The 56,513-nt window shown below is 73.9% G+C and carries 50 protein-coding genes (1 of these 50 running past the window's edge); 30 read left to right on the top strand and 20 right to left on the bottom strand.

The genetic code is table 11. The features are described from left to right. On the bottom strand, positions 1-1,262 hold the 5' portion of the coding sequence (locus tag AC3ERT_RS29450; protein WP_435134940.1) for a COG1470 family protein. The gene continues 121 nt to the left of window position 1, outside the view; only the first 1,262 of its 1,383 coding nucleotides appear in the window; its start codon is at positions 1,260-1,262; its stop codon lies off the left edge, out of view. 529 nt (positions 1,263-1,791) lie between these two features. On the opposite strand from AC3ERT_RS29450, the gene AC3ERT_RS29445 reads away from it, so the two are divergent. From AC3ERT_RS29445 to AC3ERT_RS29430, 4 genes are all read left to right on the top strand, one after another. Then, positions 1,792-3,390: a phage tail sheath family protein gene (locus tag AC3ERT_RS29445; RefSeq protein ID WP_435134943.1), complete on the top strand. Its 1,599-nt coding sequence runs from the start codon at positions 1,792-1,794 to the stop codon at positions 3,388-3,390. A 94-nt stretch (positions 3,391-3,484) separates the two neighbouring features. Then, on the top strand, positions 3,485-3,928 hold the full coding sequence (locus AC3ERT_RS29440; RefSeq protein ID WP_202234991.1) for a phage tail protein: 444 nt from the start codon (positions 3,485-3,487) through the stop codon (positions 3,926-3,928). Then, on the top strand, positions 3,928-4,419 hold the full coding sequence (locus AC3ERT_RS29435; protein ID WP_335972156.1) for a hypothetical protein: 492 nt from the start codon (positions 3,928-3,930) through the stop codon (positions 4,417-4,419). Before AC3ERT_RS29440 ends, AC3ERT_RS29435 begins: the two co-directional genes overlap by 1 nt. Beyond that, on the top strand, positions 4,416-4,574 hold the full coding sequence (locus tag AC3ERT_RS29430; protein WP_202234989.1) for a DUF6760 family protein: 159 nt from the start codon (positions 4,416-4,418) through the stop codon (positions 4,572-4,574). The genes AC3ERT_RS29435 and AC3ERT_RS29430 overlap by 4 nt, the downstream gene beginning before the upstream one ends. A gap of 981 nt (positions 4,575-5,555) precedes the next feature. On the opposite strand, the gene AC3ERT_RS29425 is transcribed toward AC3ERT_RS29430, so the two are convergent. From AC3ERT_RS29425 to AC3ERT_RS29415, 3 genes are all read right to left on the bottom strand, one after another. Then, on the bottom strand, positions 5,556-5,768 hold the full coding sequence (locus AC3ERT_RS29425) for a hypothetical protein (RefSeq protein WP_435177801.1): 213 nt from the start codon (positions 5,766-5,768) through the stop codon (positions 5,556-5,558). 6 nt (positions 5,769-5,774) lie between these two features. Continuing rightward, positions 5,775-6,344 carry a hypothetical protein gene (locus tag AC3ERT_RS29420; RefSeq protein ID WP_435177799.1) on the bottom strand — a complete coding sequence of 190 codons (570 nt, stop codon included), beginning with the start codon at positions 6,342-6,344 and terminating at the stop codon, positions 5,775-5,777. Positions 6,345-6,473: 129 nt separating this feature from the next. Continuing rightward, complete coding sequence (locus tag AC3ERT_RS29415) at positions 6,474-7,190, bottom strand: hypothetical protein (protein ID WP_435177797.1); 717 nt, start codon at positions 7,188-7,190, stop codon at positions 6,474-6,476. On the opposite strand from AC3ERT_RS29415, the gene AC3ERT_RS29410 reads away from it, so the two are divergent. The 8 genes from AC3ERT_RS29410 to AC3ERT_RS29375 all read left to right on the top strand — a co-directional run bounded on the left by AC3ERT_RS29410 (position 7,168) and on the right by AC3ERT_RS29375 (position 16,086). Then, complete coding sequence (locus AC3ERT_RS29410; protein WP_435177795.1) at positions 7,168-8,166, top strand: hypothetical protein; 999 nt, start codon at positions 7,168-7,170, stop codon at positions 8,164-8,166. The two genes, AC3ERT_RS29415 and AC3ERT_RS29410, sit on opposite strands and share 23 nt — an antisense overlap. A gap of 103 nt (positions 8,167-8,269) precedes the next feature. Then, entirely contained in the window at positions 8,270-8,707 is a 438-nt protein-coding gene (locus tag AC3ERT_RS29405) for a phage tail protein (RefSeq protein WP_335972148.1), read from the top strand. Next, positions 8,707-9,426, top strand: a complete 720-nt coding sequence (locus AC3ERT_RS29400; RefSeq protein WP_335972146.1) for a CIS tube protein — start codon at positions 8,707-8,709, stop codon at positions 9,424-9,426. The genes AC3ERT_RS29405 and AC3ERT_RS29400 overlap by 1 nt, the downstream gene beginning before the upstream one ends. Then, positions 9,423-11,318, top strand: coding sequence for a VgrG-related protein (locus AC3ERT_RS29395; RefSeq protein WP_435177792.1), 1,896 nt, complete (start codon positions 9,423-9,425; stop codon positions 11,316-11,318). The genes AC3ERT_RS29400 and AC3ERT_RS29395 overlap by 4 nt, the downstream gene beginning before the upstream one ends. After that, positions 11,318-11,821 (top strand): GPW/gp25 family protein, encoded by a 504-nt coding sequence (locus AC3ERT_RS29390; protein ID WP_335972143.1) that lies wholly within the window; start codon positions 11,318-11,320, stop codon positions 11,819-11,821. Before AC3ERT_RS29395 ends, AC3ERT_RS29390 begins: the two co-directional genes overlap by 1 nt. Further along, the gene (locus tag AC3ERT_RS29385) at positions 11,821-13,779 is read left to right on the top strand and encodes a putative baseplate assembly protein (RefSeq protein ID WP_335972141.1); all 1,959 of its coding nucleotides are present in this window, start codon (positions 11,821-11,823) and stop codon (positions 13,777-13,779) included. The genes AC3ERT_RS29390 and AC3ERT_RS29385 overlap by 1 nt, the downstream gene beginning before the upstream one ends. A gap of 86 nt (positions 13,780-13,865) precedes the next feature. After that, the gene (locus AC3ERT_RS29380; protein ID WP_335972234.1) at positions 13,866-14,384 is read left to right on the top strand and encodes a phage tail protein; all 519 of its coding nucleotides are present in this window, start codon (positions 13,866-13,868) and stop codon (positions 14,382-14,384) included. Then, complete coding sequence (locus AC3ERT_RS29375) at positions 14,371-16,086, top strand: NADase-type glycan-binding domain-containing protein (RefSeq protein WP_435177791.1); 1,716 nt, start codon at positions 14,371-14,373, stop codon at positions 16,084-16,086. Before AC3ERT_RS29380 ends, AC3ERT_RS29375 begins: the two co-directional genes overlap by 14 nt. 68 nt (positions 16,087-16,154) lie before the next feature. On the opposite strand, the gene AC3ERT_RS29370 is transcribed toward AC3ERT_RS29375, so the two are convergent. Then, positions 16,155-17,354: an MFS transporter gene (locus tag AC3ERT_RS29370; protein ID WP_435134963.1), complete on the bottom strand. Its 1,200-nt coding sequence runs from the start codon at positions 17,352-17,354 to the stop codon at positions 16,155-16,157. Between the two features lie 359 nt (positions 17,355-17,713). Here AC3ERT_RS29370 and AC3ERT_RS29365 point away from each other — a divergent pair, with 359 nt between their 5' ends. Continuing rightward, the gene (locus AC3ERT_RS29365; RefSeq protein ID WP_435177789.1) at positions 17,714-19,123 is read left to right on the top strand and encodes a hypothetical protein; all 1,410 of its coding nucleotides are present in this window, start codon (positions 17,714-17,716) and stop codon (positions 19,121-19,123) included. On the opposite strand, the gene AC3ERT_RS29360 is transcribed toward AC3ERT_RS29365, so the two are convergent. The 6 genes from AC3ERT_RS29360 to AC3ERT_RS29335 all read right to left on the bottom strand — a co-directional run bounded on the left by AC3ERT_RS29360 (position 19,112) and on the right by AC3ERT_RS29335 (position 24,580). Beyond that, the gene (locus tag AC3ERT_RS29360; protein ID WP_435177787.1) at positions 19,112-19,795 is read right to left on the bottom strand and encodes a class I SAM-dependent methyltransferase; all 684 of its coding nucleotides are present in this window, start codon (positions 19,793-19,795) and stop codon (positions 19,112-19,114) included. The genes AC3ERT_RS29365 and AC3ERT_RS29360 overlap by 12 nt on opposite strands. A 109-nt stretch (positions 19,796-19,904) precedes the next feature. Beyond that, the gene (cutA, locus tag AC3ERT_RS29355) at positions 19,905-20,228 is read right to left on the bottom strand and encodes a divalent-cation tolerance protein CutA (protein WP_435134969.1); all 324 of its coding nucleotides are present in this window, start codon (positions 20,226-20,228) and stop codon (positions 19,905-19,907) included. Between the two features lie 92 nt (positions 20,229-20,320). Beyond that, positions 20,321-21,205, bottom strand: a complete 885-nt coding sequence (locus tag AC3ERT_RS29350) for a helix-turn-helix domain-containing protein (RefSeq protein WP_435177785.1) — start codon at positions 21,203-21,205, stop codon at positions 20,321-20,323. A 169-nt stretch (positions 21,206-21,374) separates the two neighbouring features. Next, on the bottom strand, positions 21,375-22,565 hold the full coding sequence (locus tag AC3ERT_RS29345; protein WP_435177783.1) for a helix-turn-helix domain-containing protein: 1,191 nt from the start codon (positions 22,563-22,565) through the stop codon (positions 21,375-21,377). 80 nt (positions 22,566-22,645) lie between these two features. Further along, positions 22,646-23,125, bottom strand: coding sequence for a MarR family winged helix-turn-helix transcriptional regulator (locus AC3ERT_RS29340; protein ID WP_335972129.1), 480 nt, complete (start codon positions 23,123-23,125; stop codon positions 22,646-22,648). 24 nt (positions 23,126-23,149) lie between these two features. Next, positions 23,150-24,580, bottom strand: a complete 1,431-nt coding sequence (locus tag AC3ERT_RS29335; RefSeq protein ID WP_435177817.1) for an MFS transporter — start codon at positions 24,578-24,580, stop codon at positions 23,150-23,152. 204 nt (positions 24,581-24,784) lie between these two features. Between AC3ERT_RS29335 and AC3ERT_RS29330 the strand changes: the two genes are divergently transcribed. Beyond that, a complete protein-coding gene (locus AC3ERT_RS29330) occupies positions 24,785-25,327 on the top strand; it encodes a hypothetical protein (protein ID WP_335972128.1) in 543 nt (180 codons plus the stop codon). 108 nt (positions 25,328-25,435) lie between these two features. Here AC3ERT_RS29330 and AC3ERT_RS29325 read toward each other — a convergent pair whose 3' ends face one another. Then, positions 25,436-27,295: a glycoside hydrolase family 2 protein gene (locus AC3ERT_RS29325; RefSeq protein ID WP_435177781.1), complete on the bottom strand. Its 1,860-nt coding sequence runs from the start codon at positions 27,293-27,295 to the stop codon at positions 25,436-25,438. A gap of 146 nt (positions 27,296-27,441) precedes the next feature. Between AC3ERT_RS29325 and AC3ERT_RS29320 the strand changes: the two genes are divergently transcribed. From AC3ERT_RS29320 to AC3ERT_RS29300, 5 genes are all read left to right on the top strand, one after another. Further along, on the top strand, positions 27,442-28,614 hold the full coding sequence (locus tag AC3ERT_RS29320; RefSeq protein ID WP_435177779.1) for a LacI family DNA-binding transcriptional regulator: 1,173 nt from the start codon (positions 27,442-27,444) through the stop codon (positions 28,612-28,614). Positions 28,615-28,779: 165 nt separating this feature from the next. Further along, complete coding sequence (locus tag AC3ERT_RS29315) at positions 28,780-30,120, top strand: extracellular solute-binding protein (protein WP_335972121.1); 1,341 nt, start codon at positions 28,780-28,782, stop codon at positions 30,118-30,120. A gap of 12 nt (positions 30,121-30,132) precedes the next feature. Next, on the top strand, positions 30,133-31,131 hold the full coding sequence (locus AC3ERT_RS29310) for a carbohydrate ABC transporter permease (protein WP_435134978.1): 999 nt from the start codon (positions 30,133-30,135) through the stop codon (positions 31,129-31,131). Further along, entirely contained in the window at positions 31,128-32,015 is an 888-nt protein-coding gene (locus AC3ERT_RS29305; RefSeq protein ID WP_335972118.1) for a carbohydrate ABC transporter permease, read from the top strand. Before AC3ERT_RS29310 ends, AC3ERT_RS29305 begins: the two co-directional genes overlap by 4 nt. A gap of 502 nt (positions 32,016-32,517) precedes the next feature. Next, positions 32,518-33,258 (top strand): AfsR/SARP family transcriptional regulator, encoded by a 741-nt coding sequence (locus tag AC3ERT_RS29300; protein WP_335972117.1) that lies wholly within the window; start codon positions 32,518-32,520, stop codon positions 33,256-33,258. Positions 33,259-33,306: 48 nt separating this feature from the next. Here AC3ERT_RS29300 and AC3ERT_RS29295 read toward each other — a convergent pair whose 3' ends face one another. Then, positions 33,307-34,245, bottom strand: coding sequence for a LysR family transcriptional regulator (locus AC3ERT_RS29295; protein WP_335972115.1), 939 nt, complete (start codon positions 34,243-34,245; stop codon positions 33,307-33,309). 71 nt (positions 34,246-34,316) lie between these two features. Between AC3ERT_RS29295 and AC3ERT_RS29290 the strand changes: the two genes are divergently transcribed. Further along, a complete protein-coding gene (locus tag AC3ERT_RS29290; protein ID WP_435177777.1) occupies positions 34,317-35,480 on the top strand; it encodes a TDT family transporter in 1,164 nt (387 codons plus the stop codon). A 31-nt stretch (positions 35,481-35,511) separates the two neighbouring features. On the opposite strand, the gene AC3ERT_RS29285 is transcribed toward AC3ERT_RS29290, so the two are convergent. Then, a complete protein-coding gene (locus tag AC3ERT_RS29285; RefSeq protein ID WP_435177775.1) occupies positions 35,512-36,723 on the bottom strand; it encodes a peptidoglycan recognition protein family protein in 1,212 nt (403 codons plus the stop codon). Positions 36,724-36,933: 210 nt separating this feature from the next. Here AC3ERT_RS29285 and AC3ERT_RS29280 point away from each other — a divergent pair, with 210 nt between their 5' ends. Together AC3ERT_RS29280 and AC3ERT_RS29275 are read left to right on the top strand one after the other, a co-directional pair. Beyond that, positions 36,934-37,563, top strand: coding sequence for a DUF998 domain-containing protein (locus AC3ERT_RS29280; RefSeq protein ID WP_335972109.1), 630 nt, complete (start codon positions 36,934-36,936; stop codon positions 37,561-37,563). A gap of 232 nt (positions 37,564-37,795) precedes the next feature. Beyond that, the gene (locus tag AC3ERT_RS29275; RefSeq protein ID WP_335972107.1) at positions 37,796-38,251 is read left to right on the top strand and encodes a hypothetical protein; all 456 of its coding nucleotides are present in this window, start codon (positions 37,796-37,798) and stop codon (positions 38,249-38,251) included. Positions 38,252-38,355: 104 nt separating this feature from the next. Here the strand turns inward: AC3ERT_RS29275 and AC3ERT_RS29270 are convergent, their stop codons facing one another. Both AC3ERT_RS29270 and AC3ERT_RS29265 read right to left on the bottom strand, forming a co-directional pair. Next, a complete protein-coding gene (locus tag AC3ERT_RS29270; RefSeq protein WP_435177773.1) occupies positions 38,356-39,333 on the bottom strand; it encodes an acetylxylan esterase in 978 nt (325 codons plus the stop codon). Positions 39,334-39,408: 75 nt separating this feature from the next. Continuing rightward, positions 39,409-41,844: a glycogen debranching N-terminal domain-containing protein gene (locus AC3ERT_RS29265; RefSeq protein WP_435177815.1), complete on the bottom strand. Its 2,436-nt coding sequence runs from the start codon at positions 41,842-41,844 to the stop codon at positions 39,409-39,411. Positions 41,845-42,067: 223 nt separating this feature from the next. Here AC3ERT_RS29265 and AC3ERT_RS29260 point away from each other — a divergent pair, with 223 nt between their 5' ends. The 4 genes from AC3ERT_RS29260 to AC3ERT_RS29245 all read left to right on the top strand — a co-directional run bounded on the left by AC3ERT_RS29260 (position 42,068) and on the right by AC3ERT_RS29245 (position 46,650). Next, complete coding sequence (locus tag AC3ERT_RS29260; protein ID WP_335972104.1) at positions 42,068-43,150, top strand: LacI family DNA-binding transcriptional regulator; 1,083 nt, start codon at positions 42,068-42,070, stop codon at positions 43,148-43,150. Positions 43,151-43,233: 83 nt separating this feature from the next. Beyond that, entirely contained in the window at positions 43,234-44,472 is a 1,239-nt protein-coding gene (locus AC3ERT_RS29255) for a sugar ABC transporter substrate-binding protein (protein ID WP_435177771.1), read from the top strand. A gap of 67 nt (positions 44,473-44,539) precedes the next feature. Beyond that, the gene (locus AC3ERT_RS29250; protein ID WP_435134986.1) at positions 44,540-45,775 is read left to right on the top strand and encodes a carbohydrate ABC transporter permease; all 1,236 of its coding nucleotides are present in this window, start codon (positions 44,540-44,542) and stop codon (positions 45,773-45,775) included. Beyond that, positions 45,772-46,650 carry a carbohydrate ABC transporter permease gene (locus AC3ERT_RS29245; RefSeq protein WP_335972099.1) on the top strand — a complete coding sequence of 293 codons (879 nt, stop codon included), beginning with the start codon at positions 45,772-45,774 and terminating at the stop codon, positions 46,648-46,650. Before AC3ERT_RS29250 ends, AC3ERT_RS29245 begins: the two co-directional genes overlap by 4 nt. A 55-nt stretch (positions 46,651-46,705) precedes the next feature. Here AC3ERT_RS29245 and AC3ERT_RS29240 read toward each other — a convergent pair whose 3' ends face one another. The 3 genes from AC3ERT_RS29240 to AC3ERT_RS29230 form a co-directional block, all read right to left on the bottom strand. Then, positions 46,706-47,560: a vWA domain-containing protein gene (locus AC3ERT_RS29240; RefSeq protein WP_435177769.1), complete on the bottom strand. Its 855-nt coding sequence runs from the start codon at positions 47,558-47,560 to the stop codon at positions 46,706-46,708. Between the two features lie 143 nt (positions 47,561-47,703). Further along, the gene (locus AC3ERT_RS29235; protein WP_435134990.1) at positions 47,704-48,558 is read right to left on the bottom strand and encodes an SCO6745 family protein; all 855 of its coding nucleotides are present in this window, start codon (positions 48,556-48,558) and stop codon (positions 47,704-47,706) included. Between the two features lie 129 nt (positions 48,559-48,687). Further along, positions 48,688-49,254, bottom strand: a complete 567-nt coding sequence (locus tag AC3ERT_RS29230; RefSeq protein ID WP_335972096.1) for a TetR/AcrR family transcriptional regulator — start codon at positions 49,252-49,254, stop codon at positions 48,688-48,690. A 112-nt stretch (positions 49,255-49,366) separates the two neighbouring features. Here AC3ERT_RS29230 and AC3ERT_RS29225 point away from each other — a divergent pair, with 112 nt between their 5' ends. Next, positions 49,367-50,335, top strand: a complete 969-nt coding sequence (locus AC3ERT_RS29225) for an SDR family NAD(P)-dependent oxidoreductase (RefSeq protein ID WP_435177767.1) — start codon at positions 49,367-49,369, stop codon at positions 50,333-50,335. 87 nt (positions 50,336-50,422) lie between these two features. On the opposite strand, the gene AC3ERT_RS29220 is transcribed toward AC3ERT_RS29225, so the two are convergent. Beyond that, entirely contained in the window at positions 50,423-52,252 is a 1,830-nt protein-coding gene (locus AC3ERT_RS29220; RefSeq protein ID WP_435177765.1) for an APC family permease, read from the bottom strand. 138 nt (positions 52,253-52,390) lie between these two features. Here AC3ERT_RS29220 and AC3ERT_RS29215 point away from each other — a divergent pair, with 138 nt between their 5' ends. The 3 genes from AC3ERT_RS29215 to AC3ERT_RS29205 form a co-directional block, all read left to right on the top strand. Next, positions 52,391-53,008 (top strand): TerD family protein, encoded by a 618-nt coding sequence (locus AC3ERT_RS29215; protein ID WP_435177763.1) that lies wholly within the window; start codon positions 52,391-52,393, stop codon positions 53,006-53,008. A 317-nt stretch (positions 53,009-53,325) separates the two neighbouring features. After that, entirely contained in the window at positions 53,326-54,198 is an 873-nt protein-coding gene (locus AC3ERT_RS29210) for a lysozyme (RefSeq protein WP_435177761.1), read from the top strand. 301 nt (positions 54,199-54,499) lie between these two features. After that, the coding region (locus AC3ERT_RS29205) for a S53 family peptidase (protein ID WP_435177759.1) at positions 54,500-56,513 on the top strand (2,014 nt) is incomplete at its 3' end.

Genomic DNA, 56,513 nt, shown 5'->3' with positions numbered 1-56,513 from the left:
AGGTAGGTGTTCTGGCAGATGTCGCCGGTGGAGGCGCCGACCGCGTAGCCGGACAGCAGCAACCCCTTGCCGGTGGTGCCGACGTAGACGTCGACCTTGTCGTCCCCGGACTTCCACGGCATGTTGTTCCAACCGCCGACCTGGCGGAAGGCGTTGGCCGAGCTGCCGCCGACCCCGGAGACGGAGACGTTGATCGCCTCGATGGCGTTGGCGTCTTCGTCGGTGGACCCGGCGGTGACGCCGTCGCAGGACGGCTTGGTCCAGCCCTTGTCGCTGACGTAGACGCGGTAGCAGATGTGCCGGCCGGTCGGGTCGTCCTCGGCGAGCTTCTTCACCGCGGTCGCCGCCGTGGCGGGCTTGGCCTTCTTCTTGGGGGTGCTGCCGCCGCCGCCCGAGGGCGCCGAGGTGGTCGGGGGCGGTGTCGTCGGGTCCGGGGTGACGACCGGTGGCGGCGTGGTCGTCGGCGGCGGGGTGGGCAGCGTGGAGGCGGCGGCCTGCTCCACCTTCGGCTGCGCGAGGCTGGCCACCGGCGGCTTGTAGGCGAACCACAGCGCGACCGCGGCGATGACCAGCCCGATCAGCAGGCCGAGGAAGGTCGCCAGGAACCGCGGCAGCACCCCGCGCTGGACGTAGGTGCCGTCGACCTCGAGCGGGTTGGCGCCGGAGCGCTGGACCGCCAGCCGGAAGGGGCGGTTCTCCTTGCGCCCGAACCAGGTGATCCGGCTCGGCCGCAGCGTGGCCTTCACGAACGCGGCCCGGCCCGGCTCGATCTGGACGTTCGCCGGGTGGATCTCGTACGTGATCTGGTCGCCGTTGTCGGTGCCGACGATCGAGGCGGTCAGCTTGGTGTTCCCGAGGTTGTCCACGGCGAGCTTCGGCCGGCCGCGGAACCGCCCCTTGACGGTGTGCGGCACCAGCTCCGCGCGCACCTCGGTGAAGGGCGTGATGGTGATGTTGCCCTCAGGCACCGAGGTCGCATCGGGGTGCTCGGTGGGCACGACCTGGACGCCGTACGGGTTCGGCCCGGCGATGGCGTCCGGTGTGCGCGGCGGCGCGACGGTGAGCTCGACCGTGTCCACGGTGCCCGGGTACAGCCGCAGCGTCGGCGGCTCGACCGTGATGTACGGGGCGAGGTTGCCGACCGGCAGGAACCGGTACTCGTCCACCACGTCGCCCGTGTTGCGCAACCGCAGCCGCACGATCGTGGAACTGCCGGCGTCGACCGTGGCGGACGGGGGTTCGAGGGAGGTCCAGATGCTCACACCGCGACGCTACGGGGTCCGCCCCCTGCCCGTCAGCAACCCGCGAGGCAGCGCGGTTGTCCGCGCGGGCGGCGCGGTTGCCCGAAGATACGGCCACCGGGCCCCCGTGGCACCCGAGTTGGGCCCCGCGTCGGCGCTCCCGACCGGGTCCGGCAACCCCGCGTCGAGGACGCGCTCGCCTGCCTACGACGAACTCACGGCCGTGGCAAGGTCTTTGGGGGCAGACTTGAGGGCAGACCCCATGCGCCCCACGGGCGCCACCCGTCCCCGTGGCACGGCGCACCGGCCCGAGGGGGGCTCCGCGCGGCGCCGGACCCCGGCCCCGCACCTCCCATCAGCGGACACGGCATGACAAGTCGGGCACCACAGGGCGTGCCGAGAGCACCACGTGGCGGCACCGCCGCGTCGGCGCTGCCCTTCGGGGGCAGCGGAACTGCCCCCGGAAAGGCACCGCAGGACGTTTCGCCCGGCGCTCTGGCGAGCGAGGGTGAGAGTCGACCCTTTTCTCGTACCCCGAGGAGAACAGCGCATGCCGTCGTATCTGTCGCCGGGCGTCTACGTGGAGGAAGTGGCCAGCGGCTCCCGTCCGATCGAGGGGGTGGGCACATCGGTTGCCGCCTTCGTCGGCCTGGCGCCCACCGGTCCGCTCAACGAGCCGACCCTGGTGACCAACTGGACGCAGTACGTCGCGTCCTTCGGTGAGTTCACCGACGGCTACTTCCTGGCGCACTCGGTCTACGGCTTCTTCAACAACGGCGGCTCGGCCGCCTACGTCGTCCGTGTGGGCGGCCAGGCCGGCGGTGTGTCGGGTTCCGCCGTGGACGCCGACACCAAGCAGCCCGCGGCCGTCGGCGGCGGTACCGCCCCGGCCGCGCTGACCGCCGGCGAGGAGGCCGCCCTCGGCACCTTCAAGGTCGCCGCGGTCGCGCCCGGTGAGGGCGGCGCGCTCAGCGTCGAGGTCGCCGACGCCGACGGCGAGGGCCCGGCCGAACGCTTCAAGCTGCTGGTCAAGGACGGCGGCAAGACCGTCGAGACCTTCGACGTGACCGCCAAGCGCGGCGGCCGCAACTACGTGGTCACCCAGGTGAAGGAGCGCTCCAAGCTCATCATCGTCACGGAGGCCGCCGCGGCCGGGCAGCTGGCCCGCCCGGAGAACCAGACCGTGGCGCTCGCCGCCCCGGCCGCCGCCCCGGCGGCCCCGGTCGCCCCGGCCGAGGCGACCAACGTCAAGGAGTACCTCGGCGACAGCGCCGACCGCACCGGCTTCGGCGGCCTGGAGGCGGTGGACGAGATCTCGATGGTCGCCGTCCCCGACCTGATGGCGGCCTACCAGCGCGGCGCGATCGACCTGGAGTCCGTCAAGGCGGTCCAGCTCGGTCTGATCGCGCACTGCGAGCTGATGGGCGACCGGCTGGCGATCATCGACCCGCCGCCCGGGCTCAACGCGCGCGAGATCCGCGTCTGGCGCCAGGAGACGTCCAACTACGACTCCAAGTACGCGGCGCTGTACTACCCCTGGATCAAGGTCTTCGACCCGTCCGGTGGCCAGACCCGGCTGATCCCGCCGAGCGGCCACGTGGCCGGCATCTGGGCCCGCAACGACTCCGAGCGCGGTGTGCACAAGGCGCCCGCCAACGAGGTCGTGCGCGGCGCGGTCGACCTGGAGCTGCAGATCACCCGCGGCGAGCAGGACCTGCTCAACCCGCTGGGCATCAACTGCATCCGCTCCTTCCCCGGCCGCGGCATCAGGGTCTGGGGTGCGCGTACCCTGTCCTCCGACCCGGCCTGGCGCTACCTGAACATCCGCCGGTACTTCAACTACCTCGAGGAGTCGATCCTCAACGGCACGCAGTGGGTGGTGTTCGAGCCCAACGACCAGGCACTGTGGGCCCGTATCCGGCGCAACATCTCCGCCTTCCTGGTCACCGAGTGGCGTGGCGGCGCCCTGTTCGGCGGGCAGCCGGACGACGCGTACTACGTGAAGTGCGACGCCGAGACCAACCCGCCGGAGTCGGTCGACCTCGGCCGGGTGATCTGCGAGATCGGCGTCTCCCCGGTGAAGCCGGCCGAGTTCGTGATCTTCCGGCTGGCCCAGTTCTCCAGCGGCGCAGGCGAGTTGGAGGAGTGATCCGACGGCGGCCTGACCGCCCGGACCACCGCGAACAGCAGCAGGACCAGCACGGCATGACGTACGAGCAGCGCGAAGCGAAGGAACAGCGGCGATGAGTCTCCAGCCAGGTGATGCGCTCACCTCACACAACTTCGGCCTCCAGATCGACGGGGTGATGGTCGAGTACCTCCAGGAGGTCAACGGCCTGGACATGACCCAGGACGTCATCGAGTACCAGCAGGTGTCGGCGAACGGCCAGCCGGTCACCAAGAAGATGCCGGGCGTGAAGAAGGCGGGTGAGGCGACCGTCGTGCGCGGCATGACGCAGTCCACCGCGTTCAACGACTGGATCAACGCCTCGGTCCGCGGCGACATGGGCTCGGCCCGCAAGAACGCCAGCATCCTGGTGATGGACTACATGAACAACCCGGTGAAGCGGTACCACCTGCGGCAGGCGTGGTGCAGCAAGGTCTCGGCGAGCACCGTCAAGGCCGGTGAGGCGTCGGCGCTGACCGAGACCGTCACGATCACCTACGAAGAAATGATCATGGAGTAATGCGCCGAGGAACGGCTCCCCGGTCGGGGCCGATGCCCGACGGCGCCGCGACGGCCCCCGTGGCCGCCGCGGCGCCGGCGGCGCAGCCGCCGGCCGCCGAACCCGCGCCCGTGCGGCGCCAGTTGCGCACCGAGTTCGCGTTCGAGCTGCCGCGCGGCTACGTGGACGAGGCGGGCACCGTGCACCGCGAGGGGACCATGCGCCTGGCCACCGCCAGGGACGAGCTGATCCCGCTGCGGGACCTGCGGGTGCAGGAGAACCCGGCGTATCTGTCCGTGGTCCTGCTGGGCCGGGTGATCACCCGGCTCGGTACGGTGCCGCACATGCACGACGGCGTGGTGGAGAACATGTTCGCCTCCGACCTCGCCTTCCTCCAGGACTTCTACCGCCAGATCAACGCCGAGGGCCACACCCGCGCCGGCGTGACCTGTCCGCACTGCGAGCAGCCGTTCGAGGTCGAGCTCGGCGGGAGCCGCCTGGGGGAATCGTGACGTACGCGACCGACCGGGTGCACGAGGAGATCGCGTACATCGCCTACCACTTCCACTGGAGCCTGGAGGACATCCTGGACCTCGAACACCGCGACCGCCGCAGGTACGCCGAGCAGATCGCCTCGCTCGTCACGCGTGCCACGGCCGAGCGGTGACCGGGGCGGGGTAACGGCCATGGGAATCCTTGACCGGTGGGCCGGACGGGCCCGCGCACGCGCAGGCACGCAGACGGGCGGCACGCGGCCGGCGGACGCCGCGACAGCCGGGGCCACGGCCGGCGGCACGCCGGCTGCCGCCCCGGGCCCCGGTGCCGGCACCGGTACGGCGGCTGCCGCCGCGGCACCGGCCGGGCCGCCCGGCTGGTCCGTGCTGCCGCCGATCCAGCGGGCGTTGGCCCGCCCGGCCGGGCCCTCGGTCGCGGCCGCGCACTTCGGCGGCACCCTTTCGGCGTGGCAGAACCCCTCGTTCACCGGGGAGTTGGCGCACGTCGTGCTCGACGACGCCCCGACCGGGGTGATCCGGGACGTGCTCACCCCGGCACCGGCCGCCGCGCCGGGCAGCGGCCATCCGCCGATCTCGCTGCCGGTGGCCGTGGTCGGCGACCACGACCACGGTGGTGACGCCGGCGGCGGCTCGCCGCGGGCCACGCCCGGACCCGCCGTGCAGCGCACGGTGGCCGCGACGCGCGCCGCCGGGCCCCGCGTGGTGCCGTTGACGGCGCCGGCCGCGGCGCCCGCCGCACCCCCGGCGCTCACCCGGGCGCCCGCACCGCCGGTGGCGCGCCGCGCGCTGCCCGCGGTGGCGAAGGCCCCGGCAGCTCCGGCCGCCCCGACCACTTCGGCCACGCCTCCCGGCGGCGGTACGAGCGGTGGGACCAGCGGCGGGTCGGACGGCAACGGGCCCGGCGCACCGGGCGGTTCACCGGGATCGGGCGGGTTCGGCGGTCCGGGTGGGAGCGCTCCGTCCGGGCCGGCACCCGCACCCGCACCGGCTGCCGCACCGGTCCAGCGGCAGGCCACCCGTACGGGCGGCACCGCGGCCCCGGCATCCGGCTCGTCCGCCGTACCCACGGCACCCTCGACACCCGCGGCACCCGCGCCTGCGAGCGCCCCGGCTGCCCTGCCGGTGGCGCCCGTTCAGCGGCAGGCCGCGCCTTCCACGGGGTCCGGCACCCGCCGGGCGGGACTCGGCGCGCCCGTCTCCGGTCCGGGGGCCGCGCCCGCGGCGCCCCAGGTCCAGCGACGCACGGCCGCCGCCACTTCCCCGGCGAAGCCGACGCCTCCGGCGTCCGCGCCCCAGCGCACGACGACGGCACCGTCGACCTCGGCGTCGACTCCAGCCGCCGGCACACCGGTTCAGCGCAGCGCCACCGCGCCTGCGGCACCCTCCGCGTCCGGCGCCGCGGCATCCGCTCCTCCTGCGACCACGACGCCGACGACGCCCGCCCGCCCGGCCGCCTCGGCTCCGGCCGGGACCGGACCGACTCCGGCCGTACCTCCGGCGGTCCAGCGCAGCACCACGGCACCGGCGACCCCGGCGACCAGCCTGGACGCGCCCAAGTCCGCCGCAAACCAGCCGACTTCCGCACTCCCCGTCTCCCCGCCGCCCGGCACCCCGTCGGCTCCGGCGAGCCCGGCGGCTCCTCGGGCAGCAAGGGCACCCGGTCTCGGCGCGCCCACGTCGTCGTCCAGGCCCGGCCCGGCTCGCGCCGCGTCCCCGGCGGTCCAGCGCAGCACCACCGCCGGGCCGACGTCCCCGCCGCCCCGGGCCACCGGCCTCGGCGCGCCCACGTCCGCCGCAGCCGCGCCTGCCGCACCCTCCTCGGCCGCGACCGGCTCGACTCCGGCCGCACCTCCGGCGGTCCAGCGCAGCACCACGGCGTCCGCAACCCCGGCGACCCCGGCGACCAGCCTCGACGCGCCCAAGTCCGCCGCAAACGGGCCGACTTCCGCGCTCCCCGTCTCCCCGCCGCCCGGTGTCCCTTCGAACCCTTCGACTTCTTCGACCTCTTCGACCTCGGCAGCAGCGCCAAGTTCCGCCGCCCCGCAGCCTGTTCAGCGGTCCGCCGCCGCGCCCGCCGCACCCAGCGGTGCCGCGCCCCGGCAACGGCCGTTGCTGGGCGCCCCCCTGTCCGCGCCGCCGGCCGGTGCGAAGCCGCTCACCGGCCGTACGGTGCAGCGCTCCGCGACCACGGCCGCGCCCGCCGTCCGGCCGTCCGCGACGCCGCCGGCCGCCCCGAACGCGGCTGCCGCGCAGGTCCGTTCGCCGGGCGCGGCGACCACATCACCCACCGCGCCCGCTCCCGTGACCGCACCCGTCCAGCGCAGCGCCGCTCCACCCGCTCCCCCGGCCCCGGCCACCACAGCTGCACCGGCCGCCCCAGCCGAACCGGCCGCCCCCGCGACTGCGGTCAGCACCCCGGCAAGCCCGGCGCCGACCGCCCCGGTCGTCCAACGCGCCACCGTCGCACGCCCGTTGGCGTCCGCCCGGCCGGTGCGGACCACGCTCCGCCCGATCCAGCCCGCCGGACCAGGGCAGCCGACCGCGCCCGCGGCCGTGCCGCTGCGCCCCACCGGACCGGCCAGCACCCCCGCAGCAGCCCCCGCCCCTGCGGTCCAGCGCAGCACCACCGCACCCGCATCCGCACCCACCGCCGCACCGGCCGTCGCGGCGCCCGCACCGGCCACCGGCCCGGCCGGGCCCCGCACGGTGGTCCAGCGCGCGGCGTCGGCCGCGGCGGCCGCCGCCGTGGCGCTCCGCGCGCCCGCCACCCGGGTCTCCGCGCCGAGCCCGAGCCCGAGCCCGGACCCGCGCCCCACCAGCACCGGCCCGGTGCGGCACGGCGCCGACGCGCTGCCCTTCACAGGCGTCGCCGAGGCGTTCCCGACCGCGGCCCCAGCGGCCCCCACGACACCCGCGGCACCCGCCGCCCCGCCGCAGGCCCGGTTCCAGGTCCAGCGCACCCCGGCCGCCCCCGCGGCGTCCGGCGCCGCCGTACCGCCGGCCGTGCCGCTCGGGGCCGTACGCACCGCCGCCGCGGCCGCGCAGCCGTCGGTCCAACGCGTTGTCGCCGCCGTACCGTTGCGGTCCGCGCGCCCCGCACCGGCCGCCGTACCCGCGGCGGCGCCCGCGCCCGTACAAGCGCCCACCCAGCCCGGCCGACCCGGTCAGCCGGACCAGCCCCCGGTCCAGCCGCTCGTCCAGCGCGCGATGGCCCCCTCGGCGCCCGCGGCCCCGCCCGCCGACGCCCAGGCGGTGCGGTCCATCCAGGCGCTCCAGGCCGCGCAGGCCGCACAGACCGCGCGCGCCGGCAGCGCCCCGCAGGCCACCGCGCCGCTCAGCCCCGTACGGACCGCGCCCACGGCCGAGTTGCCGGTGCAGCGGGTGCCCGCGACGCCGGCCACCACGTCGCTGGCGAAGTTCGTCAGCCCCCAGCGCACCGCGGAGGCGCGGGTCACGGCCGTGACGGCCCACCGGGACGGCGAAGGCGGCGAGAACAAGAGCGGCGGAGGCGGGGGCGGTTCACACCCTCCGTCCGATCCGCCGCCCGCGTACAGCCCGTTCGACACCCGCACCTCCTCACCTGCGGGGGACGAGTCGGGCGCCGGCTTCGACGCCCGTACGCTGTCCGATGGCCAGGTCGACGAGTTGACGCACCGCCTGATCGGCCCGCTGTCCCGGCTGCTGCGCACCGAACTGCGCATGGACCGGGAGCGGATCGGCAGGTTGCGTGACTCCCGCCGCTGACCGCGCCGCGGCACCGCCACGTCCGCGGCGCACCCGCGCAGTGCCCGTACCCGCGGGCCCGTACCCGGGCCCACCCGACTCGTCCGCAGAAAGGCAGTGATCGATGGCCAGCGAGCTCGACCCCGGCTCAACCATCTTCTTCAACCTGACCATCGACGGCGAGAGCCTGGGCGTGTTCAACGGCTGCGAGGGGCTGGGCTCCTCCGTCGAGATCCACCAGCACCAGGAGGGCGGCAACAACGGCTTCGTGTGGAGCCTGCCGTCCCGGGTGACGTTCTCGAACATCACGCTCACCCGGCCGCTCACCCCGGACACCTCGAAGGTGGCGGCCTGGATCACGTCCATCACCACCGGCGTGACCCGGCCCACCGCGCAGATCGCGGCGCTGCGCGCGGACGGCTCGGTCGTCGCGCGCTGGGGGCTGATCGACGTGCTGCCGGTGAGCTGGCGCGGCCCGTCGCTCGACCCGAACAGCCCGTCGGTCGCCAACGAGGTGCTGGAGATCGCCCACCACGGCTTCACGGATGCGGGGGCGGCGTAATGAGCAGCGTCGGCGCGGGCAAGAGCCTGGTACGGGCCTCGCTCGCCATCCACCAGCCGCCGATCGGCTACAGCACCACGCCGGGCGGCCTGATCAAGAACTTCGACTTCGACTTCAACCCCTCGGAGCTGTCGCTCACCCGGCGGGCGCAGTGGAAGACCACGCCGACCGCGGCCGTCCGGGACGGCTCGCTGCCGGAGTTCATGGGGCCCGAGCCGCGGGAGATGTCGGTCGAGATCTTCCTCGACCGGTCCGACGACCCGAGCAGCAACGACGTGCGCAAGAACGTGGAGGCGCTCTTCTCCTGCTGCGAGGTGACGTCGGCGAGCATCGAGGCGAAGCAGCCCTCGACGCCGTGGGTGGTCTTCCAGTGGGGCTCGTTCTCCACCGCCCGGTTCACCGCGTACGTCTCCTCGGTGGAGGCGTCCTACACCCTGTTCAGCACCACCGGTACGCCGATCCGGGCCACCTGCCGGGTGCAGCTCAACGAGATCCCGAGCAACACCCTCGGCCAGAACCCGACGTCGGGCGCGCTGACCGCCCGCCGGGTGCACCGGGTGGTGTCCGGCGACTCGCTCCAGCACCTGGCCTGGCGGGAGTACGGTGACGCCACCGTGTGGCGCACCATCGCCGAGAGCAACGGCATCGACGACCCGTCGCGGCTGGAGCCGGGCACCGAACTCATCCTGCCGGCCGCCGAGGAGGTCGGCCTGCGATGACCAAGATCGGCTACTCCAACGTCCTGCACGTCACGATCGGCGGCGCGCCGCTGACCCCGACCATGGCCACGCTGCTGGTCGGCGGCTGGGTGGACTTCGGGGCGGGCGTGCCGGGCGCGTTCCAGCTGACCTTCCGCGACCCGAAGCGGAAGGTGCTCGGCCAGGTCGGCGCCAAGCTCGGCGCGCCGGTGGTGCTGGCCCCGGTCGCCGACGGGAAGGGGGCGCAGTCGCCGCTGCTCACCGGTGAGATCACCGGGCTGGAGACGGACTACGACGGCACCGGCACGTTCAGCGTGATCCGCGGCTACGACCTCGGGCACCGGATGCTGCGGCAGCGCCGGGTGGTGGCCTACCGCAACATGACCGCCTCGGACATCGCCCGCAAGCTCGCCGCGCAGGACAAGGTCCCGATCGGCAAGATCGAGTCGACCAAGACGCTGTACGAGTTCATCACCCAGGCCAACGTCACCGACTGGGACTTCCTGAGCCGGCTCGCGGACGAGAACGGGATGGTGATGTCCCTGAGTTCCAAGGGCACCTTCCAGTTCGAGAAGCCGGACCCGGCCTCGGGTGCGCCGCCGGTGAGCACGCCGAGCGACAAGAGCCCGTACGTGCTGGAGGCGGGCGTCGACATCCTGCGCTGCCGGTCCGCGGTGACCTCCGCGGACCAGGTGAGCAAGGTGGAGGCGCGCGGCTGGGACGTGACGACCAAGCGGGACCTGGTGGGGCGGTCCACGGCCGCGGACAACCCCGGTATCAAGATCGGCACCAGCCCGGCGGCGGCGGTCACCGCGTTCGGGCCGGCGACGCTCGTCGAGACGGAGATCCCGTACGACAAGCAGGGCGAGGTGACGAACGCGGCCAAGTCGCTGTCGGACGACGTCACCAGCTCCTTCGCCGAGGTGGAGGTGACGGTGCACGGGAACCCGAAGCTGCGGCCCGGGGTCCCGGTGGCGCTGGCCGACGTCGGCGCGCCCTTCGAGGGCAAGTACACGGTGACCGCGGCCCGCCACACCTTCGGCGCGGGCCGGCACTACGAGACCTGGCTGACCGTCAGCGGCCGGCAGTGGCGGTCGCTGTACGGGCTGGCCTCCGGCGGCAGCGGCGCCGCCCCGGCGGGCGCCTCCCGGCTGCCGGGCGTGGCCAACGCGCTGGTCACCGACATCAAGGACCCGCTCAAGCAGGGCCGGGTCAAGCTGCGCTTCCCGTGGCTGGACGACACGTACATCAGCGACTGGACCCGGACCGTGCAGTTCGGCGGGTACGGCGGCGGCGGGCTGATCGGCCCGGACGTCGGCGACGAGGTGCTGGTGTCCTTCGACCGGGGCGCGCTGGACCACCCGTTCGTGATCGGCGGGCTCTACAACGGCAAGGACAAGCCCGGCAAGTCGGATGTCCAGCCGTACGACGCGACCAGCGGCCGGGTGGTGCGGCACACCCTCGCCGACCGCAGCAACAACCGGGTGGACCTGCTCGACCAGCGGGTCGGCGGCAAGCGCGGGGTGCGGGTGAGCTCCGGTGACGACCGGCTGGTGATCAACCTGGACCGGACCCGCACCGAGATCACCGTGGACAGCAAGGGCTCGGTGAGCATCAAGGGCAGCCGGTCGGTGTCGGTCGAGGCGGGCGCCAACCTGTCGCTCAAGGCAGGCGGCCGGATGTCGCTGAAGAGCGGCGGTGTCCTCGACATCGAGGCGGGCACCATCAGTGCCCGCTCGCTGGGAGCGGTCGCGATCAACGCGCTGGCCGCGCTGGAGCTGAACGCCGTGGGTGTCGCCACCGTCTCCGGCGAGGGCGCGCTGATGCTCAGCTCGCCGCTGGATGTCACGGTGGACGGAACCAACGTCATGCTGCTCGGCGTGGTCACCGCCAACGGGATGCCGGTGGTGTGATGGCAGAGCAATTCGTCGGTACCGGCTGGGCGTTCCCGCTGCGGATCGGCCCGGGCGGCGGCATCGCCATGGTCAGCGGCCAGGCGGAGATCGAGGAGGCGATGCGGCTGGTGCTCGCCACCGCGCCGGGCGAGCGCCCGATGCGGCCGGAGTTCGGCTGCGCCATCCACGAGATGGTCTTCGCGCCGGTCAACGAGGCGACGGCCGGCCGTATCCAGCACGAGGTGTACACCAGTCTGGACCGCTGGGAGCCGAGGATCGAGGTGGAGGACGTGGAGGTCACCGCCGGTGACGCGCAGGGCGTGCTCTACATCGACGTGCGCTACTCGGTGCGGGGCACCAACAACCCGCGCAGCCTGGTCTTCCCCTTCTACACCATCCCCTCGCACGACATCCCCGACCTGCCCGCCTCCGCCAGTTCCTCCCCCGGCCTCCCTGGTTCCCACGCCCTCCCCGAAGGGTCGTCCACGGGCTCCCGGCCGGCCACCGAAAGCGACCGCTGATGGCCCTGCCCTCCCCCAACCTCGACGACCGCCGCTTCCAGCAGTTCGTGGACGACGCCAAGCGCTACATCCAGCAGCGCGCCCCCGAGTGGACCGACCACAACGTCTCCGACCCGGGCATCACCCTGGTCGAGACGGTCGCCCACATGGCCGACCAGGTCGTCTACCGGCTCAACCGGGTGCCGGAGAAGAACCATCTGGCGTTCCTCGACCTGATCGGGATCACCCTCTTCCCGCCGACGGCCGCGCGCACCGACGTGACGTTCTGGCTGTCCGCGCCGGTGGACGAGCCGGTCCGGCTGCCGGCCGGCACCGAGGTCGCCACCTCCCGCACCGAGAACGAGGAAGCGGTGGTCTTCGCCACCGAGGCCGAACTGACGGTGGTGCCGTGCTCGCTGGAGTACCTGGTGATGCAGCACGGGGAGAAGGGCGCGGTGGACCGCACCTCGGACCTGGCCGAGGGCGGCGACCTGCTGTGCTTCAGCCAGTCGCCGCGGCCGGGTGACTGCATGCTGCTGGGGCTGTCGGCGGCCGTGCCGAACTGTGCGGTCGCGCTGACCCTGGACAGCCGGGTGGACGGTGTCGGTGTGGACCCGCGGCAGCCGCCGCTGGTCTGGGAGGCGTGGACCGCGGACGGCTGGGTGGAGTGCGAGGTGGACCGGGACGGCACCGGTGGCCTCAACCGGCCCGGCGAGGTGGTGCTGCACGTGCCCGGCGGCCACACCCCGTCCCGGTCCGGGCGGCGCGAGGCGGGCTGGCTGCGCTGCCGGGTCACCGAGCCGCTGACCGGGCAGCCGTTCTACACCACCTCGCCGACCGTGCGGTCGGTCGAGGCGTTCACCATCGGCGGCACCACCGGCGTGGTGCACGCCGAGACGATCCGCGACGAGATGCTCGGCGAGTCCACCGGGCTGCCCGGCCAGCGGCTGCGGCTGGCGCACTACCCGGTGGTCGGCGACGTGCCCGCGATGCTGCTCCAGGTCACCGACGACAACGGCTGGGTCGACTGGGACGTGGTCGGGCACTTCGCCGCGTCCGGCCCGTACGACCGGCACGTCACGCTCGACGCGGCCACCGGCGAGATCGCCTTCGGCCCGGCCGTGCGCGAGTCCGACGGCACCCTGCGGCAGTACGGCGCGGTGCCGCCGATGGGCGCCGCGATCCGGGTCCGCCGCTACCGCACCGGCGGCGGCCGGGCCGGGAACGTCGCGCGCGGCGCGATCCAGGTGCTGCGCAACTCGGTGCCGTACGTCGCCGAGGTGGTCAACCGCGAGGCCGCCAAGGGCGGGGTGGACGGCGAGACCGTCGACGAGGCCAAGGCCCGCGCGCCGATCACGCTGCGCGCCCAGGACCGCGCGGTGACGCTGCGGGACTACGAGGAGCTGGCCCGCCGGGCCGCGCCGGAGACCGCCCGGATCACCTGCCTGGCCGCCGACCCGGACGAGCACGGCGCCCACGCGGTGCGGGTGCTGGTGGTGCCGCAGGCCGTCACCGACCTCGGCGGGCGGCTGCGGTTCGAGCAGCTGGTGCCGGACGACGCCCTGCTGGAGCGGATCACGAACTACCTCGACGACCGGCGGCTGATCGGCACCCGGCTCGCGGTCGGCCCGCCCTACTACCAGGGCGTCACGGTGGTGGCGACGCTGCACGCCTTCCGCGGCACCGACACCGAGATGGTCCGGCAGCGCGCGCACGACGCCCTGTACCGGCACCTGGACCCGCTCACCGGCGGCGCCGGCGGCACCGGTTGGGCGTTCGGCCGGCCGGTGCAGGCCGGCGAGGTCTTCGCGGTGCTCCAGCGGGTGCCCGGCGTGGAGCTGGTCGACGAGGTGCTGCTGCACCCGGCCGACCCGCTCACCGGCAAGCGCGGCGACCCCACCGAGCGGATCGACCTCGAACCGCCGTCCCTGGTCTTCTCCTTCGACCACCGGGTGCGTGTGATCGGGGGCCAGGAGTGACCGCAGGCGTCGACTTCGGCAAGGCGACAGCGCCCGGGCGGCGCGGCTCGATCGACGGGCTCGGCTCGTCCGCGCCGCTCGGCGCGATGCTGCCGGCCGTCTTCGCCGAGGACGACCTCGCGCAGCGCTTCGTCGCCGGTCTCGACGAGGTGCTGGCGCCGATCCACAACGTGCTGGACTGCCTGGAGGCGTACTTCGCGCCGTCGCTGGCCCCCGCGGACTTCACCCGCTGGCTCGGCGACTGGGTGGGCGCGGAGACCGACGGCGTCGAGGACGTCGCCGCGCTGCGCCGGGCGGTGGCCGCCGCCGCGCGCCTGCACCGCATCCGCGGCACCCGGCGGGGCCTGGCCGAGGTGGTGCGGCTCGCGTTCGGTGTGGAGCCGGAGATCAGCGAGAGCGGCGCCGCGGACTGGGACGCGCGGCCGCTCGGCCCGGTGCCCGGCGAGCAGCGCCCGCACCTGCACGTCGCGATACGGCTTCCCGGCGCCGGCCCGTCCGACCAGGTGCGGCTGGACCGCCTGGTGGCGGCCGCCCGCCCCGCCCACATGCCCTACACGGTCGAGGTGACCGCGGTTGAAAGGACCTCCGAAGGTGACCGGACGTAGCTATGACGCCCAGCCGCCACGGGCGCGGACCTGCGCCGAGTGCGGCACGCAGGCCGGTCCCGACCAGTCGTTCTGCGACGGGTGCGGGGCGGTGCTCGGCTGGGCGGACCGGCCCGCCGCGGCGGCCGCGCGGCGCGCGGAGCCGGCGGCGAGCGCGGCGGGCGGCGGGGGTTCGTCGTCCGCCGGCGGCGCGCCGGGCACCCCGCCGGGCTCGGGCGGCGGCTCGGGGGCGGGCGCGGGTGGCAGCGGGTCGGGGTCCGGGGCCGGTTCCGGGTCCGGGGCCGGGGGTGCGGGGCCGCTGCCGCCGCACGCCGGCACGGGCGCCGGCGGCCGCGGCTCCGGCGGCGGGCAGGACGTGATCGGGGACCCGGGCGACAAGTCCGCCGGCCCGGTCGGCGGCACGGGCGCCGCCCAGGAGGGCTGGACGGCGCCGCCGCAGAGCCCGGCCCCGCCGGCCCGCTGGCGCTCCGCGGTGAGCCTGCCGGGGCAGCCGCAGCCCGACACGGCCCCGCCGGTCGCGCCCCGGGCGGGCACCGACCCGATGGAGGACACCCTCGAACAGCCGCCGGCGATCCCGCAGTTGCCGCCGCAGCCGCAGCCCGACCAGCAGCAGTACGGTCCGCTGCGCGCCTACGACCCCTACGCCCAGGCCCCGCAGCACGAACCGGAGCCGTACGAGCCCGAGACGTACACACCCGAGTCCTTCGCGGCGGCCCAGGCGGGATACGCGGCCGAGGCGCCGTACGAGCAGGAGGAGCAGCCGGAACCGCCGCAGCAGCCGCAGCCGCAGGCCCAGTCGGCGGAGGAGCGGGCCCGGGCGCTGCTGATCCCGGTCGCGGACCCGACCCAGCGGCCGCCGACGGCGCCGTCGGTGGGCGCGGTGATGCCGGGCCGCCCGGTCGCGGCGCGGCCGCTGGTGCGTACGCCGGGCGCGCTGCCCGACGACGACGGCCCGGTCGGCTGCCCCTGGTGCGAGACCGGCAACCGCCCCGACCGGCACTTCTGCCGCCGCTGCGCGATGCCGATGGCGGGCCGGCCGTACGACGAGCGGGCGCGGCGCCCGTGGTGGCGGCGGGTGCTGGACTTCTTCCTGCGGCGCCGGCGGGAGGCGCCGTGGGCCGGTGAGCGGCCGCGGCTGCGCCGCAACCTGGGCCGGGTGGTGACCTGGCTGTTCGCCGCGGCCGCCGCGGTGGCGGTGGTGATCGGCGCGATGCACATCCCCGCCGGGGTGCAGGCCACGAAGGACCACTTCGCCAAGCGGGCGCCGGTCGTCCCGGACTCGGTGCACGCGTCGCGCTCGTTCAAGGACCACGGCCCGAAGCTGGCGTTCGACGAGTTCAACAACACCTGGTGGGGGCCGGGCATCTCGGAGTCCGGGGCCGGCCAGTGGCTCCAGGCGGACTTCCTCCAGCCGGTGCACCTGCTGAACCTCGTCATCACCCCCGGCGAGTCGACGCAGCCGACGGACCTGTCGAAGTCCGCGGAGCCGCACCAGCTGGACGTCACCCTGACCACGTCCGACGGGAAGACCCACGTCCGCCACGTCACCCTGGACCAGGGCAGCGGCGGCCAGACCGTCTCCTTCCGCGCCGACAAGGTCACCTCGGTGCGCTTCACCGTGCAGTCCTCCTACGGGACCGACGCGAAGAAGCAGGTGGCGATCGCCGAGATCGAGTTCTTCGGCCCGAAGCACTCCAACTGACCGCCGGCTGAGGCGGGAACGCGGGCGGTCGTACGGTCCCCGGGGCCGTGCGGCCGCCCGCGCCGCGTTCAGGTCGCCGGCAGCGGGCGGCGCAGCAGGTAGGCCGCGACCGTGCCGGACATCGCGATCACACAGGCCACGAAGACCAGGCCCGCGGTGCGCAGCCCCACCCCCACGGCGAGCGCGCCGATGCCGACCACCGGCAGCGCGATACCGACGTAGGCGGCGACGAACAGCGCGGAGATCGTCGCGCCGCGCCGCTCGGCGGGCGCGACCCGGCTCACCGTGGCCACCGCGCCGCGGAACGCCATGCCCTGCCCGATGCCGCTGACCACCGCGCCCGCGACCAGCAGGCCCAGGGACTCCGCGAGCAGCGCGCCGCCGATCAGCACCAGCCCCGCCATCAGCACCAGGCTGCCCAGCGGCAGCGCACGGGCCACCCCGGTCCTGACCACCAGCGACTGCCCCACGGTGGAGGCGAGGAACACCGACAGCACCACGGCGCCGGACACCGCCAGGTTGGACACCCCCAGGTACTGCGCGGCGAACGACGGGGCGATCGCGGTGAACAGCCCCATCACGGAGAAGCCGGCGAAGGCGGCGAGCGCGGCGGGCGCGAACACCCCCCGCACCTCGGCCGGTACGGCCATGCCCTGCGGGCGCAGCGGGGGCCGCGGGTCGCGGCGGCGCACCGTCTCCGGCATCGCCCACACCACCGCGGCGCAGACCGCGAGCAGGCCGAGGTGCACCAGGTAGGGCAGCCGCAGCGGCTCGGGCTCGTACTGCGCGAGCAGTCCGGCGATCATCGGGCCGCAGCCCAGCCCGCCCATGTTGGCGGCGGTCGCGGCGAAGGAGGCCCGCCCGCGCTGCTCAGGGGCAGCCAGTTCGGTGACGGCGGCGGTGCCGGCGCCGGAGAACAGCCCGGCGGCGAAGCCGGACAGCAGGCGCCCGGCGAACAGCAGCGGCAGCCCGCCCTCGACCACGAAGCAGACCGCGCTCAGCGCGGAGAGCACCAGCCCGGCCAGCAGCACCGGCCGCCGCCCCAGCAGGTCGGAGAAGTTCCCGGCGACGAGCAGCGCGGCGATCACACCGCAGGCGTAGACGGCGAAGACCACGGTCACCATGAACTCGGAGAAGCCGAGCTCCTGGCGGTACAGGCCGTACAGCGGGGTCGGCAGCGTGGTGCCCGCCATGCCCACCGCGAAGACCACGGCGGCCAGCGCGTACCAGGGCCGTACGGGGCGCTGTCCCGCGTCGGAAGGCGTCATCCCTTCACGGTAGGGGCTGCGGCGGCGCGGCGGCGGGACCCGGGCCACCGCCCGCCGTCTCACCGAGGGCGTCCGGACCGTCGCTCTCCGCGGCGGCCGCGGTGCCGGGCTGTGGGATCGGTCACGGGGGCGGCCGGGCGGCCGGGCGGCGGGCGGGTCCGGATCGCCGGGCGGCGCAGGGCAGTTGCGGGGCGCGGGCGGCACCGGGTCTTCACCCGGGCGAGGCCGGTGGTTTCGCCCGGCTATAGGGAGATGTGCACCCGCTGTCGTACTTTGCCTGGAGGCCAGGAGGCCAGGAGGCCAGGACGGCACCAGCAGGTAGGAGACGGCCCCGCCCGGGGCCACGAAGGGAGCAGGCCGTGTCGGAGCGGAGGATTCCGGCGCCCTCGGCGCCCGGAGGGGCGCGGGGCCTGAACCGGCGGGCGCTGCTACAGGCGGCGGGCATGGGCGCCGGGGTGCTCGCGGCCGGCGCCGCCACGGTGGGCCGGGTGGTCGCGGCGACCGGCGGCTCGGACCGGGCCGCGACGGCCGCGGCCAGCGCCGACCTGCCGCTGACCGGCGGTCCGGACTTCCCGATCGGCCTGTACTGGCCGCCGCACCCCTACGAGACGACGCTCGCCCGCTACCAGGAGATCACCGACGCGGGCTTCACCTTCCTGATCACCGGCAACTACCAGCTCGACGAGGCCAGCGCGAACCAGGCGCTCGGCCTGGCCGACCAGGTCGGCCTGAAGGTGCTGGTGGCCGGCGACCCGCGGGTGAGCGTGGTCGCGCAGCACATGACCGTCACCGACGACCGCAGCGTGCCCGCCTCGATCACCACCGACGACGCCACCGACTGGATACGGTCGGCCACCGGCACCTACGGGCGCCACGCGTCGTTCGCCGGGCTCAGCCTCTACGACGAGCCCCAGACCGAGCGCTTCCCCAACCTCGGCACGCTCACCGGCATCGTCCGCTCCGCCACCCCCGGCCTGCTGCCGTACGCCAACATCAACCGCGGCAACGGCGCCCGCTACGAACGCTTCGTGCGCACTTACCTCGACACGGTCAAGCCCGCGCTGATCTCCTTCGACCGCTACCCGTTCCTCACCGAGGGGCTGGACACGGCGTACTTCGAGACCTGGGCGATCGTCCGCGCCGCCGCGCTCCAGGCGGGCATACCGGCGTGGACGTACATCCAGTCCACCGGCTTCAGCGGGCATGTCACCCCGAGCGCACAGCAGTTGGCCTGGCAGGTCAACGTGAGCCTGGCGTACGGCTGCAAGGGCATCCAGTACTTCACGTACTGGACGCCCGACCCGGCCCGCGGCGAGGGGTACACCCAGGCGCTGGTCACCACCGACGGCAAGCGCACCCCGCTCTACGACGCGGCCGCCGACCTCAACAGCGGCTGGCTCCAGCCCGTCGGGCGCCAACTCAAGCCGCTGGTCTCGGAGTCGGTGCAGCACGTCAACGACACCCCGGCGCCCGTCGGCACCACCGCCTTCGCGCCCGGCAGCCACGTCACCGCGGCGAGCGGCGGCCCCGCGATCCTCGCGGTCTTCAAGCCCGCCGGGGCGGACGACGGCACCCGGCACCTGCTCGTGGTCAACCGCGATCCGGACGGGTCGCAGACGGTGCGGATCGGGCTGGACGCGACGGCGGTGAAGGCGGTCGCCCGTTTCGACGCGTCGAGCGCGACCTATCCGCGGGCGAGCCGGCCGTCCGACCTCACGGTCACCCTCGCGGGGGGCGCGGCGGCGCTGTACCGGCTGTCACCGCGCTGAGGTCCGCCCGGGCGCCGGGGCAGGCGCCGTGGCAGGTGTCGGGGCCTTCGCGCGGCGCAGCTTGAGGGTGTTGTCGGGGCGGGTCCGGACGCGGCCCTCGGGGTCGGTGAACTCCCGCTCGTACTCCGACGCGACCAGCACCTCCCACTGGCCGGGCGGCAGTTCGAGGCTCGCGTGGACCTCGTCCGGGGTCGGGAAGTGCACGTCGAGGTCCGGGTCCGCCTCGCCCGCGGGCCAGCCCGCGTGCCCGACCACCAGGAGCACCCCGCCCGGGGAGACCGCGGCCGCGGCCGACCGCAGGATCGCCTCGCGCGGCATCTCGACCGGCGAGTGCAGGAAGTGCGCAGAGACCAGGTCGTAGCTGCCGGCGGGGAAGTCCGCGGCCAGGTCGTGGCGGCGCCACTCCACCTGACCGGCGAGCCCCGCGTCCTCGGCGTGCGCCGCCGCCCGCTCCAGCGCCTTCCGGGAGATGTCCACGCCGACCACGCGCCAGCCCTGGCCCGCCAGCCAGATCGCGTCGCCGCCCTCGCCGCAGCCCAGGTCCAGCGCGGTGCCGGGTGCCATGCCGCGCACCTCGCGCACCAGGGCCTCGTTCGGCCGCCCGCTCCAGATCCGCTCGCCGCCCCCGTACCGGCCGTCCCAGAACTCCTCGGCCGACGCCGCCTCGCCCATGCGTACTCCTCCGCTCAGTCCGGCAACCGGTTGGCCCCGGTACGGGCGAGCCTGCGGCTTCGCGTGCCGAAACCCCAAGCGGCCTTGCCGTTCCGGCAACCGGGGGCGGTCAGCGGGGCCTGGTCTCCTCGTCCAGCCACGCGAGGTACTCCGCGCTGCCCCGCTCGATCGCGGTCGCGATGATCTCGGGGGTCTCGTAGGTGTGGGCCGCCTTGATCGCCGCCTCCAGGTCGCCGTACCGGTCCGCGGGGGCCTTGAACACCACGCGCCACTCCTCCTCGACCCGCACCTCGCCCTCCCACCAGTACACCGAGCGCAGCGGCCCCTCGACCTGCGCGCACGCCGCGACCCTCCGCTCCACCACCACCCGCGCCAACTCCCCCGCCCGCTCCGCCCCGTCCGTCGTGGTCGCCACGCTCACGTATCCGCTCATCAGCCCTCCATCCGCCGAGTCTCCCCCGACCGTATTCCGCCCGCCCTGCCACGAAGGGGCCGACCGGCTGGAAGAGGGCACCTCGGCAGCGCTCATGGCTCCACCGTCGTCAACGGCCCGTCCCCGGTGTGCTCCTCCAACAGGGCCCGCAGGAACGCCAGCGACTCCGCCGGGACCAGCGCGGTGTCACGCAGCGCGTCGAACGCGAGCCGCAACGGCTCCACCTCCTCCGGGTCATCGGTGAGGTGCCCACTCCAACTGCCCTGCGTGTACGCCACAATGGACCCGGTCCGCAGGTAGACCAGCTCCAGCGAACTGCGCAGGTAGTGCGGCCCGGCACCGAAGGGCACCACGTGCAGCGCGACGCCCGGCCACTGCGCCACCTCGATCAGGTGCTCCAGCTGCGCCGTCCACGTCCTGTGGTCCCCGGCCTTGCGCCGTAACACGGCCTCGTCGATCAACGCCCGGTAGTGCACCGGCTCCGGCCCGGACAGCCGCGCCTGCCGCTCCAACCGCGCCCCGACCGACTCCTCGACCTGCTCCTCAGCCAACTGCGCTCGACGCAACTGCTCGTGCGCGTACGCGCGGGTCTGGAGCAGGTCCGGCACCGTACAGTTCGCGTACTCCTGGATGCTCGCCGCGTTCGCCTCGAAAGGCGCCAGCCCCAGGACGCAGCGGTCCTTCGTCTCCCGCTTCGCCAGCCACCACAGCCGCTCCAGCAGATCCCCGGTCCCGTACACCACGTCCAGGGCGCGGGCGGCCTGCACCGTACCCAAGCGACCGCCTGTCTCCAGCCGGTGCAGGTACGACTGCTCGTACCGGCACTTCTCCCCGAGCTGCACGAGGCTCATCCCTGAGCGTTCCCGCTCGAACGCCAGCCGGTCGGCATACAACGCCCGCGCCGAAAACCGGTCCACGACGCCGACGCCCTGCCCCCTCCCCTTGTCGCCGCTGCCCACGCCGTCGTTGTCGTCCATACGAACCCCTCTTCTCACACGCCACGTTCGGATCGTCGGGCGGTCCGCGGACGCGTTCGCCCACGTCCGTTGGTGATCGGACCATTACCGACCGTAGGGAGCGGCGATATGGCGGGACAATGGCAATTCGGCGGGGCGGCAGACCGAAGTACCACACACCGTAGGACGCTTACAGCGGCACGCCTACCGCGTCCGCCAGCAGCCGCATCCGTGGGGTCAACGTGCGGCGCCGGGCGATCACCTGGCTGAGGATGTCCTGCGCGTAGCGCTGGTGCGGGAGCCACTGCGGCGCGGCCTGCCAGACCGTCTCCAACGTGTCCACAGCTTCGGCGTACTGCTGCAGCCGCACTCGCGCACCGGCCTGGTCCAGCCGGTTCCGGTTCAGGTTGTTGGAGGTCGGGCGCATCCCGTCCCAGGAGATCGCCGCCGACAGGTGCAGCACCCGGTCCGGCCGGTCCGCGATCATGGCGTGCTCGGCCTCCTTGAGCTGTACCGTCCGGGCGTCGAACGCGCGCAGGAACCCGCCAGGAACGGCCCGGTGACCGAGCGCGGCCGCCGCCGCCCCCGCCAGGCGCAGCAGACGGTCGGCGTCGTCCGGTCGGGCGTCCCGATCGGCGGCCGCCGCGGCACGCAGCAGCAGCCAGCCCCACGCGCCGAGTTCACCGGGCGTCGCACGGGACATGCGCGGCTCGACCCGGTCCGCCCACTGCTCGGCGAGCCGGCCCGCCTCGGCGATCCGGCCGCGGCGCAGCAGCAGCCAGCACTGGGTGCTGATCGCGGCCGCCGCGTCGAGGCCGGTCGGGGCGCTGTGAAGCGCACGGCCGAGAGCGTCCTCGGCGGCGTCGAACTGGCGGGTCTGGGTGAAGGCCCAGCCGACCAGCCGCATCAGCCCGGCGTGCACGGACCGGCCGGCGGGGTCCTCGCCCACGGCGGCCGCGTCCCGGAGCAGGAGGGGCAGCACACCGGCCAACTCGTCAAGGCGGTCCCCGGCTGCGAGCGGCATCGCGGCGGAGACCGCGGCACGGACCCCGGCGACCGTCGGGGCGTCGTCCTCCGGACCCGGCAGGGGAGCAGCCAGCGCGCCGCGGACCGGTGCCCACCGGTCCACTACGGCCGGCCGGGCACCCGAGGTCTCGTGCGCGCCGCCCAGGAGGCGGCTGGTCGGCACGCGCAGCGCCACGGCCAGCGCGCGGGCCGTCTCCACTCGCGTGTCGTCTCGTTCGCCCTGCTCGAGCTTCCTGATCAGCGACACGGACACCCCGGAGGCGACCGCGAGCTGATGCTGTGTCAGTCCGCGCCGCTTGCGGATGGCGCGCAGCCGTGTCCCGATCGCATCGCCGCTGTCGGTGGGTTGAGGCATGTCGACCCCGCACCTGCTCGTACCGGCCTGGACACCCGAAACGGTACAGCGGTCCTGCCCTGCGCGCGGGCCGCCGGGGGCTACTGGGTGGTGAGGTGGTCGACGAGGTGGAAGAGGGCCGGGAGGGCGGCGCGGACGGCGGCGCGGTCGGCGTCGTCGAGGGCGGCGAGCGCGGCGTCGAGACGGCGTTCGTGCGCCCGGGTCCATGCGGCGAGCTGCTCGCGGCCGAGGTCGGTGAGGGAGACGGCCGCGGCCCGCCGCTCCCCGGGGTCGACATCGCGGGTGACGAGCCCGGAGGTGATCATCTGCCCGATCAGCCCGCTCACCGTGCTGTTGGCGAGCCGCTGCCGGGTGGCGAGTTCGCTCACCCGCGCCGGGGAGCGCTCGGCGAGGACCTGGAGGAGTTCGACCTGCGCCATCGGCAGGGTCTCCCAGGGGTAGTCGGTCCGGATCGACGCGCGCAGCGCGCGGCGCAGGCGGGTGACGGCCTCGGTGAGCCGGCGGGCGTCCGAGGCGTCGGCGGCCGCGGCGAGTTCGGGGGACGGCTGGGACGACGACATGACCCAAGCCTACGGCGCCGTACCTCAACTGACCCGCGAAGAACCGTCCGTACGGGCCGCGGGCCGTTCCCCGGACCAGGCCGCCGCCAGGGCCGCCGCGGCGGCGGCCACCAGCACCGCGAGCGCCCACCGCGCGGGGGCGGTGGAGCCGGGAGCGGCCGAGCCGAAGCGTTCGCCGAGGTGGAGCGCGAGGGTGACGAGGGCGACGCCGAGCGCGGTGCCGAGGCCGCGCGCCATGTTGACCAGGCCGCCGCCGGTCCCGGCGGCCCCCCGCGGGATCGCCGACATGACCATCGTGTTGTTCGCGGGCGTGAAGGTGCCGAGCCCGAGGCCGACGACGGCGAGCAGTACCGCCAGCACACCCCGCGTCAGCGGCGCCGCCAGCATCGCCGCGGTGGCCGCGGTGAGCACCGCGGCGCCCAGCACGCACCGGCCGCGGTCGGACAGCCCGCGCGGCAGCACCCGGTCGGCGCCGGTCGCGGCCACCGCGAACCCCGCGGGGAGCGCGGTGAGTACGAGCCCGGCGGCCAGTTCGGAGGAGCCCGAGGCGGTCAGCACCACCGGCACCAGCACCAGCGGCCCGAACAGCACGAGGTACCCGCTGAGCGCGCCCACCAGCCCGAGCGCGACCGTGCGGCCGCGGACCAGCGCGAGGTCGAGCAGGGGGGCGCGGGTGCGGGCCTGCCGGGCGACGAACCCCCAGCCGGCCGCGACCGCCGCGGCGAAGAGCCCGGCGACCGCCCATGCGGGCACCGGCAGGCCGGAGGCGGCCGAGACGCCGAGCAGGCCGCAGCCGGTCGCGGCGGCGAGCAGCGCCAGCCCGGGCCAGTCGAAGCCGCCGGTGGCGCGCCGCTCGCGGGTGCGCGGCAGCAGGTAGTGCCCGGCGACCAGCGCCAGTACGCCGATCGGGACGTTGACCCCGAAGACCCAGCGCCAGCCGAGCGTGGAGACCAGCACGCCGCCGACGGTGGGCCCGAGCGCCAGGCCGAGCGCCTGGGCCGCGGCCTGCACGCCGAGCGCGGCCCGCATCCGTTCGCGCGGCGCGCTCGTGGTGACCAGCGCGACGCTGTTCGCCTGCATCAGCGCGGCACCGACCGCCTGCACCCCGCGGAAGACGACCAGCACCAGCAGCGAGGGGGCCAGCCCGCACACGGCGGAGGCGGCCGTGAACACGGCGAACCCGTAGAGGTAGAGCAGCTTGCGCCCGTGGGCGTCGGACAGCCGCCCGGCCGGGACCAGCAGGGCGATCAGCACCACCAGGTAGGCGAGCGAGACCCACTCCACGGCGGCGGGCGAGGCGTCGAACTGCCGGCGCAGCCCGCCGTAGGTGAGCGTGACGATGCTCGCGTCCAGCTGGCCCATGAAGGCGCCGAAGCAGACCGTCGCGACGGCCAGCCACCAGGCGGACGGGCGGTCCCGTATCGCGTCCGGCCGCGCCCGCTCGCGCAGCAGCAGCGCCGGCCGGTGCCCGCGGCCGAGCCCGGGCCCATGCTCGTGCTCGTGTCCCGGTCCGCCGGTCGCGGGCCGGGCCCCCGTGCGCGTCGTCATACCCTCGACAATACATCGGGCACCGAACTGTTCGGGACCCGTCACAGGGTCGTCCGGTTACGATCCTTCGGGAGTCGATTCGAACAGCCGGACGGGCGGAGGAACGTACGCGTGAGCACCAAACCTGACCTGGTCGGTGTCGTCGGATCGGCCCGGGCGCTGGGCTGGCTCGCGGTGCTCTCCGGGGCGGCCGGGGCGCTGCCCGTCCTGCTCGGGCACACCAAGGGGCTGAGCGGCGCGGCGGTCGCCGTGATCGGGGCGCTGCTGTTCGCCGTGCCGTGCGCGTGGTCCGCGGGGCCGCGCCGCGCCTGGTACCGGGCCCGGCTGGAGGCGGCGGCGCCCGCGCCGGAGGAGTCCGTGGTGACCGCGCCGGAGGAGACCTTCGAGCGCGTCACCCGCCCGATGACCTCGACGGTGGTCGTGACGCTCGGCGTCGGGCTGCTCATCGCCTACACCACCGGGATACCCGCGGGGCTGGTGATCACCGGGATCGGCGCCGGCATGCTCAGCCAGGCCCGCTGGGTCGCCCGCCAGGAGCGGGCCCAGGGCGTGCACCTGCTCTGCCCGGCCGCCCCGAGCCGGGTCTCCGCCGACGACCCGAACCTGGCGGCGTACCAGGAGGTCCCCTTCTACACGGTGCCCGCGCGCGGCTGAGCGGTCATACGCCGCCCCCGCGCACACCCCGCGCACACTCCCCGCACACGCCGCCGCCCCGGACCGGTCGCAGGACCGGGCCGGGGCGGCGTACGCCGTCGGGCAGGCTCACGCCCCGGCGCCCTCCCCCTTCGTGCCGGTGACGATCTCGCGGATCGTCTCCAGCGGCAGCTTCGGGCGGCCGTCGTCGAAGAGCAGGCCGTTCGTCTCCTGCGCGGTGTCCATGAACTGCGTGTAGCAGTAGCCCGCGACCAGCGGGCTGTCCAGCAGCGGCTTGAACAGCTCCCGCAGCAGCGCCGCGTACTGGGTGTCGGAGTCGGTGTAGGTGTACGCGAAGTCGCCCTCGTGCGAGCCCAGCGACAGCCCGCCGAACTCGGTGACCATCAGCGGGGCGTCCCCGGCGGCGAACCGCTCGGCCTGCCGCGCGGTGAGCGAGAGCGTACGGCCGGACGGGCCCGGGCCGGCGAGCAGCGCGTCGAACCCGGCGGCGTCCCCGTAGCGCGCGGTCAGCAGCTCCGGGTCGGCGGTGTAGTCGTGCACGCCGAGGATGTCGCTGTCGGTGTGCTCCCAGCCCTCGTTGGAGACGACCGGCCGGGTCGGGTCGAGCGCGCGGGTGAGGTTGGCCAGCGCCACCGAGAAGTGGTGCTGCGCCGGGTCGCGGGTGATGTCGGTGATGCCCCAGCTCTCGTTGATCGGCACCCAGGTGACGATGCTCGGGTGGCTGCGGTCGCGGCGCACCAGCTCCAGCCACTCCCGGGTCAGCGACTCGACGGCCACCCCGCAGTAGTCGTACGTGGCGCCGGTCTCGCCCCACACCAGCAGCCCGAGCCGGTCGGCCCAGTACAGGAACCGCGGGTCCTCGGCCTTCTGGTGGATGCGGGTGGCGTTGAAGCCCATCGCCTTGGTCAGCTCGACCTCGCGGCGCAGCTCCTCGGTGCCGGCGTTGGCGAGCAGGGTGCGCGGGCGGTAGCCCTGGTTGAGCACCGACCGCACGAAGTACGGGTGGCCGTTGAGCAGGAAGGCGCCGCGCCCGACCTCGGCGGAGCGCACCCCGACGTAGCTGTCCACCTCGTCCACCGCGGCGGACCCGTCCGCGGTGCGCACGGTGACCCGGGCGTCCAGCAGCACCGGCTGCTCCGGGCGCCACAGCAGCTCCTCGCGGTCGATGCCGTTGCGCAGCGCGGGGATCGCCACGTCGATCCGGGCCCGGCGGCCGTCGACGACCGCCGAGGTCCGCGCGAGCACCCGGTCGCCGCGGCTGATCACCACGTCCACGGTGAGCGGGCCGGCCGGCTGCCCGGCGAGCTCCACCTCGGCGGTCACGCCGCGGATCGGGTCGGTGGTCCACGCCAGGTCGGCGATGTGCCGGGCGGGCACGGACTCGGCCCACACGCTCTGCCAGATGCCGGTGGTCCGCTCGTACCAGACCGCGTGCGGCCGCTCCTGCCAGTCCTGCTTGCCGCGCGCCTGCGCCAGTTCGGCCGGGTCGTCCTCGGCGCGGACCACCAGGACGTGCTCGGCGGCGCCGGGGCGCAGCGCGTCGGTCACGTCGGCGGTGAACGGCGTCTGGCCGCCCACGTGTTCGGCCACCAGCGTGCCGTCCAGCCAGACCTTCGCCCGGTGGTCCACGGCGCCGAAGTGGATCAGGGCGCGGCGCGCGGCGCCGTCCTCGGCCGCGGTGTCCGGCACGAGGGCGGTGTGCGGGATGCCGCGGCGGTACCAGACCACGGGGTGGCGCCCGGTCTCGCCGATGCCGGACGCCGGGGACTCCGGCGGGAAGGGCACGGTGATCTGCCGGTCGAACGGCGCACCCGCCCCGTCCCCGCCGGCGCCCGCCGCGAACCAGCCCTCGCGCTCGCCGGCGGCCGCATCGTCGTAGCCGAACTCCCACGCGCCGTCGAGGCTGGTCCACTGCTCCCGGCAGAGCATCGGCCGCGGGTAGGTCCCGTCCTGCTCGCTCGCCCTCACGGCTCCTCCTTCTGCCTGCCCGACATCGGGCGTCGTAAAATTCGTGTGATCAATGACGGCGTCCAGCTTGAGCGATAATTTGCATCGATGCAAGAGGCAAGGTTTCCGAGCAGGCGCGGCCCGTCCCGACCAGAGGGGGAACCCTGGTGGCCAGAGTCAGGATGCGCGACGTCGCCGAGCACGCGGGCGTGTCGGTGCGGACCGTGTCCAATGTGGTCAGCGGATACGCGCACGTCAGCGAGGCGACGCGGGCCCGGGTGCAGCGCTCGCTGGACGAGCTGGGCTACAAGATGGACTACCTCGCGCGCGGCCTGCGCTCGGGCCGCACCGGGTTCGTCGCGCTGGCGGTGCCGTTCGTGGTCGAGCCGTACTTTGCCGCCCTGGCACAGGCGGTCATCCAGGCGGCGGCCCGGCGCGGGACCACCGTGCTCGTGGAGTCCACCGGCGGCGACCCGGAGGTCGAGCGGCGCATCCTGGCGGGCGGCCTGACGAACGTCGCCGACGGGGTGCTGTTCAGCGCGCTCACCCTGCCGGCCACCGACGCGCCCGCCACCGGGCCGGACTTCCCGCTGGTCATGCTGGGTGAGCACAATGTCGGCGACCACCTGCCGCGGGTCGGCATCGACAACGTGGCCGCCGCCCGCGCCGCCGTGGAGCACCTGCTCGCACAGGGCTGCCAGCGGATCGTGGCACTGGGCCGCAACGGCAGCGAGAACGGCCGGCAGCGCGCCGAGGGCTACCAGCAGGCGCTGTCGGCGGCCGGGGTCCGCCGGGTGAACTGGCTGGTCGAGCCGGTGGACGACTGGACCAGGGAGCACGGCTACACCACGACCCTGCGGCTGCTGGAGGGCAGCGGGCCGCTGCCCGACGCGATCTTCGCGTTCAACGACGCGCTGGCGGTGGGTGCGCTGCGCGCGCTGGACGCCTCAGGCGTGCGGGTGCCGGACGAGGTCGCGGTGGTGGGCGTGGACGACATCCCCGAGTGCGCGTACACCCATCCCCCGCTGACCTCGATCGCGCCCGACCTGGACGCGATCGCCGAGCGGTCGCTGAGCCTGCTGGACGCGCAGATCCGCAGCAATGCGAACGGGAACGGCAACGGGACCGGCAACGGCAACAGCGGGGCAGCCGCGGAGACGGCCGCCCCGGCAACGACCGGGGCAGCCTCCGAGCCGGCGTCCGGCCCGGCCACCGAGCACAGCGGCACCGACACGGAGAGTGAAGCCGAGGGCGCCGCGCAGTGGTCCGGCGCCTCCGCCTCGACCCCGTTCCGCCTCGTGGTCCGCGAGTCCTCGCGGCGGACCGGCCCCGCGAAGTAGCCCCGCACCACCCCTGGCCTGCCCTCTCGGGCTCCGGGCACCTTCCGGCGGCGGCCGTGCGGCCCGCCGCCCGGGAAGTTGCCACCGGACTATTGCATCGATGCAAAACGTATGCGATGGTCTGCGGCATCGAGTTCACATCGAATTAACGAGGTGAATATGCCCATGAGCGGAGCGTTGGGGCGCCGCCGGTTCCTGGCGCTCGGTGGAGGGCTGGCCATGTCCGCAGGACTCGCGGCGTGCTCCTCCCCGTTGGCCACAGGACTGGCCGGCACGCAGCCGGACACCGCCGACATCATCTTCTGGAACCTGTTCACCGGTGGTGACGGCGCCAACATGGTGCTGATGGAGAAGGCGTTCCGCAAGACCCACCCCGGGTTGTCCGTCGAGGCGACCATCCTGGGCTGGGGGAACCCGTACTACACGAAGCTGGCGCTCGCCACGGCCAGCGGCACACCACCGGACGTCGGCATCTCCCACCTGTCCCGGCTGCCGCTGCTGGCGGCCTCCGGGCTGCTGACCCCGGTCGAGGACGCGGGCGTCGGGGAACTGGGCATCACCTCGGACAAGTTCACCCCCGCCGCCTGGCAGAAGGCCACCGTCGGCGGGACCGTGTACGCGGTCCCGCTGGACACCCACCCCTTCGTCCTCTACTACAACACCGACCTGGCGCAGAAGGCCGGGCTGCTCAACGCGGCCGGGGACGACCTGAAGCCGATGAAGAACGCCGCGGAGTTCCTCGACGCGGTCAAGGCGATGAAGGACGCGGGCGCGCAGTACGGCGCCGTCATGTCGATCACCGCCGACCCGTCCACCTGCTGGCGCTTCTTCAGCATGATCTACTCCGGGATCGCCGGGCCGGTCGTCACGCACGAGGGCACCAGGGTCGCGGTGGACGAGGACGCGGCGCAGTCCACGTTCGCCTTCATGCAGAGCCTGACCAAGGGCGGGCTGATGCCCAAGAGCCTGACCGGCTCCGGGGTGAACGCCCTGTTCTCCACCGGCAAGTCGGGCTTCCTCTTCGACGGCGAGTGGCAGATCCCGTCCTACCGGGACGTCAAGGGCCTGCACTTCAACGTGGTGCCCTTCCCGGCGCTGCTCGGCCCCAAGCCGGTGGCGTACGCCGACTCGCACTCGCTGATCATCCCGCACAACGGCAGGCGCTCGGCGTCCCGCACCGCGCACGCGGCACTGTTCGTCAAGAGCCTGCTCGACAACAGCGCGATCTGGGCGCACGGCGGCCATGTGCCGGCCTGGCTGCCCACCCAGCGCAGCAAGGCGTTCCAGGACCAGTCGCCGCAGCGCAACTACGTCCAGGCCGCGTTCAACGCGGTCTACGACCCGGTCGCCTGGTACACGGGCGCCGGCTCGGACTTCCAGACCACGGTGGGCTCCACGATCATCGAGGTCATCGCGGGCCGGCTCACCCCCAAGGCGGGTGCCGCCCAGCTGCGTTCGGACCTGAAGCGCTACACCACCGCCCGACCGCCGGTCAAGATCGGATAGGAGGCCGCCACCATGACGACCATCGCCTCTGAGCGGCCCGCCGAGCGACCGGCCCGCCGCGTCACCCTGCGCACGGACCGGGAGCGCGCCCCGCGCTCCGAACGCCGGGCCGGGCTGCTGCTCAGCTCGCCCTTCCTCATCGTCTATTTGCTGTTCATGATCGGCCCGCTGGCGGTCGGCATCGTGGTCAGCTTCTTCAACACCACGACCGTCAAGAGCGGCCTCGGCGGCTGGGTGGGCCTGGCCAACTACCGCACGGTGCTCAAGGACTCGCTCTTCTGGTCCGCGATGTGGCACTCGGTGCTCTTCACGCTGCTGACCACGCCGCTGCTGGTGGTGCTCGCCCTGGTCTTCGCCATCCTGGCCTCCCGGGTGCGGCGCGGCACCGTCTTCTACCGGCTGGCGTTCTTCGCGCCCTACGTGGTGCCGTCGTCGGTGGTCGTGCTGGTCTTCCTGTGGATGTACACCCCGCAGGTCGGGCTGATCCCCAAGCTCTTCAGCGCGGTCGGGCTCACCTCGCCGGACTTCATCGGCAGCACCTCGGGCGGCTGGACGGCCGTGGTGCTGATGACCCTGTGGTGGACGTTCGGCTTCAACTTCGTCCTGTACACCGCGGGCATCCAGGACGTGCCCACCGAGGTGTACGAGGCCGCCGCCATCGACGGCGCGAGCCCATGGCAGCAGATCCGCTACCTGACGGTGCCGCTGCTCAGCCGCACCACCAGCCTGGTGCTCATCCTCCAGATCCTGGCCTCGCTGAAGGTGTTCGACCAGATCTACCTGCTGCTGGGCGGCGGCCCGAACCAGTCGACCCGCCCGGTCATCGAGTACATCTACGACACCGGCTTCACCTCGTACCGCGGTGGTTACGGCGCCGCCGCCACCATGGTCTATTTCGTCATCATCGTCGCGATCTCGGCGGCCTGGTACGCGCTGCGGCACTACCGGACCGCCGCCGCCGAACGGGCCGCCGAACAGCCGGCACCGCGGGCCGAACGGAGGACCTCATGACCACCCTTGCCCCCGTACAGCGGCGCCGCCGCTCCCCGGGGCCGACCGCGATCGCCGGCCACGCCAACGGCGCGAAGCTCTTCAACCGGCTGTGCACGGTGTGCGTGACGCTGTTCGCGCTGGTCTGGCTGGTGCCGCTGGTGTGGGCGCTGATCACCTCGCTCCGCTCGGACGGGTCGATCACCGCCAAGCCCACCTCGCCCTTCGCGGGCGGCTGGTCCTTCCACGCCTACTCCTACGCGTGGGACAACTACCCGATCGGCTACTGGTACCTCAACAGCCTGGTGATCGCGACGCTCGCGGTCGTCTTCACCGTGACGCTGTGCTCGATGGCCGCCTTCGCGCTGGCGCTGCTGCGCTTCCCCGGGCGCAACGCGGTGATGGCGCTGATCGTCGCCGGGCTGATGCTGCCCACCGAGGGGCTGGTGCTGCCGCAGTTCATCGAGTACCGCTCGCTGCACCTGCTGGGCACCTACTGGGCGCTGGTGCTGCCGTCGGTCGCCGCCCCGGTGTCGGTCTTCGTCTTCCACTCCTTCTTCCAGGGCATCCCGACACCGCTGATCGAGGCGGCGCGGCTGGACGGGGCGAGCTGGTGGCGGGTCTACTGGTCGGTCTGCCTGCCGATCTCCCGCCCGGCGGTGGCCACGGTCGCCATCCTCACCTTCATCAGCTCCTGGAACTCCTTCCTGTGGCCGCTGCTGGTGCTCAGCCAGACCAAGTCCCAGACGGTGCCGGTGGGTCTGGCGTCGCTGGTCAACCCGAGCAACATCCAGTACGCGGAGGTGATGGCGTCCTCGGTGCTCGGCTTCCTGCCCCTGATCGCGGTCTTCCTGATCTTCCAGCGGCAGATCGTGCAGGGCGTCGCTACCACCGGGCTGAAGTAATCCGGCGGCATACACACGTACCCACCGCGGTGTGCGCGGGCGGAGCGCCCCGGCGTGGATTCCACGCCGGGGCGCTCTGCTCGAAGCGCGCTCGAACCGCCGTGAATTGTCCGGGAACCTCGCATTGACGAATACCCGCTACTGTGGTCCGCGTGTCCGGGAAAACCCCGGCCGCCCATTCCGCCGCCCGCCGCCCGGCCCCGGCGCGCAGTTGCCCCCACCCACCCGGCGGGCGGGGGTGGCGTTCGGTCTTTCTGTCGAAGAGATCCAGACAGTCGCGCCCCCGGTGAAGCGCCCTGATCGGCGTCATCGCGAGCACAAGTCCCCCACAACAGGGCCACACCGCACATCATTTGAGCTCTTTGACCGCCTTGTCACATTTGCCGCTTTGTTACGCTGTCCCATGGTCTTGAAGGACACTCCGCCCTGATAGGCATGCTGGGGGTAGCAAATGAAGATCGGCATTCTCGGTCCGCTCTTTGTGCAGCCGGACGGCGTCTGTATGACGCCGAGCGCACCGAAACTGCGCAAGGTGCTGTCGATGCTGGTCGTCTATTCAGGACAGGTCGTTCCGGTGTCGTCCCTCATGGCGGAACTCTGGGACGAGAATCCACCGAACAGCTGTCTCACCACCGTACAGACCTACATTCTCAGCCTCCGCAAACTCTTCGCGTCGGGCACCGGCCTGTCCAGCGCGCAGGTCGCGCGGGAGATCCTGCGCACCGAGTCCGGCGGCTACCGCTTCGTCGCCGGCTCCGCGGAACTGGACATCGAACGGTACAACTCGCTCGCGGTGGCCGGCCGCCGCTCGCTCGACGCCGGCGACGACCGCACCGGCAGCCGCCAACTCGGCGAGGCCCTGCGGCTGTGGCGCGGCCCGGCGCTGACCGGCGTCCCGGTCGGCCGCCTGCTGGAGGCCGACCGCTACCGCCTGGAGGAGTCCCGGCTCGTGGTGCACGAGTACTGGGTGGACACCCAACTCCGGCTCGGCGGCTACCGCGACGTGCTCGCGAGCCTGGCCGGCCTCACCGTCGAGCACCCCCTGCACGAGAACCTCCACATGCAGTACATGAAGGCGCTGTTCCTCAACGGGCGGCGCGGCCAGGCGCTGGAGGTCTTCCACCGGCTGCGCCGCAACCTGGTGAGCGAACTGGGCCTGGAGCCCGGGGGCCCCGCCCAGCGCCTCCAGCGGGCGATCCTCACGGAGGACCCGGACATCGCGCGCGCCGCCTGGACCGCGTGAGGCTCCGGCCCGCCCCTGAGGGTCCGCGGCGCAGCCGGGGCGCGGGCCTCAGGGGGCGGGCGGGGGCGGCGGGGACCAGCGGCGGGCGATGGCGGCGAGTTCGCGGGCCGCGCCGGAGAAGTCCTGGCCGGTGCGGCGCGCCACCCGCAGCGTACGGGTCAGGTCCAGCCCGTCCACCGGCACCGCGACCAGGGTGCCCGCCGCGAGGTCGCGCTCGACGGCGAGCGAGCTGAGCACCGCGGGCGCGACCCCCTCGGCCACCGCCGTCTTGATCGCCGTGGTCGAGGAGACCTCGATCACCGGCGCCGCGAGCCGGCGGCCGGATACGGCCCGCAGCGCGCGCTCCAGGTACAGCCGGGTGCCCGACCCGTGCTCCCGGCTGACCAGCGAGGTCGCGGCCAGCTCGTCGGGGGTGAGGGCGTCCTGCGGGCGGCGCCGGGCCCAGGGGTGCCCGGGGTGCACCACCACCTTCAGCTCGTCCCGCCCGACCGGGTCCGCGGTGATGCCGCGCGGCACCGCCGGGCCCTCCACGAACCCGATGGCCGCCGCGCCGCCGAGCACCGCCGCGGCCACCTCGTCGGAGTTCCCGGTGGTCAGGGCCACCGCGGTGCCCTCCACCGCCTGGTGGAAGCGGACCAGCCAGTGCGGCAGCAGGTACTCGGCGATGGTCATGCTCGCGGCCACCGGCAGCCGCGCCTCGGCGGTCAGGTGCAGCGAGGTCAGTCCCGCCTCCAGGGCCGCGGCCGCGTCGAGCGCGGTGCGCGCCCAGTCCGCGACCAAGGCGCCCTGCGCGGTCAGCCGGGACCCCTGCGGCGAGCGCTCCAGCAGGGTGACGCCCGTACGCCGCTCCAGGTACCTGATCCGGGAACTGGCCGCGGGCTGGCTGATGCCGTGCTCGCGCGCGGCGGCGCCCAGGCTGCCCAGCCGCGCCACGGACAGCAGCAGGTCGAACGGGCCCAGGTCGCGCACCCGGCTGGTCAGGGGCATAAGCCCAGTCTATGGCGCCATGCCGTACTGCTCCCTACCCGCGCCGCCGGACCGGCCGGAGGGTGGAGGGCATGACCTCTTCGCTCGCCGCACCGCCGCGCCCCGGCGGCGCCCGGTCCGCACGCCGCCTCCCGTGGGGGCTGCTGCGTGAACTCGACCGCCCCGCCGACCTGTTCCGGCACCTGGGCCCCAACTGGTACGCCTCGGTCATGGGCACCGGCATCACCGCGAACGCGGCGGCGACCCTGCCCGTCCACGCGCCCGGGCTGCGGACGGCCGCCACCGTCGTCTGGGCGCTGGCCGCCTTCCTGCTCGTCGCGCTCACCGCCGCATGGGCCGTACACGCCACCCGGCACCGCGACCGGGCGAGGGCGCACGCCCACCACCCGGTGATGGCACACTTCTGGGGTGCCCCGGCGATGGCGCTGCTCACCGTGGGCGCGGGCACCCTCTCCCTCGGCCAGGACCGGATCGGCGCCCACCCGGCCCTCGTCGTCGACGCCGTGCTGTGGACGGCGGGCACCGCGCTCGGGCTGGTCACCGCGGTGTGGATTCCGTACCGGATGATGACCGGCGGCGAGGTGGCCGCCGACGGCGCGTTCGGCGGCTGGCTGATGCCGGTGGTGCCGCCGATGGTCTCGGCCGCGACCGGCGCCGCGCTCGTCCCCCACCTCGCGCCCGGCCAGGGCCGGTTGACGATGCTGCTGGGCTGCTACGCGATGTTCGGCATCAGCCTGTTCGCGAGCGTGGTGATCATCACCCAGGTCTGGGCGCGGCTGATGCACCACTCCGTCGGCCCGGCCGTCATGGTCCCCACCCTGTGGATCGTGCTCGGCCCGCTCGGCCAGTCCGTCACCGCCGCCAACCTGCTCGGCGGTGCCGCCCACCTCGCCCTGCCGCGCCCGTACGCGGGCGCCGCCGAGGCGTTCGGCTTCCTCTACGGCGTGCCCGCCTGGGGCTTCGCCATGATGTGGCTGGCGCTGGCGGCGAGCCTCACCCTGCGCACCGCCCGCCGCGGCCTGCCCTTCTCGCTGACCTGGTGGAGCTTCACCTTCCCGGTCGGCACCTGCGTCACCGGCACCAGCGCCCTCGCGGTGCACCTCGGCTCGACGCCGTTGAAGGCGGTCGCCGTCGCGCTCTACGGCTTCCTCGTCGCCGCCTGGCTCACCGTGGGCGCCCGGACCGCCGCGGGCAGCGCCCGCGGCGGCCTCTTCCGCGCCGCCCCGACCCGGTGACGGGCCACCGACGCGGTGCGGGACCGCCGGCTCAGTGGCGGCCGAACGCCTCGCGCACCGAGCCGCCGACGACCGCGCACCATGTGCTCAGGTCCGCCTTGCCGTTCGGGGCGAGGCCGTGCAGGCGCTGCATGCCCCGCACCGCCCGCACCGTGGCGGCGTCGTAGGTGCCGCTGACGGCCACGTCGCCGTACCCCTTGCGGCTGAGCATCAACTGGAGCGCGCTGACCGGCAGTCCGGTGGAGTGCCGGTCCAGGCACGGGGCGAGCGCCTCCCAGGTGGCGGCGTCGAAGGTGCAGTCCGCGGTGACGGGGATGCCGTGCGTGGTCTGGAAGTCGGCGACCGCGTCGTTCATGTCGAGGCCGAAGTCGCCGTCGGTGGCGAGGGAGTAGCCGGCGGCGTCCAGCAGGTACTGCGCCACCTCTACCACCGGTCCGTCGACGAACCGCCAGATGTCGGGCCAGCGGCGGGCGGGTATCAGCGCGTGCGGGGTGCCCAGGGCCCGCAGCACCCGCGCGCGCACCATCGGGAACTGGGCGTAGAACGCGATCCCGGGGCAGTCGGTCAGGTAGAAGTCCCAGTGCCCGAAGATGTCCCAGGCGTTCAGGCCGAACTTGCGGCAGACCGCGGCGCACAGCTCGACCAGCGAGTCCAGCAGCGCGTCGGGCGGCGTCTGCGTGATGTACGTGCCCTCGTTCTCGATGCCGATCGCGTTGCCGTTCTCGCCCGGGCAGTGCGCGGCGACCACCTGGTGCTCGCCCGCCTCCAGCGTCGACAGGCTCTGGTGCCGGCCCTCCAGGACGTAGCCGCCGCGGCTGACCGTGAAGTGCTGGCCGGTGTCCGCCCAGCCGTTGGTGTCCATGTGCAGGTTCTGGCAGTCCTTGGCCAGCTGGATCGCGTGGTCGCGCGAGTAGTCGGTGACGTTCGGGAACGCCATGTGGTGCAGGATGATCTTGTTGGTGGTGTTGCCGGTGATCTGGATCGGGCTCGACGGCGGACGGGCGCCCCAGGTGTCGCAGTCGATGATCCAGGGGAACTCGGCCGAGGGCGTCTCGGGCTCCGCGCCCTCCGCGTGCGCGGTGCCCGGGAAGGCCAGCCCGGTGCCGACGACCGCGGCCACCGTCCCGCCCAGCCCGGCTCTGAACAGGGTGCGCCGGTCCACCTCGTGCGGTGTGCGCCGATCCGCCTCGTACGGTGTGCCCCGGTCTGCCCCGTGCCCTGCCTCGTGCTCGTGGACGCCCATGCGCTCTCCCCAGACGAACGCGGCGGCCTCTGCCGGCCGCCGACGGCAAGCGGAGACTATGCGGCCGGCTGACGCACCACCAGAAGCTCTTCGAGATCCTTGCGGCGGGCGCCGCGGGATGTCCCGGAAAGGCCGCGCATGCGGCGCTTCGCACGAGGGCGTCGGGTCGTCGGGAGCGCGCCGATGAGCTGACGGTTTTATTATGTAGTGATGCGACTTGTGGCTTGGTGGGCGCTGATCTCGTCGAGCTGTGCCCCTGTGGTGTTGGTCGTGGGCTTCACGACGGCGACCTTGCTGGAGGAGCCGGGCTACAACCCGGTGACGCAGACGATCAGCGTGCTGGCGGCCGGTAACCACCGCGGTTACCTGGTGCTGACCGGCACACTGGTCGCCGTCGGGAGCTGCTACATGGCGACCGCGTGGGGCCTGCACGCCGCCAAGCTCACCGGGCGGCTGTGCCTGGCCGGGGGCGGGCTGGCCGCGATCCTGCTGACGGTCTTCCCCGCGCCGCGCACCGGGGGCTCGCTGTCGCACGGCGCCGTCGTCGGCGTCGGCTTCACCCTGCTGGCCCTGTGGCCGGTCTTCGCCACCCGCCGCGGCCGCCGCGCGCCGTGGGGGCTGCGGCCGGTGCCGTCGGTGGCGATGAGCGCGCTGATGTGGGCGGGCGCGGCCTGGTTCCTGGTCGAGGTGGAGATCGACGGCGCGGCGGGCGTCGCCGAGCGGGTCGTGACGTCGGTGCAGGCGCTGTGGCCGGTGGTCGTGGTGCTCTCCTGCGTGTGGCACGCCCGGCGCCATGGCCGGCCGCGCCCGGCGGTGGCCGCCGGACCGCGCACGCCGTAGCGTCGGCGGCCGCGGCCGGTGGACGGCCGGGTGGGGCCGGGTGGAGGACAGCACGACCGAACGGGCTGGTCAGAGCGGTCGCCGGCAGTGCTCTCCACCCTGGGGTTGACGGGGGAGGCCCGCAGATCTCCACCCGCGGATCAACCCGTGGGTTGGTCCGCCGGCGGGCTCCGATCGGCAGCATGGAGGTGTCTTCCTCCTCCTGCCGGTGCCTGTCGAAGGGCGGTCCCCTGTGAGTTCCCACGGTCTGGTCAATGTGGCCGTCGCCGCGGTCGTCCTGGTCTGGCTGGTGAGTCGCCAGCTGTCCACCAGGCCGCTGCGCGAGAAATCCCGGGTCGGTCTGGTCCTGATCGTGGTGGGGGCCGTCGAGACCGTGTCGTTCACCGCCAAGCACCCGCTGCACGGCGGCGAGGTCGGGATAGCCGCGCTGAGCCTGGCCCTCGGCGTGGCGCTGGCCGCCGCCCGCGGCTTCACCGTCACGGTCTGGCGCGAGGGCACGGAGTACTTCCGCAAGGGGAACCTGGTCACCGCCGCGCTGTGGATAGCCGGCATCGGCCTCCACCTGCTGCTGGACGACCTGGCCGGCTCCGGCCTCGGCCCGGCCAGCATCCTGCTCTACGTCGGCGTGGTGCTCGCGGTGCAGAACGCCGTGCTGACGAGCCGCTCGCGCACGGCGGTGGCCCGATGACCGGCTTCCTCATACCTCGCGGCCCGGGTCGGCCGCCCCGGGCCGGCAGCTGCCCGGCGGCCGGACGGTCCGGCCGCCGGACGGTGCGGGTCCGCTGACCCCGGTCAGCTCACCTCGCCCAGCACGGACCGCAGGAAGTCGAGCTGGTGGACGACCTGGTGCTGCCCGCCGCCCTCGTGGCGGTTGTAGGGCCAGACGCGGATGTCCTTCGGCCCCGCGTAGTGGTTGTGGGCGGCGAAGACCGTGGAGGGCGGGCAGATGTCGTCCATCAGGCCGACCGCGAAGAGCGCGGGCGCGGTGGCCCGGGCGGCGAAGTTGACGCCGTCGAAGTAGGAAAGGGTGGTGAACACCTGCTCCACCTGGTCGCGATGGGTGCGCAGGTAGGTCCAGATCTCCCGGTAGGCGTTGCCCTCCACGACGGACAGCGCCCGGCGGTAGTGACACAGCGAGGGCTGGTCGATGACCGCGGCCCGGACCCCGTCGGCGAGGGCGGCCGCGGCCAGCGCGATGCCCCCGCCCTGGCTACCGCCGGCCAGCACGATGCGTTCCCGGTCGACGGCCGGGTGGGCGCGGGCGGCGTCCACCGCGCGGACCGCGTCGGTGAACACCCGCCGGTAGTAGTAGTCCTCCGGGCGCTGGATGCCTCGGGTGACCATGCCGGGCGATGAGGACCCGGCGCTGCCGTGCGGGTCACCGGTGGCGCCGGGCTGGAGCGATCCGCCCTGCCCGCGGGTGTCCATCAGCAGGTGGGCATAGCCCGCGGCGGGCCAGGTCAGCCACTCGTAGGGGAAGCCGCGCCCGCCGCCGTAGCCGAGGTAGCCGACCACGCAGGGCCGGGGCGTGCGGGCGGCGGCGGGCACCAGCAGCCAGCCCGCCACCGGGTCGCCGTTGTAACCGGGGAAGCGCACATCGTAGACGCGCACCTCGCTGAGCCGGGCGTCGTGGGGCGTGAACTCGGCCGGGCGGTCGTGGCTGCGGGCCTCGGCGAGCGTCGCGGCCCAGAAGGCGTCGAAGTCCGCGGGTTCCTGCCGGTCCGGCAGGTAGGTGCGCAGTTGGTCGAGCGGCAGGTCGGTCTCGGGCACGGGGCGGTCCTCCTGCGGGGGCGGGTGCGTTGGTCGGAGTACGGCGGACGGGCTACGGCGGGCGGAAGCCGGCGGTCAGGGCCGGGCGGGCGCCCGGTGGGCGCCGTCCAGGGTGAGGCTGTCGGGGGCGGAGACCTCGACCCGGCCGGCAGCGTCGAGCCGCACGGACAGCGGGCCGCCCGCCACCCGCAGGCCGGTGACGTGCAGCGGACCGAACGCCCCGGCGGCCGCGGGGTCGACGCGCAGCCGGCCGCCGGGCACGTCCGCGGCCAGTCCGAGGGCGGCCTGCACCAGCAGCACACCGGCGGCGGCCGACCAGGCCTGGGGGCGGCAGGCGGCGGGGTAGGGGGCGGGGGCCTCGTCGTAGGCGCTGCCGTGCCCGCCGTACAGCTCCGGCAGGCGGGCCTCGAAGCCGGCGGAGGCGGCGACCAGGCCCTTGGCGAGCGGCACCGCCTGATCCGGGAAACCGGCCCTGACCAGGCCGTGCACCGCTATCGCCGTGTCGTGCGGCCAGACGGAGCCGACGTGGTAGCCGAGCGGGTTGAAGCCGGCGTTGCGGCTGCTGAGGGTGCGTAGCCCGAAGCCGCAGTCGAGGTCGGGCCCGGCCAGCCGGGCGGCGAGCAGCGCGCTCTCCTCGCGGTCGAGCAGCCCGGTGCCGAGCAGGTGCCCGAAGGCGGAGGTGGCGGAGTCGACCGGGCGCTTGTCGGCGTCGAGGGCGACCGCGGGGTAGCGGCCGAGCGCGTCGGAGACCCAGAAGCTCTCCCGGAAGCGGCGCCGTACGGTGGCGGCCCACTCCTCCCAGCGGTCCGCGCCGGGGCGGTCGAAGGCACGCAGCAGGGCGGCGCCGGCGGTGGCGGCCTCGTAGGCGTACGCCTGGACCTCGCACAGGGCGATGGGGGGTGCGGCGAGCCGGCCGTCGCGCCAGCGGATGGAGTCGCCGGAGTCCTTCCAGCCCTGGTTGGCCAGGCCGCTGCCGGTGCTGTCGACGTACTCCAGCAGGCCGTCGCCATCGGCGTCGCCGTGGCGGGCCAGCCACTCCAGCCCGGCCTCGGCGTGCGGCAGCAGTGCGGCGACCTCGTGGTCGGGCATGCCCCAGCGCCAGGCGTCGTGCAGCAGCGTGATCCACAGCGGGGTGGCGTCCACGGTTCCGTAGTAGACGGCGGGCAGCGCGCGGGAGTCGGCCAGCCGCAGCGCCTCGCGGCGCACCTCGTGCAGGATCTTGCCGGGCTGCTCCTCGGTGCGTGCGTCGGTGCGGGTGCCCTGGCGGCGGGCCAGGGTGCGCAGGGTGCCCGCGGCCAGTTCGGTGCCGAGCGGCAGCAGCATGCGGGCAGCCCACAGCGAGTCGCGCCCGAAGAGGGTGAGGAACCAGGGCGCCCCGGCGGCCAGGAAGGCGTCGCCGGGGTGGTCCGGGTCGGTGAGCAGCAGCCGCTCCAGGTCGCCGACGGAACGGGCCACCAGGGCGTCCAGCCGCTGGTCGGCGGAGGCGACCCGGGGCCGGGGCCAGTCCACGCTGCCGGCGGCGGGCGCCGGGAAGAGCACGGGCCGCGGGTCCCGCACGGTGCACTCGAGGTCGGCCTGCCAGGAGGTGCCGGGGGCGAGTTCCAGGCGGTAGCGCAGCTCGCCGTCCGCGGGCCGGAGGGCCGGGGCGGCGGCGTGGGTGACGGGGACGGCCGCCTGGGTGACCGGATCGGCGGCCGGGCCGGCCGGCGGGTCCTGCGCGGGGTCGGCGGCCGGCAGCGGGCGCAGCACGACGCGCAGGCCGTCCTCGTCGTGCCAGGTCAGGCCGGTGGCCGCGGCGTTCGCGGCTGCCGCGGCGGCCTCGGCGCTGTCAGGTGTGCCGGTGCCGCCGGGAAGGCCGGAACCGCCGCGGCCACCGGGGTCGCGGGGCTCGGAGGGAGCAGGGTGCTCGGGGTGTCCGGAGGGCTCGGCGGGGGCCGCCGCCGCGGGCCGCAGCCGCGGGAAGCGGCCGCTCTTGACGTCGTCCATCCGTGCCAGGTCGGTGCCCGCGGCCACCACCATGGTCAGCGAGACATGCAGCGCACCGGAGTTCGTGACCCGCAGCGTCTCCCGCAACCGGCCGGGCGTCAAGCGCCGGACCCGGTGGAGTGTGACGGCCGGGTCGGCCGTGCTCTCGCCGACGCCGCGCAGCACCGCGCGGTAGGCGGTCTCGTCGGCCGCCCGCAGGGTGTGCCCGACCGGCGCCAGCAGCACCGGCACGGCGCCCGAGCCCGCGTCCCCGCCCGCGCCCTCACCTGAGTCCTCGCCTGCGCCGCCGGTGCCGCCCGCGCCGCCCGCGCCGCCGGTCTCGAAGCGCACCTCCAGCCGGGACAGCGCGCGCCGGTCGCCGTGGAAGAAGCCGTCCGCCCCGCCCGCCAGGTCACCGCTGCGCCGGGACAGCGCCAGGCTCGGCGCGTACACGGTCGTGCAGGCGTCGTGCAGGAACGGCTGGAGCCCTTCCGCTGGGTCTGCGGAGGCGGGGGTGTCGGCGCCGGTGCGCCCCTGGACAGCCATGTTCACGGTGCGGTGCCTCTCGTCGTGGCGACGGTGGGGTCAAGAGGGTCGATGCGTGGTCCGCATCTTCGGATCGAACCTTCGGATCGAACCTTTGGATCGATCAAATCGCACCTTACCCCTTGCCAACCAGCACCAGAAGGGGATTTTATCGTTCCACCAAACGCAGCGACGCGTGGACAACGCGCTGCCGCGGAAGCTCGGACGACGAGGGAGGCCGTAGGTGGCGCGTGGCAAAGCCGCAGGTGGCGGTGGGGGCAAGCCGGTGACGCTGGCCATGGTGGCGCAGCGGGCCGGGGTGTCGGCGCAGACCGTTTCCAATGCGCTCAACTCCCCCGACCTGCTCGCGGGCGAGACCCTGGAGCGGGTCCGCCGCGCCATCGCGGACCTGGACTACCGGCCGAGCCAGGCCGCCCGCTCGCTGCGCACCCGCTCCAGCCGGCTGATCGGCTACGGCGTCGCCCCGACCCCGCCGAGCATCTCCACCTCCGTGCTCGACCGCTTCCTGCACGCGCTGTCCGACTCCGCGGACTCCGCCGGCTACCGGGTGCTGCTCTTCGCCGCACCGGTCGGCGCCGACGACGAGCAGGAGCGCTACGACCAACTGCTGCGCGACCACTCGGTGGACGCGTTCGTGCTCAGCAACACCTACCGCGGCGACCGGCGCCCGGCGTGGCTGGCCAGGCGGGAGATCCCGTTCGTGGCCTTCGGCCGGTCCTGGTCAGCCCGCGACATCGGCGACTGGGTCGACGTCGACGGCGCGCACGGCACCGCCGAGGCGGTGGACCACCTGGTCGCGGCCGGCCACCGCCGGATCGGGCTGCTCGGCTGGCCGCGCGGCTCCGGCTCCGGCGACGACCGGGCGCGCGGCTGGCGCGAGGCCATGGAGCGGCACGGGCTGCCGGTGCGCGGCCTGCGGCAGGCCGCCGAGGACGACGCGACGGCGGCCCAGCAGGCCGTGGCGCCGCTGCTGGACGGCGGCAACGCCGTCACCGCCGTGGTCGCGGTCAGCGACACCCTCGCGCTGGGCGTCTACCGGGCGCTGCGCGAGCGCGGCCGCACGCCCGGCACCGACGTGGCGGTGGTCGGCTTCGACGACTCGCCGGCGGCCGCGCTGCTCTCGCCCAGCCTGAGCAGCCTGCACCAGCCGCTGGAGGAGGTCGGCCGGGCCTGTACCCGGCTGCTGGTCCACCGGATCGAGCACCCGAAGGCCGAGCCGCAGCGGCTGCTGCTCCCCCCGGAGCTGGTGGTCCGGGAGAGCTCCGCCCCGCACCCCGGGCCACCCGCCCACCCGCACCCGGCCTGACCGGCACCGCCCCCACCCCGCCTGACCGGCCCCCGTCTTCCGCACCCGCCCGCCGCTATCGGCACCTCCCCTTCGGAGTGATGATGAACGTACGCAGAGCCGCCCCCGTCGCCTTGTGCGGCGCCCTCCTGCTGGCCGGTTGCTCGTCGAATTTCGGCAGCGACTCCAGCAGCAAGCAGGACAGCGGGGGCAAGCAGCACCTCACCGTGATGATCGGCTCGTCCGGCGACGCCGAGACCAACGCCGTGAAGGCCGCGGCCGCCGCGTGGGCGAAGCAGACCGGCAACACCGTCACGGTCACCGCGGCCCAGAACCTCGACCAGCAGCTCGGCCAGGCGCTGGCGGGCGGCAAGCCGCCGGACGTCTTCTACGTCGGCTCCAGCACCTTCGCCAACTACGCGAAGGGCAACTCGCTGTACGCGTACGGCGACCAGCTGTCGTACCAGGACGACTTCTCCGACTCGCTGCGCAAGTCCTTCTCCTACGACGGCAAGTTCGTCTGCGCGCCCAAGGACACCTCCACGCTGGCCCTCGCGGTCAACACCAGGATGTGGAAGGCGGCCGGCCTGACCGCGGCGGACTACCCCACCACCTGGGACCAGTTGGAGAAGGTCGCCAAGAAGCTCACCACCGCCAAGACGAGCGGCCTGGTGGTCGACGCCTCCTACAACGAACTGGGCGTCTTCATGAAGCAGGCCGGGGGCTGGATCACCAACGCCGGGCAGACCGAGGTGACCGCGGACAGCGCCGCGAACGTGCAGGCGCTGACCTACGTCAAGAAGCTGCTGAAGGAGGGTGCGCTGAAGTTCCCCAAGCAGGTCGACACCGGCTGGGGCGGTGAGGCGCTGGGCACCCAGAAGGCCGCGATGACCATCGAGGGCAACTGGCTCACCGGCGCGATGAGTTCGGACTACCCGTCGGTCGACTACAAGGTGCTGTCGCTGCCCGAGGGGCCGGCGGGCAAGGGCACCCTGTCGTTCAGCACCTGCTGGGGCATCGCCAACAAGAGCGCCCACCACGCCGCGGCGGTCTCGCTGGTGAAGGCGTTCACCGCGGTGCCGCAGGAGCTGACCTTCGCCGGCGCCTACGGTGTGCTGCCCTCCCGGACCAGCGCGCTCGCCTCCTACAGCGCGAAGTACCCGGCCGACAAGGCGTTCGCCGACGGCGCCTCCTACGGGCAGGGGCCGGTGACGATCCCCGGGTTCACCAAGGTGCTGACGCAGTTCGACACCGATCTGAGCGGGCTGGCGAGCGCCGACCCGAAGACGATCCTGGCGAGCTTGCAGAAGAACGGCGCGGCGGCGCTGAAGTCGGCCGGCTGACGCGGGCGGCGAACGGTTCGTGGGACCGGTGGCACCCGGCCAGCGGGCAGCGGGAAAGGGCAGGAACATGCGCAAGGAGCAGCAGGGCGGCGCCGCGGCCGTCGCACTGCCCGCGGCCGGCCGGACGGGGACGGCCGGACCGGGCGGACCGGACCGCGGGAACGGACCCGGCGGGCCGGGCGGGAGCGGCGGACCGCACGGGGCCGGCCGGCGGAGGAAAGCGGCGGGGCCGACCCGCGGCAGCCTCGCCGCCCGCCACCACGGCCGCTGGGGCTGGCTGTTCGTCAGCCCGATGGTGATCGTGCTCGGCCTGTTCCTGCTGCTGCCGATCCTGATGGCGCTGTGGGTCAGCCTGCTGCACTGGGACGGCCAGTCCGACCCGTTCAGCTCGGCCGCCGACTTCGTCGGGGTGCGCAACTACACCGACCTGTTCGGCAGCAGCGGCGGGCTGACCCACCAGCTGTTCATGATCTCGCTGCGCAACAACCTCTACTACGTGCTGCTGGTGGTGCCGCTCCAGACCGTGCTGGCCCTGGGCCTGGCGCTGGCGGTCAACAGCCGCCGGCTGAAGCGCAAGGGGCCGCTGCGCACCGCGTTCTTCTTCCCGTCCGTCACCAGCTCCATCGCGATCTCCACGGTGTTCCTCTTCCTCTTCCAGGGCAGCGGCGCGGTCAACGCGCTGCTGAAGTGGGTGGGCATCACCGGACCGAAGTGGTTCACCGACGCGCACGGCCTGGTCTGGTCGGTGCTGGGGGCGGTCGGCCTGGTCGACCCGGACCAGCCGGTGCACGCGCTGGCCGCGCACGGCCTGTTCGGGCTGTCGTGGTGGGACTGGCTGGCCGGGCCGTCCATCGCGATGTGCACGATCATCGTGCTGGCGATCTGGACCACCTCGGGCACCTTCATGCTGATGTTCCTCGCCGCGCTCCAGGACGTGCCGGCCGAACTGGAGGAGCAGTCCCGGGTGGACGGCGCCACCCGCTGGCAGTCGCTGCGCCACGTCACCCTGCCCGCGCTGCGCCCGGTGATCTTCCTGGTGCTCACCCTCGGGCTGATCGGCACCTGGCAGGTCTTCGACGCGGTGTACGTGATGAGCCAGGGCGCCCCCGGCAACACCACCCTCACCCCCGCCTACCTGTCGTACACCTCCGGCTTCCAGGACAGCGACTACGGCCACGCGGCCGCAATCGCGTTCGTCCTGCTGGCGATCATCATGCTGATGACGCTGGTGCAGCGGGTGCTGCTGCGGGAGCGCGGCGAGCACCCCGGCCGCGGCCGCCGACTCCTCGGGAGGAACCGATGAGCGTCATCCACAGGAATCCCGCGCGCAGCCGGCGCCCCTCGCTGGGCACCGTCCTGATCCTCGCCGTGTCCACCCTGCTGGGCCTGGTCTACGTCCTGCCGTTCGTGATCCAGCTGGTGACGTCCTTCAAGACCGACCCGGACGCGGCGGCGCACCCGCTGTCGCTGCTGCCGAACCCCTTCACGCTGGAGTCCTACCGGCGGCTGTTCGGGGGCAGCGGGGGCGAGTCGATCCCGTTCACGCGCTGGCTGGGCAACTCGGTCCTGGTCACCGTCCTGATCACCGGCGGCCGGGTGTTCTTCGACTCCCTCGCCGGATACGCCCTGGCCCGGCTGGACTTCCGCGGCCGCAACCTGCTCTTCAACGGCCTGCTGACGGTCATGTCGGTGCCCGGCGTGGTGCTGCTCATCCCGAAGTTCCTGGTGCTCAACCAGCTGGGCATGTTCGACACCTACGCCGGCATGGTGATCCCGCTGCTGGTGGACGCCGCCGGGGTGTTCATCATGCGGCAGTTCTTCCTGTCCGTGCCGAAGGAGGTGGAGGAGGCCGCGCGGATGGACGGCGCCGGGATCTTCCGCACCTACTGGTCGGTGGTGCTGCCGATGGCCCGCCCGGCGCTGATCACGCTGACCATCCTGTCGTTCCAGTCGTCCTGGAACGAGTTCACCCACTTCCTGGTGGCCACCCAGTCCCCGCAGTACGAGACCCTGACCACGGGCCTGGCCCGCTTCGTCTCCGGCAGCCTCAGCGCGGGCACGCAGTACCCGCTCAAGCTCACCGCGGCGCTGCTGGCGACCATCCCGGTGGCCGTGCTCTTCTTCGTCTTCCAGCGCCACTTCGTGCGCGGCGCCAACTCCGGCTCCGTCAAGGGCTGACCGCCCGGCTCCCCGGCCGCCCGATCACCGGCCGCCCGATCCCCCGGCCGCCCGGTCAGCGCGGGAGGATGCCGGCGGCGGCGGCCGCGGTCAGCCAGGCGGGGTACTCCGCCAGGAGGCGGTCGTAGAGGTCGGCGTCGGAGATCTCCTTCGGCGCCGCGCCGACCGGGAAGAAGCCGGCGTTGTCGACGGCGCGGCGGGCGGGCACCGGGAGGTCGTCGAGCCTGCGCAGGAAGCGGAACTCGTCGTCGCCGAAGCCCACGAACTGCCAGAAGACCGGGAGTTCCGCGGCCGCGCACAGCACGCGTTCCGCCGCCGCGCGCGAGGTCGGCGACCCGTCGGTCTGGAACACCACGAACGCCGGGTCCTTCGCCCCGGACGCCCGGTAGTGCGCGATGACCTCCTCCATGGCGAGGTGGTAGTTGGTCCGCCCCATGTGGCCCATCGCGTCGTGCAGCGTGCCGATCCGGTCGCGGTAGGAGTCGAGGCCGATCTCGGCGGTGCCGTCGATCCCGGTGGAGAAGAAGACCACCGGCACCACGCCGTCGTCGTCGAGGTTCGCCGCCAGCGCCAGGGTCTGCTCCGCCAGGTGCTGCACGGAACCGTCGCGGTAGTACGGGCGCATGCTGCCGGACCGGTCCAGCACCAGGTAGACGGCGGCCCGGCGGCCGTCCACGCGGTGCTTGGCCAGCGAGACCGCGGCCTGCTTGTAGAGGCTGACCAGGCCGGGCGCCCGGTCGGCGACCTTCCGCAGGCTGATCGCGGCGCCGGAACCCGCCGGCTCGGCACCCGCGGTGCCGGAAGCGGTCCCGGATTCCGCGGTGCCGGATTCCGCGGCGGCCGTCCCCCCGGGCCCGGCCGCCCCCTTGCGGAAGCCGATGCGCAGACGTTTGCGGTAGTCGATGGCCATGTGCCGTGATTCTGCTCCAACCGGCCCGGCACCGCCCGCCGTTCGTACGAAGATCCCACGTGCTCCCGCGCCGCGCCGCCACAGCCGCCGCACCGGCCGCGCCCGCCCCGCCCGTCACCGGCGGGGCGGCGCGGGTCCGCCGGCTACTTCGGGGCCGAGAGCCCCGCGGGGAAGGCACCGCTCTGGGCGGCGGCACGGGTCAGGCGCGAGGCGATCTCGGTCAGGCGCGCCGTACCCGCCTCGCCGAGGTGGCGGTAGGGGTCGGCGGCCAGCCGGTCGGTGGTGTCCTCGATCTCCTGGCGCAGCGCGGTGCCCGCCGGGGTGAGGGCGCCGTCCGCGTCGAGCAGCCCGCGCTCGCGCAGCCGCTCGCACCCGGCGTCCCACTCCTCCTGGCTCCAGCCGCGGGTGGCGCGGGCGAACTCCGGAGCGGAGCCCGTGCCGGTCGCGGTGTGGGTGATCAGCGCTTCCAGGCCGTCGAGTCCGGCCGCGGCCAGCGCGGTGACGTGGCCGTCCCCGCGGTGCTCGCGCAGCAGGCCGCCGCAGTGCCAGAGCGCCGCCTGCGGCGACTTCGGTATGTCGAGGTCGGCGTGGGCGCCGTACAGCGGTCGGCCGGGCACCGCGCACGCCTCGACGGCGGTGGTCGCCAGCGCTGCGGCCTCGGCCACCTCGGGGTCGTCGGCGGCGTCCGCGCCGAGCACCCGGGTCAGCGCCGCCTCCACCGCGCGCAGCCGCGCGTCGAGTACGGCCTCGGGTGCGGCGGCCTGCCACGCCCGCGGGATGAACCGCGCGATCAGCGCGGGGTTGAAGTTGTAGAAGGCGGCTGCCACGGTGCCGGGGCCCACGGCGCCCATGGCCGCCGCGCGGCTGGCGAAGTAGCCCATGCCGCCGGGTTCCAGACCGATCGCGGTGTACTCCCGCTCGGCCTCGGGCGCGAAGTAGATCAGCGAGTGCAGCGGGTTGAGCGCGTTGTGGCACTGCCGGGTGGCCTCGAGTGTCATGCCGCCATCGTAGGGGCGGCAGACCGGAAATCTACCAGTGAGTACAACCGCGGCCGCGGCCCAACTCATGATCTTCGAAAGGAAGTTGGCCGAGCGCGCCGGTCGGGGGCCGGGCACCGGCCCCGCGCCTCACCCCGCGACCAGCGCCGCCACCGCGTCCACGACCACCTTGCGGCGCCGCTCCGCGCCCTCGCCGGCCAGCCGCGCGTCGAACTCCGGGGTGTTGGCGCTCCAGAAGCCCGAGAGGTGCAAGACCAGGCCGAGCAGTTCCTCCGCGCTGAACCGGGTGGGCAGCAGGCCGCCGCGCTGCGCCGCCGCGACCGCCTCGATCTTCGCCGCGTTGCTCTCCAGCAGCACCGGGATCAGGGTGCCGCTGCCGGCCCGCTCCAGCCGGTACCAGGTCGCGAGGCGCTGCACCCACGGCCGCCGCTCGTAGGAGTCGAAGAGCCGGCCGGCGTACTCGGGCAGGTCGGCCGCGTCGATCGGCACGGCGTCGACGGTCTCGCGGCACATGGCGTCGAAGACCGCGTCGAACAGGCCGTCCTTGCTGCCGAAGTAGTGGTAGATCTGCGCCTTGTTGCTCTGCGCCGCGGCGGCGATCCGGTCCACCCGGGCGCCCGCGATGCCGTAGGCGGCGAACTCCTCGGTCGCCGCGCGCAGCAGCCGGCGCCGTGTCGCCTCCGCGTCCCTGTTCATGACACCCAGCCTATCTACTAACCGGATAGTTGACAAAGGTCCCGGCGAGGAGTCTCATGGAGTTACTAATCAACCGGTTAGTCAGTAGCCCTCTCCCGAGCGGAGCCCCGCCATGACCTCCCCGTCGACCCCGTCCTCCCCGTCCGCCCCATCCCCCTCGTCCTCGCCGTCCGCCGCGGCCCCGGAACCCGCCGCACTCCCCGAGTCCGCCGTCTTCCTGGTCAGCGGAGCGTCCCGCGGCCTCGGCCGCGAGATCGTACGGGCCGCCGCCGAGGCCGGCCACCGCGTGGTGGCCGGCGTCCGCTCCCCCGACGCCCTGGCCGACCTCACCGAGCACTACGGCGACCGCTTCGCCGCCGTCCCGCTGGACGTGACCGACGACGCTCAGGTCCGGGCCGCCGTCCGCACCGCCGTCGACCGCTTCGGGCGGCTCGACGTGCTGGTCAACAACGCCGGGTACGCCAACGTCGCCGCCGCCGAGGACACCGCCTTCGACGACTTCCGCGCCCAGATCGACACCAATCTGCTCGGCGTGGTCCGGCTCACCCAGGCCGCGCTGCCGGTGCTGCGCGAGCAGCGCTCCGGACACATCGTGCAGGTCTCGTCCGTCGGCGGCCGGCTGGCCACCCCGGGCCTGGCCGCCTACCAGTCCGCGAAGTGGGCCGTCGGCGGCTTCTCCTCGGTGCTCGCGGCCGAGGTGGCCCCGCTCGGCATCAAGGTCACCGTGCTCGAACCCGGCGGCATGTCCACGGACTGGGCCGGCTCCTCGATGCGGATCGCCCCGGTCCGGCCGGAGTACCGGGCGACCGTCGGCGTCATGGCCGAGCGGCACGGCTCCGGCGCCGTGACCAGCGCCAGCGACCCCGCCAAGGTCGCCCGCCTGCTGCTGGAGGTCGTGGAGATGCCCGAACCGCCGCTGCGGCTGCTGGTCGGCACCGACGCGTTCCGCTACGCCACCGCCGCCGGCCGCGCCCTGCTCGCCTCCGACGAGGAGCACCGCGAGCTGAGCGAGTCCACCGCGGCCGACGGCGCCACCGCGGCCGAACTCGACCCGCTGGGCCACGGGCCGCAGCACGCCTGAGGCCGCGCCGCGGTACGAAGGACGGGCCGGCGCGACGGACGGGCCGGCGGACGGACGTACGGACCTGACCGCGTGACGGACGGGCCGTCAGATGCGCAGCCGGTACGGCAGCATGCACACGACGACGTCGGTCCGCGCCCGCAGCACCGTGGCCAGCAGGATGCCGCGCTGGTTCTGAAGGATCTTGTAGCGGCGGTGCCGCGGCTCGACCTCGGGGATGAGCACCGCGACCTGCTGCCCGTCCGCGGCGAGCCGTTTGACGTATCCGACCACGGGCTCGACCAGGGAGCGGTGCGGGCTGTCCACGATGTCCAGGCGCACCCCGGGCTCCCACTGCTCCCACGCCCGGCGCAGCGCGTCGGCCCGCTCCGGGTCGGCGTGCACCGCGAGCGCGACCACCTCGTCGCCGAGCGAGAGGGCGGCGGTCAGCGCGTACCGGGCCACCTCGCTGACCTCGCCGACCGGCACCACCACCAGCCCGGGGCCGCCGCGCGCCGGGGGCGCGGGCACCTGGCCGAGGCGGAGTTCGGCGCGCACCTCGTCGTAGTAGCGCTCCACCCGGCTGAACATCAGCATCAGCAGCGGCACCACGAGCACCACCACCCAGGCGCCCTCCAGGAACTTGGTGCTGAGCAGCACCACGCCGGCCACCGTGGTGAGCGCCGCGCCCAGGCCGTTGACCCACACGTGGCCCAGCCAGCCGGGGGGCCGCGTGGACCGCCAGTGCCGGACCAGGCCGATCTGGCTGACGGAGAAGCCGATGAAGACGCCGATCGCGTAGAGCGGCAGCAGCCGGTGGGTGTCGGCGCCGACCGCGATGAGCAGCAGCGCGGCGAGGAGGGCGAGCGCGACCACGCCGTAGCGGTAGACCGGGCGTTCGGCGCGCAGCCCGAAGATGTGCGGCAGCCGGTTGTCGCGTGCCAGCAGGCTCATGAGCACCGGCAGGCCGCCGAAGCTGGTGTTGGCGGCGAGTCCGAGCACCAGGGTGACCACGAGGTTGGTGGCGGTGTAGGGCCAGCCGGTGCCGTACGCGCCGGCGGTGAGCTGCGCGAGTACGGTCACCCCGCCGCGCGGCACCACGTGGTCGCGGTGGATCAGCACGGACAGGCCCACCAGCATCAGGCCGAGCAGTCCGCCGAGCATCAGCTCGGTGCGCTGGGCCCGCCGTACCCGCGGCGCGCGGAAGGCCGGCACCCCGTTGGCGATGGCCTCGACACCGGTCAGCGCGGCGCAGCCGGCCGAGAACGCCTTGAGCACCAGCAGGACGCCGAGGGTCTCGGTGACGTGCACGTGTTCGCGGCTGCCGACCGAGGCCGCGGGGTGGCCGCGGACCAGGCCGACCGCCACGACGCCGAGGATGCCGAGCACGAACAGCACGGTCGGCAGCATCAGCACCCGGGCGCTCTCGGCGACCCCGCGCAGGTTGACTGCGGTGAGCAGCAGCAGGCCGAGCAGGCACACCTCCAGCAGGTGGGAGTGGAGCGCGGGGTAGGCGGAGGCGAGCGCGGCGGCGCCGGCGGCCAGGCTCACCGAGACGGTCAGCACGTAGTCGACGACCAGGCTCGCCGCGGCCAGCAGGCTGGTGCGCGGCCCGAGGTCCCGCTTGGCGACCGCGTAGGCGCCGCCGCCGTCGGGGTGCGCCGCGATCACCTGGCCGTAGGAGACCACCAGCACCGCGAGCAGCGCGGTGATCGCCAAGGCGATCGGGGTGGTGGCGGCGATCGCCCCGGTGCCGGCGGTGACCAGCACCAGCACGATCGCCTCGGGCCCGTACGCGACCGAGCTGAGGGCGTCGAGCGAGAGTGCGGCGAGCCCGCCGAGGCTGGTGAGCCGCTCCTTCTCGGTCGCGCGGTGCCCTTCTCCGGGCCGCAGCGGAACCCTGGGCCGCAGGTGGCGGCGGGCCAGCCCGTACATCATGAGCACCTCACGGTGGGCGTTTTGGTCGCTTTGCCCGTTCAGTGTGGCCGCCGGGCCCGCCCGGGCACCCCGGGACGCGCGGGGCGCCGCCGCGTACCGGCCGGCGCCGCGTCCGCCGGCCGGTGGCCGGAAGGCGTTGTGGGAAGTGGACAGGCCGGTACGGACCGGGGGTTAATCGAAAGAGCACAGCAGTTCGTGACGGCGCGTCGGGGTGGGAGGCGTGTGATGACCGGCCTCAGCAAGGGGATCGAGCGGGTCGAGGTGCGGTTGCGGTGGGACCCGAGCCCGCCGGGTGTCCCGCAGAGCGACCTGGACGTGATCGCGGCGGCCTTCCAGGTCGGCGCGGAGCACGGCGAGCCGGCCTACCTGGTGCACTTCGACAGCCGGGCGCCCGACGGCACCATGTGGCTCAACCGCGACAGCAAGGACGGCAAGGGCCTCGGCTTCGACGAGGTGATGACCCTGGAGCTGGACCGGCTCGGCGCGCAGTACCGCAGGGTCGTGGTCGGCGCGATGATCCAGCAGCGCTACGGGCGGCTGGAGTTCGGCATGGTGGACGACCCCGGCTACCAGATCGTCAGCGGCTGGACGGTGCTCGCCGAGGGCGACCTCGACCACCTGGGCACCGCCACGGCCGCGACCTTCGCGGAGTTCACCCGCGCCGAGTCCGGCGCGTGGAGCTTCCACCCGCTGCTGTGCGGCTACGCCGCCGACCCGGACACCTTCGGCCACCTGATGGGCCGCCCGCCGGCCTGACCGCCCGTCACCGCCCCTCGCCACCCCCGCCTCCGCGCCTCACCCGCGCGTCGCGATGTCCATACAAGCCGTACATACGACCGTAGATACGTATGTCTGTACGGATGTATGCGCACAGTCGCGATCCCCGGCGCCACCCGCGCCGACGTGGCCTTTTGCCTTCCCGCGGCACCGAACTGCCCGGCGCCGCTCACCCGTACGGCCCCACGGGAGTGACCGTGATGCCCCGCGCGTCCAGCGCCGGAGCGCCGCATCGCTCTGGTCAAATGGCGCATATGGGGCACAAGGGAAGCAAAGCCACACCCATGGAGGCAGTCATGCGGGACGCCGGGCACAGCGCGCGGGGGCGGAACGGCGTACGGAAGTCGGCACTGGCGATCGGATGCACGGCGGTCGCGCTCGCGGGAGTCCTGGCCGCGCCCGCCGGGCCGGCCGACGCGATCGGCGGCGCGCCGCACGTGCGCGGCGCGCTGCTGCACCCCGAGCGCGACTGGATGGGCTCGTCGATCGCCGCCCACGAGGGCCGTGCCGGGACCGCCCCGGTCGCCGCGAGCACCACGGGCACCCGCACCCCCGGGTTCGACGTCAGCAACTGGCAGGGCACCGTCGACTGGCCGGCCCAGTACCGCAAGGGCGCCCGGTTCGCGTACATCAAGGCCACCGAGGGCACCACGTACAAGGACCCGAAGTTCAACGCGAACTACACCGACTCCTACTACGCGGGCTTCATCCGCGGCGCCTACCACTTCGCCCGCCCGGACAACTCCGGCGGCAAGGCGCAGGCGGACTACTTCGTCGCGCACGGCGGCGGTTGGTCCAAGGACGGCAAGACGCTGCCGCCCGCGCTGGACATCGAGTACCCCTCCGGCGCCGCCTGCTACGGCCTGAGCAAGAGCGCGATGGTCAGCTGGATCAAGGCGTTCGTCGACGAGGTGCACGCGAAGACCACCCGCTGGGCGACGATCTACTCCACCACCGACTGGTGGACCCGCTGCACCGGCAACACCCCGGTCTTCGCCGCCAACGACCCGCTGTTCGTGGCGCGCTACGCCTCCAGCGCGGGCAAGCTGCCGGCCGGCTGGCCGTTCTACAGCTTCTGGCAGCACGCCGACTCCGGCACCTTCCCCGGCGACCAGGACTACTTCAACGGCCCGCTCAGCGGTCTGCGCAACCTCGCCGACAACACCTGACGTCCACCGAACGTATCCGGACCCGGGGTGGCCCGACACCGCTGTCAGGATGGGCGGTTCACCCGGGTCCGACCGCATTCGACCGGGCGCCGATCGTCGGTTTTCGGTAAAGCGGCACCGCTGAGCGCCCATACGCTATTCCCACAACGCTCACGTGGCGTGCACACTACACCGCGGGTGTGGGTCGTGAACGAGCGTGCGGTACAGGGCCCGTGCCCGCCGTTCCCTGCTCACGGACCATCACGTTGGAGTCGTCATCACCCACATACACGCACCCCGCAGCGGCAGAGGCCGCGCCGGAGTGGTCGCGGCCGCCTCACTGGCCCTGCTCTCCGGTTCGCTGCTGATGGCCGCGCCCTCGCAGGCGTCGACCCCGGCCGCCTCCGCCAAGACCATCACCGGCTCGCACCCGGCGTGGGCCACCGCGTCGGCCGACGCCGGCGCGGTCCCGGCCGCCACCGAGATCACCGGCACCGTGTACCTCGCCGGCCAGGACCCGGCCGGGCTCACCGCGTACGCGACGGCCGTCTCGGACCCGGCCAGCGCGAGCTACGGCAAGTTCCTCACCGCCGCGCAGTACCAGGCCCGGTTCGGCGCCACCAAGGCGCAGATCGCCGCCGTGCAGAAGTGGGCGGAGGACGCCGGCCTGAAGGTGGTGGGCACCACCTCGCACGCGATCACCGTCAAGGGCACCAACGCCGCCCTCACCAAGGCGTTCGGCACCGGCGAGCGCCAGTACAAGGTGTCGGGCGAGCTGCGGCACGCGCCGGCGAAGGACGTGAAGGTCCCGGCCTCGGTCTCCAGCGCGGTCCTCGGCGTCAGCGGCCTGGCCTCGACCGGCAGCAACGTGGCGCAGCCGGACTCGCACAAGGTCACCGCGGACACCGCGACCGCCAAGAGCACCAAGAGCACCGCGGCCGGCAAGGGCGACACCACCTTGCCCACCACGGCGACCTGCTCCGCGTACTGGGGCGAGAAGACCGCCAAGGGCGCGCCGGCCGGCTACACGAACAAGGACGTGCCGTTCGACCAGTGCTCGCTGTACCCCTCGCAGATCCGCAAGGCGTACGGCATCACCGCCACCGGGCTGACCGGCAAGGGCGCCACGGTCGCGATCGTCGACGCCTACGGCAGCTCCACCATGGAGGCGGACGCCGACCAGTACGCCACCAACCACGGTGACAAGGCGTTCAGGAAGGGCCAGTACACGGAGTACGTCGACTCCTCGCAGTGGACGAACCAGGACCTGTGCGGCGGCCCCGACGGCTGGGCGCCGGAGGAGGCGCTGGACGTCGAGATGGCGCACGGCCTCGCGCCCGACGCCAACGTGGTCTACGTCGGCGCCAACTCCTGCACCGACGACGACCTGCTGGCCGCGATCACCAAGATCGTCGATCACCACCTCGCCGATGTCGTCTCCAACTCGTGGGGCGAGATCATGCACACCACGGACGACGCGGACGTGACCGCGACGGAGATCGCGGCGTACGAGCAGGTCTTCCAGCAGGCCGCGATCGAGGGCATCGGCATCGGCTTCTCGGCCGGCGACTGCGGTGACAGCAGCCCGCTGGCGGCGGCCACCGGCGCCAACTGCCAGACCGACACCTCGCGCGCCCAGGCCAACTGGCCCGACTCCGACCCGTGGGTGACCTCGGTCGGCGGCACCGCGCTGGCGCTTTCGGACAAGAGCGGCAAGTACGGCTTCGAGACCGACATGGGCACCACCCGCTCCTCGCTGTCGGCCGACGGCAAGAGCTGGACCCCGGCCGCGGCTTCGGCGCCGTTCTACTTCGGCGGTGGCGGCGGCACCAGCGAGGACTTCGCGCAGCCCGGCTACCAGCGCGGCGTCGTCCCGAGCACCCTGTCGCACACCCTGATGACCGGTCAGAAGACCAGCCAGGCCAAGCGGGTGACCCCGGACATCTCGATGGTCGGCGACCTGTACACCTCGGTGCTGGTCGGCATCTCCGACGGCGCGGACTACAGCGAGGGCGGCTACGGCGGCACCAGCGTCTCGTCCCCGGAGTTCGCTGCGGTGCAGGCCGACGCGATCCAGGGCGCGCACCACGCGATCGGCTTCGCCAACCCGGCGATCTACGCCCGCTCGCACCTGACCACCGACGTGGTCGACAAGCAGGCCCAGCACAGCAGCACCCCGCTGAGCAGCGTCTACGACGCCGGTGTGGTCAACGGCAACCTGATCGTCCGGCTGATCGGCTTCGGCCAGGACACCTCGCTCAACGCGGTGCACGGCTTCGACGACGCCACCGGCGTCGGCTCGCCGAACGCCACCTACCTCCGGTCGTTCCGCTTCT

The organism is Actinacidiphila sp. bgisy145 (genome assembly GCF_057708125.1).
This window is presented reverse-complemented; position numbering and strand designations above follow the sequence as displayed.

Bases quoted from the DNA above. Each gene is read 5' to 3' on its own strand.
- AC3ERT_RS29445 (WP_435134943.1), top strand. From the start codon at position 1,792: ATGCCGTCGTATCTGTCGCCGGGCGTCTACGTGGAGGAAGTGGCCAGC.
- AC3ERT_RS29440 (WP_202234991.1), top strand. From the start codon at position 3,485: ATGAGTCTCCAGCCAGGTGATGCGCTCACCTCACACAACTTCGGCCTC.
- AC3ERT_RS29435 (WP_335972156.1), top strand. From the start codon at position 3,928: ATGCGCCGAGGAACGGCTCCCCGGTCGGGGCCGATGCCCGACGGCGCC.
- AC3ERT_RS29405 (WP_335972148.1), top strand. From the start codon at position 8,270: ATGGCCAGCGAGCTCGACCCCGGCTCAACCATCTTCTTCAACCTGACC.
- AC3ERT_RS29400 (WP_335972146.1), top strand. From the start codon at position 8,707: ATGAGCAGCGTCGGCGCGGGCAAGAGCCTGGTACGGGCCTCGCTCGCC.
- AC3ERT_RS29395 (WP_435177792.1), top strand. From the start codon at position 9,423: ATGACCAAGATCGGCTACTCCAACGTCCTGCACGTCACGATCGGCGGC.
- AC3ERT_RS29390 (WP_335972143.1), top strand. From the start codon at position 11,318: ATGGCAGAGCAATTCGTCGGTACCGGCTGGGCGTTCCCGCTGCGGATC.
- AC3ERT_RS29385 (WP_335972141.1), top strand. From the start codon at position 11,821: ATGGCCCTGCCCTCCCCCAACCTCGACGACCGCCGCTTCCAGCAGTTC.
- AC3ERT_RS29380 (WP_335972234.1), top strand. From the start codon at position 13,866: ATGCTGCCGGCCGTCTTCGCCGAGGACGACCTCGCGCAGCGCTTCGTC.
- AC3ERT_RS29370 (WP_435134963.1), bottom strand. From the start codon at position 17,354: ATGACGCCTTCCGACGCGGGACAGCGCCCCGTACGGCCCTGGTACGCG.
- AC3ERT_RS29360 (WP_435177787.1), bottom strand. From the start codon at position 19,795: ATGGGCGAGGCGGCGTCGGCCGAGGAGTTCTGGGACGGCCGGTACGGG.
- cutA (WP_435134969.1), bottom strand. From the start codon at position 20,228: ATGAGCGGATACGTGAGCGTGGCGACCACGACGGACGGGGCGGAGCGG.
- AC3ERT_RS29350 (WP_435177785.1), bottom strand. From the start codon at position 21,205: ATGGACGACAACGACGGCGTGGGCAGCGGCGACAAGGGGAGGGGGCAG.
- AC3ERT_RS29345 (WP_435177783.1), bottom strand. From the start codon at position 22,565: ATGCCTCAACCCACCGACAGCGGCGATGCGATCGGGACACGGCTGCGC.
- AC3ERT_RS29340 (WP_335972129.1), bottom strand. From the start codon at position 23,125: ATGTCGTCGTCCCAGCCGTCCCCCGAACTCGCCGCGGCCGCCGACGCC.
- AC3ERT_RS29315 (WP_335972121.1), top strand. From the start codon at position 28,780: ATGAGCGGAGCGTTGGGGCGCCGCCGGTTCCTGGCGCTCGGTGGAGGG.
- AC3ERT_RS29310 (WP_435134978.1), top strand. From the start codon at position 30,133: ATGACGACCATCGCCTCTGAGCGGCCCGCCGAGCGACCGGCCCGCCGC.
- AC3ERT_RS29305 (WP_335972118.1), top strand. From the start codon at position 31,128: ATGACCACCCTTGCCCCCGTACAGCGGCGCCGCCGCTCCCCGGGGCCG.
- AC3ERT_RS29300 (WP_335972117.1), top strand. From the start codon at position 32,518: ATGACGCCGAGCGCACCGAAACTGCGCAAGGTGCTGTCGATGCTGGTC.
- AC3ERT_RS29295 (WP_335972115.1), bottom strand. From the start codon at position 34,245: ATGCCCCTGACCAGCCGGGTGCGCGACCTGGGCCCGTTCGACCTGCTG.
- AC3ERT_RS29290 (WP_435177777.1), top strand. From the start codon at position 34,317: ATGACCTCTTCGCTCGCCGCACCGCCGCGCCCCGGCGGCGCCCGGTCC.
- AC3ERT_RS29285 (WP_435177775.1), bottom strand. From the start codon at position 36,723: ATGGGCGTCCACGAGCACGAGGCAGGGCACGGGGCAGACCGGGGCACA.
- AC3ERT_RS29280 (WP_335972109.1), top strand. From the start codon at position 36,934: ATGCGACTTGTGGCTTGGTGGGCGCTGATCTCGTCGAGCTGTGCCCCT.
- AC3ERT_RS29265 (WP_435177815.1), bottom strand. From the start codon at position 41,844: ATGGCTGTCCAGGGGCGCACCGGCGCCGACACCCCCGCCTCCGCAGAC.
- AC3ERT_RS29255 (WP_435177771.1), top strand. From the start codon at position 43,234: ATGAACGTACGCAGAGCCGCCCCCGTCGCCTTGTGCGGCGCCCTCCTG.
- AC3ERT_RS29250 (WP_435134986.1), top strand. From the start codon at position 44,540: ATGCGCAAGGAGCAGCAGGGCGGCGCCGCGGCCGTCGCACTGCCCGCG.
- AC3ERT_RS29245 (WP_335972099.1), top strand. From the start codon at position 45,772: ATGAGCGTCATCCACAGGAATCCCGCGCGCAGCCGGCGCCCCTCGCTG.
- AC3ERT_RS29240 (WP_435177769.1), bottom strand. From the start codon at position 47,560: ATGGCCATCGACTACCGCAAACGTCTGCGCATCGGCTTCCGCAAGGGG.
- AC3ERT_RS29235 (WP_435134990.1), bottom strand. From the start codon at position 48,558: ATGACACTCGAGGCCACCCGGCAGTGCCACAACGCGCTCAACCCGCTG.
- AC3ERT_RS29230 (WP_335972096.1), bottom strand. From the start codon at position 49,254: ATGAACAGGGACGCGGAGGCGACACGGCGCCGGCTGCTGCGCGCGGCG.
- AC3ERT_RS29225 (WP_435177767.1), top strand. From the start codon at position 49,367: ATGACCTCCCCGTCGACCCCGTCCTCCCCGTCCGCCCCATCCCCCTCG.
- AC3ERT_RS29220 (WP_435177765.1), bottom strand. From the start codon at position 52,252: ATGATGTACGGGCTGGCCCGCCGCCACCTGCGGCCCAGGGTTCCGCTG.
- AC3ERT_RS29210 (WP_435177761.1), top strand. From the start codon at position 53,326: ATGCGGGACGCCGGGCACAGCGCGCGGGGGCGGAACGGCGTACGGAAG.